Genomic DNA, 57,671 nt, shown 5'->3' with positions numbered 1-57,671 from the left:
ATTCGGTTCAATATAATCGGCTAAAAACACAATTTTTTCAAGAGTCGTCATAGCTGCTTTACCGGTTGTATGATATTTAATTGCATTTAAAATATCCGAATCTTTAATTTGATACGTTTCTTTTGCGACAATCGCACCCACTGGTGCATGCCACACTAATGGGCTATAGTTGAGATAATCGGTCTCCTTCGCAGACTCTAATTTTTCTTTTAAAAGATCATTAGGTAAATACTTTGCAATATCATGTAATAAAGCGGCGATTTGTGCCGATTCAACTGAGGCATTATAACGCTTCGCTAGTTGCTCACTCGTAGCGACAACACCTAACGTATGATTATAACGCTTGCTCGGCAACTGTTGTTTAACTTGTGATTTTAACGTTTCTAAATTCATTATGACTATTTCGGTAAGATGATTTGTTTCTTCTTACTTGACTCTTTGTAGAAAACAATTGTTTTCCCAATCACTTGAATTACCTCAGCATTAATCACTTCAGCAATTTCAGCTGCAATCGCTTTCGGTTCTTCAAAGCAGTTTTGTAAAATTGAAACTTTAACTAATTCGCGCGCTTCTAATGCATCATAAACAGTTTTGATTAATGCATCATTAACCCCATTTTTTCCAACTTGAATAATAGGTTGCATCGTATGTGCTAATCCTTTTAAATAACTTTTTTGTTTACCTGTTAACATAATTGTTCCACCTCTAACTGGTTTTCATATTTAAGCTCTTTTTTAAAGAGCAGTTGTTGATCGTTTCTTTAGTTGACCAGTTGATCTCCATCGATTGATTAAGTCTAAGACATTAAGATGTCATCAAACCTGAATTGTGTCATATTTAATAACTTTTGTCAAGTTTACCACAAAGGGCATCACTTAAATCAATGATGGACGAACTAAAACACCCACACCTTTTGGTGCATGAATCGTAATTTCTTGTCCTGTTCCGACTAAGGTAATCCAACCTAATCCTGAAATCACAACATCTGTTTTTTCTTTTCCAATACGGTACACATGTTTTTCCATAGCCATCGGTTGACCATTTTCTTCAACGATTGGCTTTAACACTTGACCGGCTTGTGTTTTCCATAATTGATCGGCCTTTTCTAACTTCGTACGGTGAATATGTAAAGCATTAGAGAAATGCGTAATAAATGATGTACGTTCTCCCTTGACAAAGTCCATGCGAGCTAATCCACCGATATATAAGGTTTGCTCAGGATTTAATTGGTAAACCCCTGCTTTGATTTCTTTTTTCGGTGTAATTTCTTTTAATACTTTTGGTGTCACATAATGCGCTAACTGATGCTCATTAATAATTCCTGGTGTATCAATGATTGAGGTAAAATCATCTAATGGAATCTCAATAATATCTAACGTTGTTCCAGGGAAATGAGACGTTGTGATAATATCTTCACGCTCCTCCGTGAAACGTTTAATAATGCGGTTAACTAATGTCGATTTTCCAACATTCGTACATCCAACAATATAAACGTCACGACCCTTACGATATTTTTCAATCATTTCCATTAATTCATCGATTCCTAAACCTTTAGCTGCACTTACTAAAGCAACATCTAATGGTTTTAACCCCATTTCTTTTAATGAACGGCGCATCCAGTGATTTAATTTCGTTTTATTGACCGATTTCGGTAATAAATCAACCTTATTTCCAACTAATAAGATGTCATTTCCATTGATATGTCGTGAGATTCCAGCGACCATACTTCCTGAGAAATCAAAAATATCAACAATATTAATAACTAAAGCATCTGTTTCTCCGACACGTTGTAAAATTTTTAAGAAATCGTCACTTGTTAATGACACATCTTGTACTTCATTATAATGTTTTAATTTAAAGCAGCGTTGGCAATAAATAATTTGATTTTCCATTTTCTCAACGCTTGATTTTGGCGTATATCCAATTTCTTTTGGATTTTCTGTTTGAATGGTTGCTCCACAACCAATACATTTTAATTGTTCCATGAGGGCCTCCTCTATATTAATCTAAGTATGGTGGAGTCGGTAATTGACGTTTTTTTAATTGTTTCACGACAAAGCGCTCTAAACGACGATTAAATTTTGTTGAATTTTCATCTGAATGTAGATGAATTGGTTCCACTAAAATCGTATATAAGCCTAAACGTTTAGCGACTAACACATCCGTCATTAATTGATCGCCAATCATGATGACTTCAGAACGATGATACTGTTTTAAAATTTTACGTAATTTTAACTTCAATGGCTTTAATGCTTTATGATGAGCCGCTTTAATCGATAAATCTTTCGAAAAATAGGAGACACGCTCTTTATTATTATTTGAAACGATAATGACTTCAAATCCTAATTCTTTTGCGCGATTTAAAAATTCGATGACTTCTGGTGTAGGCGCCTTTACCGCTGCACCCACTAACGTATTGTCTAGATCAGTTAAAATCACACGTTTTCCGTTAGTTTTTAATTTTTCTAAATCAATTTGAAAAACATTTTTAACATATTCATCAGCTACGAAATGATGGATCAACACAATCTCCCCTTTCCAACTTTAAAGTGATGTTCATCAATGAACTTCATTTTTCTACGTATTCATTTCATTTTATCATAAATTCACTATAGTTTTAAGTCTATCGACACGAAGTTGCGCATATAATCTACTAAGTCGATTTATGAGGGAGGATTTTAACCTATGTTTTTATTTCAATTTATCGCCTCACTCTTCTCTAATCTGATTCCACTCGTTGGTGCCATTAATAATCAAGCCTTTCCAGATCCCCTAACTCCTGAAGAAGAAGAATATTACCTCAATCAAATGGCACAAGGAGATAAAGGAGCTCGTGAGAAGTTAATTGAACATAATTTACGACTCGTCGCACACATCGTCAAAAAATATCAAAATCAAAGCGATGATAAGGAAGATTTAATCTCAATCGGAACCATTGGACTGATTAAAGCGATTGATTCATTTTCTCCAGATAAAGGCACTAAATTAGCAACCTATGCCGCTCGATGCATCGATAATGAAATTTTGATGTTATTTCGCTCTACTAAAAAAATGAGAAATGATGTCTCTTTATATGATCCCATTGGATTTGATAAAGAGGGAAATGAGATTTGCCTTATTGATGTCGTGAAAGATGAAGAGAAAGATATAAATGATGTGATTATCCAACAACTTGCGATTGAAAAAATTGAAAAAAACCTTGATGCGCTTACTGAACGGGAACGTGATATTATTATTCGACGATTTGGACTTGGAAATCACGAAGAAGAAACACAACAAGAAATTGCAAAGTCATATAATATTTCTCGTAGTTATGTCTCTCGAATCGAAAAACGTGCTTTAATGAAACTATATCGAGAGTTTATTAAAAGCTAACAGACAAAAAGGGGACCTCTATCCCCTTTTTTACTTTACCTTATACGCGACGTCGATAATTCGCATCTGATGGCATACGCCAATCTGTACGTGGTGAAAGTGAAATGTCTAACACTTTTGGTCCATCTGGCATCGCTGAACGTTTAAATTGTTGTGAGTAGAAACGACGATAGAAAATTTGTAAATATTCTAATAATTTCTCTTCTTCGAACTCCCCTTTAAACGCCTCTTTCATTAAAGCATAAATACGATCTTCGGTATCCCCGTTGTTTAACATATGATATAAGATAAAATCATGAATTTCATATTTACCAATGATTTCTTCAGTATGTTGTTCCGTATTAATTAACTCTGGTGAAATTGGGGTATCTAAAACATCACCTAGCGTATACTGTAACAATTTTGCATCTTCATCATTTGCTGTTAAAGCTTGTGACTCACGTAACATAAATTGTTTGACCATAAACTTAACGAGTGTTTTTGGAATTCCCGCATTTATCGCATACATTGACATTTGATCGCCGTTGTACGTACACCATCCAAGCGCTAACTCAGACATATTTCCTGTTCCAAGAACAAGTCCATTCATTTTATTAGCTAAGTTCATTAAAATATTCGTACGTTCACGCGCTTGGGCATTTTCATAGGTCACATCGACTACATTTGGATCATGTCCAATGGTTTCAAAATGTGCTAAAACCGATTCACGCAAATCAATATCATGATGTGTCACACCTAAAGTTTTCATTAAGTTATTTGCATTAGTATTCGTACGATTAGATGTTCCAAATCCACGAATCGTATAAGCTATAATATTTTTGCGTGGCATATTGATTAAGTCGAATGTTTTAGCCGCTAATAATAACGCTAAAGTTGAATCTAATCCTCCTGACACCCCAATTAAAATCGTTTGTGCACCCGTGTGCTCAATACGTTTAGCTAATCCTGCCATTTGAATGTTCATCATTTCTTCAAACGCTTCTTTTTCCTCTGACTTTGGAACAAATGGCGTGGGATCAAGTGGCTGTTCAAACGTATAGTTTTGATTTTCTACTAAATCGAATGAAACATGTTGTAAAAAATCCATATTATCTTCTGCACTTTGTCTAAAAGCAGAAGAACGACGACGATCAAATTGAATTTTAGAAATATCTAAATCGGCAAACATGACATTCAATTCTTCACGAGAGAACATATCAGACTCCGCTAATAACGTCCCATTTTGTGAAATTAAGCTATGTCCACCAAATACGCCATCAGTCGTTGATTCATAAACACCTGATGAACAGTAAATATATCCCGCTACTAATTTTGAACTTTGAATGCGCACTAAATCACGACGCATACGGCTTTTTTGGTAAACTTCATTACTTGTTGATAAATTTAAAATAATATCTGCACCATTTAATGCTAAACGTTGACTTGGAGAAGAAGGGACCCATAAATCTTGGCAAATCTCAACTCCAAATGAAAGATCATACGTATAGTTATCGAAAATTAAATCTCCAAATGGAACTTTACGTCCTAAGAACTCAATCTCCTCATAATGCTTTACAATTTCATATCCGCGTGTAAACCAACGCTCTTCATAAAACTCCATATCATTTGGAAGATAATATTTTGGAATAATTCCTAAAATTTTATCTTTTTGAATCACGATTGCACAGTTATATAAATTACGATGAATCGCAATCGGTGCACCAACCGTAAAGACTCCATCAAATGGATTACGCTCTAATAAAATTTCAATGGCTTTTTTAACATCTTGTAATAAATACGTTTGGAATAATAAATCACCACACGTATAACCACAAATCGATAATTCAGGAAAAACAAGAACGCCTGCCTGATGATCTTGAGCCACTTTTAATGACTTTAACATCACTTCTACATTTGCAATCGGATCTCCGACTGAAACTTTTGGTGATGATGTCGCAACTTTTAAAAATCCATTATGAAACATGGATTATTCACCTCTTCCATATAATTGATGTTGTTGAACATATTGATCCACACAATTTAATACTAAATCAGAGCGATCAAGATTTTCTCGATACTCCGTTGATGAAACATTCATTTTCTCAAATGAATCTAAAAGAATAAATTGGTGCTCAAATGTTTTAAATTGTCGATGGATAATTTCATCAACGTCAATGTCATCACGTCGAAAGACAATTAATTTATAGTTTTGAATGAGTTGTTCATATTGAACCCAATTCGGTAAATCTTCTAAATTATCAGCTCCAATGACAAACGCAATCTCTTCATTAGGATATTGACTCTTCACAAGCGTTAACGTCTCAAAGGTCGTTAGAACTTTCTTTGCCTCAACTTCTATGGTTGAAACAAAGGTATTCGTTAAATGCTCACAAACTAATTTTAACATGGCTACACGATGAACTGAAGAAATTAATCCTTTTTTAGGATAGCGATCACCAACTGGTAAAAAATAAAACTTATCACAATCAATTTGTTTTAAAATATGGTTTGCGATTTGATAATGCGCAATCGTTGGAGGATTAAAGGAACCACCAAAGATAACAATCATGCCAAAATCACTCCATTTCCTTTTCATTTGTAGTATGAGCTATGAGTCTATCATTTAATCTAAAATAGATAAAAAGAAAACAATCGCAAATGATTTGCAATTGTTTATTTATGACCTTAAATCATAGACACTAATTCAGTGACCATTTCTGAAGATTCTTTTGCTGCAACCGCTAAAAATTCATTAAATGAAATATGTGATTCTTTTCCTGCAATGTCTGATAACGCACGTACAATAATAAATGGTTTCTCATAATGATGACATACTTGTGCTACTGCAGCTGCTTCCATTTCGATTGCAACAACCGAAGGACAGTTCTTTTTAATTAATTCCATTTGATCTGGTCGATTGATAAATGAGTCTCCCGTTCCAATTTGTCCTAACCAGTATGTTTTATTTGCTTTCGTTAACACTTCTTCTGTTTTTCTCATTAAATCAGCATTTGGTTCATAAATCGCAGGCATTCCTGGTACTTGCCCATAGGCATAATTAAATCCAGTCACATCAACATCATGATATAATGTTCCGTTCGATACGACCACATCTCCAATATTTGCTTCTGGGTGTAATCCACCGGCTGATCCTGTATTAATCACACAATCAATCGCATAGTGTTCAAATAATAATGTCGTTGCAATGGCAACATTTACTTTACCAATTCCACTTTTTAATAAAACGACATCTTTTCCATTTAACTTTCCTTTTGTAAATTCAACGTGAGCAATTGTTTTAACTTCTTCAACTTCCATTGCTTCACGTAATAATGTTACTTCTTCCTCCATTGCGCCAATAATTGCAACTGTCATGATTCAGACCACCTTTTTTAATTAATTAATTTGAAAAAAGAGCTGCTTGTGGGCAGCTCAAAATTATTGAACATTTACAATAGCAACTGTTACAACACCTTTTGGTGTAGAGACCATTGCAGTCTCACCCTGACGTTTCCCCATTAAAGCTTGAGCAATTGGAGATTCGTTTGAGATTTTTGAGTCAAATGGGTTTGCCTCTGCACTACCTACGATTTTATAAGTTAATTCTTCATTTGTTTCATCATCACGGTAAGTTACAGTTGAACCGATGGTAATAACGTCACTTCCTTCATCTGATTCAATAACAACAGCATTTTTTAAAATGTATTGTAATTCTTGAATGCGCTCATAAACCATTGCTTGTTCTTCACGTGCTGCATCATATTCAGCATTTTCAGAAAGGTCCCCTTGTGCGCGAGCTTCTTGTAACTTAACTTTAATTTCTTCCATACGCACTTGCGTTAAGTGATCTAATTCATCTTGAAACTTTTTAATCCCTTCTAGGGTTAAATGTTGTTGTTTTTCTTTCATTAAAAATTCCTCCGAATCAATTGAAACCAATAAGATTGATAATTTCAACTATATATTATACATGAACTTAATCGTTTAGTAAACATTATGCCATTAATCCACTAAAAGTGAATGGTTCCTAATTCAGTACATCTTCTTTTAGTATTCCATTTTTAGGATAACTTATTCTATTTTTTAAAAATTATCAAAATTAAAAACGCTAAAGAGATAAAAAGTAAGGCAGCAAGCCTTACTTCAAGTCCTATATTTAGATTGATTACGCGTTTAAAATACTATTAATTTTTGTAATTAATAAATCCAGAGCAACGGTATTTGTTTTTCCATCCGGAACAATGATATCTGCATATTTTTTCGTTGGTTCAACAAACTCCTCATGCATTGGCTTTACTGATTCAATATATTGAGAGATGACTGAATCAATCGTACGACCACGCTCTGTTGTATCGCGAAGTAAACGGCGAATGAAGCGAATATCATCATCACTTTCAACGAAAATTTTAATATCTAATAATTCACGGATTTTCACATCTTCTAAGACGAATAATCCTTCAACAATAATAATTTTAGTTGGTTCAATTTTTTCTGTTTCTTCACTTCTTGTATGTTGTGTGTAATCATAAACTGGCTTCTCAATTGAATAACCTAACATTAATTTCTTTAAGTGTTTCACTAATAATTCATTATCCATTGATAACGGATGATCATAGTTTGTTTTCACGCGTTCTTCCATAGTCATATGACTTTGATCGTTGTAATAATCATCTTGTCGTAATAACGTAATCGTGCGATCTGAGAATGCATCATATAAAATACGAGACACACTCGATTTTCCAGAGGCTGTTCCACCAGCAACACCGATAATTAATGGTTTGTTCATATTTCTCTACCTCATTTTTAGCAATATTTTCAAAAAGATGTCGGGATGATTCCATGATCAAAGCATGGGGATTCAAACTTCTTTATCGTCTTCCAGCCTAGCTGGTTCGATTTCCAAATACGTAGTATACACTATCTTTCTACAAAATTCAACAACATTTCAATAAGAAAAAAGCCTCTCTTTTATCATGCCACTTTCCTCAAACTTCATTAAAAAACCATAGCGAAATTTCGCTATGGTTTTTTACTATTTCACGTGCTTACGCATCATATCATTTGGATATAACTTAAATGGAACTTTGAACTTTAAAACCTGTTTCGGATGACGAGCGACTTCTAATTCTTGTCCACGCTCATCAAACAATTCATCAATCGTCATGATTTGAGTCTCAATTTTTGGTCCAAAGAATTCAACCACTTCACCTTTACGGAAATGGTTACGTTGCTGTAACGTCACTTCCTGTGTGTCCTCGTTATAATCTAAGACTAACCCAATAAATTCTTGAGTTGGATGCTCGTCACGATTATTAAACATTTGCTCCTCATGTGATGGAATTCCTTCAAAGAATGCTGGCGCTGTTTCACGGTTCGCACATTTTGATAATTCCACTAAAAGATTTTCATTGAAGACAAAGTTATCTGGATCTTCACAATATAAATCAATTAATTTACGATACGTGCTAACAACAGTTGCCACGTAATGAATCGATTTCATACGTCCCTCAACTTTTAAACTATCGATTCCTAACTCAATCATTTCAGGAACTGATTGTAATAAGTTTAAGTCTTTTGGACTCATCGCAAATTTAATATCATCTTCACCAAATAAAGCTTTTGTTTCATCTTGATCTTGTTTCACTAAATCATATTCCCAACGACACGATTGGCAGCATCCTCCACGATTTGAATCACGCGCCGTCATATGATTTGATAACGTACAACGTCCTGAGTAGGCAATACACATGGCACCATGAACAAACGCCTCAATCTCAACATCTGTTTTCTCCATGATTTCTTTAATTTCTTCTTTTGTTGTTTCACGAGCTAATACAACACGATGTAATCCTTGTTGTTCCCAAAACTTAACTGCCATATAGTTCATTGTCGATTGTTGTGTACTTAAATGCACCTCAACATTTGGGGCACAACGTTTACATGTTTCAATGATTAATGGGTCCGCTACAATAATCCCAGCGACTCCAATTTCACCTAAGGCTGTTAAGTATTCTTCAAGCCCTTCCATATTTTCATTATGGGCGATAATGTTTGTTGTAATATAAATTTTTGAACCATACTCTTTCGCAAACTCTACTCCTTCACGAATCTCGTCTAAAGAGAAGTTTTGTGCATTTGAGCGTAAACCAAACTCACGTCCACCGATAAAGACCGCATCGGCACCATACATAACCGCAATCTTTAATTTTTCAAGTGAACCTGCTGGGGCTAATAACTCTGGTTTTTTTACGATGATGCGTTTTCCATCAACGATTGCTGATACTGGTTTTCTTGCCATGACCCAGCACTCCTTCCTATCCTACTTATTTTTATAAATTGATGGTTTATAGAAGAATCCACGATCTAACAAACGGTGCTTCGGTTGAATTTCTTCCATTTTTTTATATAAGGCACGTCCAACTTGGTTATATTTTGCACGGTCCTCAATGCATAAATCAATCGCAAAACGATAAGCTTTCGTCGCATTGATTAAATAGTCGCTTGATTTTAAGATTCCATCAATACGAAGGCTATCCACGCCTGCATCAATGAAATCTGCCAAATCATCAATCATACACACATCACTTCCATTAAAGATATGTGTTCCTTGTTGGTCTTCAAAAACTGGGTAATATAATTGACGTTCAGAATCAAATAAGAGTAATCCTTCTTCACGAGATTGGATTTTTTCAACAACTTGTCCTTGGAATTTTAAATAGTTTCCTACTAAATTGCGACGTGATTGGAACATACAAATTGCACCATGGACTAAAATTTCCACTTCACCTTTCGCCTGTTCTTTTGTTTCAATCACAGGTTCTTTCATGATTTCTGGCGCTAATACCGTACGTAAAACACCACGATCATACCAGTAATTCACTGTGAAATAGTTCGTTCCAAGCGTCTCACTACTCCAATGTAAAGTCATGTCTGGTGCAACTTGTTTTGCGATCATGTAAGCTCCTGGATCAGAGAAACGAAGGGCATCAATCGGTAATGATTTAATTTCATCAATATATGTTTTTAAATCGTCTAGTAATCCATTAGGCATAATCGCATTAATGGCTACATATACTTTTTTATTATGTTTTTTAATTAACTCAACGGCTTGACGTAGTTCATCTCTGTTAAAATGACCAGCTAATCGTAAACCGAACTTTTCTTCACCGATAATAAAGGCATCGGCACCTGCTTCAATTAATGGTTCAATCTCATGTAAATCATGAGGAGTAACAACTAATTCGGGTTTTTTCATTTTATCAACTCACTTTATAATAATGACAATATAAAATTATAAACTACTTAAAAAATATTTGCACTTATTTTGACCTAAATTGTTAAAAATAATCGCTCGGTACTTCTCTCTTAGTTTATACAAAATTCAATTTTTTTATAAAATGGATCATTTTCAATCAAAAACCACCGCTAAAGTCTTAGCGATGGTGTCCTGTTTATTTAACTTTTTTCTTTAAACTAATCGCCACGCCATCTCCAATTGGAAGTAATAACGTGTCATAGTTTGGATGGTTAGCCAACCAATCATTATAACGATTAATTTTACGAACTAATTGTTTTAAGTTGCGGCTTTGTTTTTGATTATTATCAAAAATATGTCCATGGAAGATTAAGTTATCACTGATAATCATACCATCTTCTTTTAATAACGGCTCATATTTTTCAAAGAATTTTTGATATTGAGCTTTCGCTGCATCAATGAAAATGACATCATATTTTTGAATCGGTAACTCTTCATTGGCAATCTCAAGGGCATCGGCCTCAATTAACGTTACCTGCTCTTTAATGGTTGATCGTTCGTGATAAGCGATGGCTTCATTATAACGCTTTGGATCACGCTCGATACTCACGATGTGAGTATTTGGTAAATGTCTGGCCATCATTAAGGAAGAATACCCAATGGCTGTCCCAATTTCTAAAATGGATTGCGGTTGTTTAATGCGTAATAATTGAAGCATTAACTCAAGTCCTTGATCTTGAATAATAGGCACATCAAAGTCTTGTGCATATTGTTTCATTTCTAATGAGAGATCATCATGAATAATCGTTTTAAAACGACCCATTAACTCTAATAATTGTTCATTCATTTGTTTACCACCTTATTGTTACTTACAAACGCTCGCTCCTGCTTCATAAGATGGAAGCAAGTTCGCACGATAGAACGCCATATGTTCCTCATATGTTTCAAAGAAATGTGTTTTTCCATCGACACAGTTAAACATATCAGCAATAAAGTAAAGATATTTATGCTCTTCGGGCTGTAAAACTGCCTCAATGGCATCGAGTGTTGGACTACTTACAGGCCCAATTGGAATCCCTTGCGTCACGTAGGTATTATATGGAGAATCAACACGTGTCATTGCTTCTGTTACACGAACAGAATGATCACCTAATGCATATAACACGGTCATATCACTTTGTAAATACATGCCTGAATTGATACGATTAAAGAAAACCCCAGCGACAGTTGGCATTTCTTCTGTACGTTGAGTCTCTCCTTCCACAACAGACGCTAATGCCATGACTTGATGAATACTTAATGAACTTTTCTCAAATAAATCACGCAATGGATTTAACTTACGCTCAGTAAGATTTAATAACTCATGCGTTAATTCATCTACCGTATAAATATCATCAACAAAGGCATAGGTAATCGGGTAAATATACCCTTCTAGTGGATATTTAATGCCTTCCTGTAAAACATCCTCCGTTAAAAACCAATACTCATCAATTAAAGTTCTTACATAACTAGGATTTTTCCATTCCATTAATAAATCCTCAGCTGTCAATCCTACTAAGGGTGACATCACGGCTGCAATGTATTCTAAATCATAACCTTCTGGAATTGTCACTTTAACCATATCAGGTTCCATGACATCTCCCGTTTCAAACTTTTGATACATTTCTTCTAATGTTAACGATGGGGATAAGGCATATTCTCCGGCTTGAATATGAGACCAATCGTTTAGGCGGACAATTAAATCTGCCATTTTAGGATGTTTAATTAAACCAAGTTCAGCTAATTGTTGATTCACTCTCTTAGTCGTTGTTCCAGGTTCAATTTTATAATTCATTACCGTTTCATCCTGTGAATCAACGGGTTTTAAGGTTGAATCATATAAATAATATCCATACCCTCCTACTGCTATTACGATAAGTAGGATTAGTCCCATGATAAGACTTGCAATTTTCCTCATCTATCTTCACCTCTAAAATAAACAGTGCAAAAACGAACCCGTAGGTCCGCCCTTGCACTGTTGTTTATGAATTATTCTTCACCTTCAGCTTCTTCATCTGCTAAGAATGTATTGATCACTTCTTCGATCATATCCCACTCAGCATCTGTTTCAACTGGAAGTAATTCTCCACCTTCATTGTTATTGCTTGGAACGTAAGCAGAAACGTGTAAATCCACATTTCCATCTTCGTCTTCATGTTCAGCACCCGCTGGGTAATAAACAACATATGATTTATTATAATCATCTGAATCAAATGTGAATAAGATCTCACATAATAATTCATTTCCGTTTTCATCGATTACTGTTAATTGATTTTCATCTAACATAGTTAACACCTCTTACTGTAGTTTACACGAATGAACGTGCTTGGCTTGAATCTAAATAACTTTGCAAAATAATCGTTGCTGCCATTTTATCAACGACTTTTTTACGTTTATTACGGCTAACATCTGCTTGGATTAAAACGCGTTCCACTTGCATCGTGGTTAAACGTTCATCCCACAGAATGACCTTAACATTTGTCGCTTCTTCTAATTTCTTAGCGAAATCTTGCGTCACTTGACCGCGTTCTCCAATTGATCCATTCATGTTTTTTGGCAATCCTAAAACAATTTTTGAAACGTGCTGTGTTTTGACTAGTTGTTGAACGTGTTGAATTGCTTTTTTATAATGATTCTCTTCAAAACGGAACGTTTCGACTCCATGAGCCATCATTCCTAATGCATCACTGATTGCGATACCTAATGTACGTGTTCCTAAATCTAATCCGAGTGTTTTCATTTTTTCGACTCAATAAACTTTTCTAATAAAACTTCAATAATTTCATCACGTTCAATTTGTTGGATTTTATTGCGTGCCCCTTGATAGCTTGAAATATATGCTGGGTCTCCTGAAATCAAGTATCCAACGACTTGATTAATTGGGTTATATCCTTTTGTTTCTAATGCTTCGAAGACATCCGTTAAAATTAATTCAACTGTTTCATTTTGATTTAATTTATCTTGTAGGGCCTCGTCTAGCATCATAGTATGATTTGAGATCATGCAATTCACCACCCATAAATAGTCATTAACTTTATTTTACAATATTGTTAAAGGGATGAAAAGAATTATAAATTATTTTTTAACCATTCATCAACATTTTGAAGAGCTTCATTAATTTTGCTAGCGTCTTTTGCTCCGGCTTGGGCCATATCTGGACGTCCGCCTCCGCCTCCGCCACAAATACTTGCAACTTCTTTAACAATCTTACCAGCATGTACCCCTTGTTTCACGTAATCATTTGTTACACCACAAGAGATGGCTACTTTACCGTCTACTGCACTCGCTAAAACGATAACTGCTGACGTTAATTGTTGTTTGAATTCATCAATCATTTGACGTAAATGATTCATATCCACATCAACTAAGCTAGCTGTTAAGACAGTGAATCCATTCACTTCATGTGTATTATTGACAATTTCCTTCATTTTTAAATGCGATAATTTAGATTTTAATGATTCATTTTCGCGATGTGCTTCTTTTAATTCGTCTAACACACCCTCTACACGTTCTTCAAGTAAGGCTGGTTTTGTTTTTAATGTTTCAGCAACAGCTGCAAATCGGTTAATGAATGTATTCATATATTCAAAGGCTGCTTGACCTGTGACAGCTTCAATACGACGTGTTCCCGCTCCGATTCCTGATTCAGAAATAATTTTGAATAATCCGATTTCTGATGTGTTTGAAACATGGCATCCACCACATAACTCAATACTGTATTCTCCAGCTTTAACTACGCGGACTGTATCTCCGTATTTTTCACTGAATAATGCCATAGCTCCCATTGTTTTTGCTTCTTCGATTGATTTTTCGAACACTTCAACAGGAAGTGATGCCCAGATTTTTTCATTGACAATGGTTTCAATGCGTTGTAACTCTTCAGGCGTTAATCCTTGCATATTTGTAAAGTCAAAACGTAAACGCTCAGCTGATACTAATGATCCTGCTTGGTTCGCATGCTCTCCAATAACATCTTTTAATGCTTGATGTAAAAGGTGAGTCGCTGTATGGTTTTTCGTTAAAGCTAAACGTGCATTGACAGTCACTTGTGACGTTACTGCATCATTTAACGATAATGTTCCATTAACATTAACTGTATGTAAATGTTGACCATTAGGAGCTTTAATAACATCTAAAACTTCTACCGTTGCGTTTGTTGTTGTCATTAATCCTGTATCAGCCACTTGTCCTCCACTTTCAGCGTAGAATGGTGTGATATCTAAGATAACTTGTCCTTGACCCGTTAATGAATCAACCACTTCACCATCTTTTAATAATAAGATGACTTTTCCTGCTGTTGACAATTGCGTGTAACCAACAAATGTTGATTCTTCCTTGAAGTTCATTAATGCTTCATTTTGTGATTGCATACTTGCTACATCTTCACGAGCATTACGAGCACGTTCACGCTGAGCTTCCATTTCTGCATCAAATCCAGCTTTATCTACTGTAAATCCTGATTCTTCAGCATACTCTAATGTTAACTCATATGGGAATCCGTAAGTATCGTATAACATGAAAGCATCTTTACCGTTGATTGTTTTTGTTTCACTCTTAGCCATTAATTCAGTTAAGATTTTTTCACCATCAGCTAATGTTTGACGGAAACGATCTTCTTCTGACTTGATGACTTTTTGAACTAATTCAACTTTATCGCAAACGTATGGATAATAATCTTTCATGATGTCTGCTACAACCGGAACTAATTCATACATAAATGCACGGTCAATTCCTAAGTTTTTACCGTAACGAACGGCACGACGTAATAAACGACGTAAGACGTATCCACGACCTTCATTTGATAATAAAGCTCCATCTGCAACAGCAAATGTAACAGTACGTACGTGGTCAGCGATGACTTTGAAGGCAACTCCTGTTTCTTCTGTGTACTTCACTCCAGAAATTTCTTCAGTCTTTTTAATAATTGGCATGAATAAGTCTGTATCGAAGTTTGTTTCTACTCCTTGTAGCACACAAGCCATACGCTCTAGACCCATCCCAGTATCTATGTTTTGATTTGGAAGTAATGGATATTCACTACGTTCTAATCCTTCTTTAGAGTTAAATTGAGAGAAGACGATGTTCCAAATTTCGATATAACGATCATTTTCAATATCTTCTTCTAATAAACGAATTCCGATATTTTCTGGGTCGTATTTTGTTCCACGATCAAAGAAGATTTCCGTGTTTGGTCCACATGGTCCTTCTCCAATTTCCCAGAAGTTATATTCCAATTTAACAATGTGCTCAGGTTTAACCCCTAATTTAATCCATAAATCGTATGTTTCTTGGTCGTTTGGATAAATCGTTACGTATAATAAATCTTTATCGAATCCAAACCATTCTGGTGATGTTAATAATTCCCACCCCCAAGTAACAGCTTCTTCACGGAAGTAATCTCCGATTGAGAAGTTTCCTAACATTTCGAAGAACGTATGGTGACGAGCCGTCTTTCCTACATTTTCAATGTCATTCGTACGAATTGATTTTTGAGCATTTGTAATACGTGGATTGTTTGGAATTTCACGCCCATCAAAATATTTCTTTAAGGCAGCAACCCCACTGTTAATCCATAATAACGTTGGATCGTTTACTGGTACTAATGGTGCACCTGGTTCGATCATATGTCCTTTTGATTTAAAGAAATTTAAATACATTGATCGAATTTCTGAACCTGTCATGTATTTCATATTTTGTCACCTCTTTTGAAAAATGAGTATAAAAAAAGCCCTTACGAAATAAGGACGATTTGAACGCGGTACCACCTTAATTTTATTTTTTCGTTTGAAAAAATAACACTCGAAGGCAATAACGGCGCCAACCGATAGGTTTTACCTACACTCCAGAAGTAGCTTTCGAGTATTTTTCGTTAGGATTTATCTCAGCCTAGAAATCCCTCTCTGTGAAACTGCAAATCTCTACTTTCTTCTATCAACATTTTGTTATTCGACTCTATTTTATCGATTTTATCTCAGGGTTTCAAGCTTTTTTTTGGATTTCACCAAATAATTACGTGAAATCTGACTAAAATGAAGAAAAACTCTCCCACCAGGAGAGAGTTTTTTCTTAAAATGGCATCATATCATGAATACAATCTTGCCAACAATCCATTTGTCGGCGACATTTTCTCATTTGTCGCTGAAATTGTCTTCGATAATAGCGTGGATCATCATAATACATAAATGTTGCCACTAACGTAACAGCAAAGAATAAGAATAATACCATCTTCTTCATGTAGTTCACCTCACTTCAACATGATAGTCTTAGTTTGGGTGATTTCACTTTTTTTATGTCCGAATTCCGACAAAATTAGCAAATAACTATTCCTCCATAAAGTCGTATGGCGTTATCCCTTCCAATTGTTCTTCATCCAAATAATCAAATGGAATATGGTGCTCTTTAAAGTAATCAGCAAATGGATTTTCTTTTGGCACTTGTTCCTTCTGAAGATCAAAACGAAGTCTTAATGTCGTTTGACGTTCTTCGCCTTCATTTTTAACTCCTTTATCAAAGGCTAAATATTCACCAATGACAATCAATGATCTTTTAGCACGCGTAATTGCTGTATAAATGAGCTTTTTTTGAAGCATGACATGATAAGCATGCGTCATTGGTAAAATTACAATGGGATATTCTGATCCTTGTGATTTATGAACTGAGACACAGTAAGCGTGTGTTAAGTTTTGAAGATCACCTTTTTTATAGGTCACTTCTTTCGTATCAAAACAAGCAATCAGCTTTTCTTCTTTATCATCATTTTCATTTTTATAAGAAATCCCAATGACTTCTCCTACATCACCATTCATCACTCCCGTTTCTGGTTGATTGGCTAACTGTAAGACTTTATCACCAATTCGAAAAATACGTTGACCAAACGTCATTTCACGCTTATTTTGTTCATCAGGTGGATTGAAAATTTCTTGTAACATGACATTTAAACTATCAATCCCACAATCACCTCGATACATCGGAACTAGAACCTGAACCTCATTAGCCGTATACCCTTTGGAAATGGCATTTTCAACAATTTGCTTTAAATAAACAGGAATCTGTTGGTGTGTCGCTTCAACATATAAACGGTCAGGCTTTTTCACTCGTAAATCATCTGGAAGATGATTATTTTTCACCGCATGAGCTAAGGAAATAATGGATGAGTCTTGTGCCTGACGATGAACGGTTAATAATCTCGTTAGGGGAATAGCCCCACTTTCAATTAAATCTTTCAATACCTGTCCCGGCCCAACCGACGGTAACTGATTATCATCACCAACTAAAATAACTTGTGCGCCAGTTTTGATACTTTGAAAAAGCTGAAAAGCAAGTAGGGTATCAAGCATTGAACTTTCATCAATGATAATTAAGTCATAGTCAAGCTGAGAAAACTCATCATGCTGAAAAACACCATCTACGCCATAACCAAGTAAACGATGGATGGTTGAGGCCTTAAGTCCTGTCGTTTCTGTCATTCGTTTGGCAGCACGCCCAGTGGGGGCAGCTAAAGCAATTGGAAATGGCTTTTCAGAAGTAGCATATTTAGTGGGATCAAGTGAAAGGTGATGAAGTAAGCCGTAAGCTTTTAAAATCCCTTGAACAACGGTCGTTTTACCTGTTCCTGGTCCACCTGTAATGATACTAACTGGCTGTTTTAACGCCATTTTAATAGCCTCTTCTTGCTCAGGAGAATAAGTGATCGCCATTTCTTCCTTTAATTCGCTAATCGTATTTAAGACTTGCTCATCTTCTGCTTGAACTTCGGTTTGAAGCCTCATGATTGATTCAGCAATGCCCTTTTCACTATTCACAAGAAGCGGAATAAATAGAAAATCTCCTTCAATATAGATCTTTTTCTTTTGAATTAACGCTTGGATTTGACCTTCAATTTGAGCTAAGTCCAATAATTGATTCGACTTTTGATTTAAATATTGTAGAGCACTTTGAAGAAGCTGTTTATGATACACATACGTATGACCTTTTTGAATCGCAATTTGATCGATGACATAAAGTAAAGCTGCACGAATGCGTCTTGGGTCATCACTTGCAACCCCTAATCGTTTTGCCAGTTCATCAGCTTTAATAAAACCGATTCCCTCAATATCATCAATTAAACGATAAGGATTCTCTTGAATAATCTCAAGGGCCTGATACTGATATTTTTTAAAAATCTTCATGACTAATCGAGGGCTTAAATCGTAACCGTAAAGTGGTGCTAAAATTTGTTCCGTCCCTTGTTGATCAACTAACGTTGCATATAATTTATCGGCTAACTTCTTAGAAAGTTTCGGCACCTCATCTAACGCTTGACGATTTCTTAAAATGACATCAATCGCATTTTCTCCTAATGTCTCTACAATCTTTTCAGCTGTTTTTTGTCCAATTCCCTCAAAGATATCGCTACTCAAATAATGAACAAGTGACGATTTCCCACGAACCGTGACACTGTCATATGACGTCGCTTGAAATTGCCACCCGTATTTTGGATGTTGCGTCAAACTTCCATTAAAACGATACGTTTTATGAGACACTAATTTAGGAAAATAACCTGATACTGTAATTTTATGATGTTCTTCTTTATCATTTAACCCTAACGTATCAATCACTTTCTCATCCACGGATTTATATGCCAATTTTAGTTGTTCTTCGTTGCATTGGTACTCAGTCACTAAAACAGTTCCAATAGAGAAGCCATTGTCCTCATTAAAAAATATAGAATCTAAAAATATCCCTTGAATATAGTTGGCTTCTCCCATTAAATTCATCCTCTCTTAATACATGCGACGTTCTCCATCTTTAAAGGCTGCTTCGATACGTCCGCCACCTAAGCAAACGTCACCTAAATAAAAGACAGCTGCTTGCCCTGGTGTAACCGCGCGAACTGGATCTAACATACGAACCTTTAATGTCTCATCATCCATCCACTCTAATTCAACATTAACATCTGGTTGTCGGTAACGGAATTTCGCTGTACAAGTAAATGTTCCAGTAAATTTCTCACTTGGAATCCAGTTTACATTTGATACATGCGCTTCATCAGCATACACATACTCGTGATCAAACCCTTGACCAACATATAAAATGTTTTCTTTTAAGTTTTTCCCAATCACGAACCATGCATCACCTTTTCCACCAATTCCAAGACCTTTACGTTGACCAATCGTATAATACATTAATCCGATATGCTCACCCATGACTTCACCATCTAACGTTTGCATTTTTCCTGGTTGTGCTGGTAAGTAGTTTTGTAAGAATTGCGTAAAGTTACGCTCTCCAATGAAGCAAACTCCTGTTGAATCTTTCTTTTTCGCAGTTGCTAATTCCATCTTCTCTGCAATTTCACGAACTTCTGATTTTTGTAATTCACCAACTGGGAATAATGTTTTGCTTAATTGGGCTTGTGTCAACTGACTTAAGAAATAAGTTTGATCCTTATTATTATCTACGCCACGTAACATTTTCACTTCTTCCCCATGTTCAACACGCGCATAATGCCCCATAGCAATGTAGTCACACCCTAAATTCATGGCATAATCTAAGAAGGCTTTAAATTTAACTTCTTTATTACACATAATATCTGGATTTGGTGTACGTCCTGCTTTATATTCATCTAAGAAATACATAAACACACGATCCCAATATTCTTGAACAAAATCCACACGATGAAGTTTGATTCCTAATTGATCAGCAACAGCTTTGGCATCCATATAATCCACTTCTTGTGGACAAACATCATCATTCACGGTTGGATTTCCTAAAATATCTGAGTTAGCAGCGCTATCCCAATTTCGCATGAACACACCCTCTACATCGTAGCCTTGTTCTTTTAATAAGTAAGCAGCGACTGAAGAGTCCACACCACCTGACATCCCAACGATGACTTTTTTTCCTTTATTTAAACTCATTTATTGAACCTCCAATATTCTTATATATATATATCTTTATCGTCTAACAGACGGCATCATTTTCAAGCAAGTTTACTATAGTATCGTGCATGGACATGATGTTCTATTCTTTATTATAAGCAAAAACGACTGGATAAGCAATGCTTGACGATTTTCGACCACTTTTAATCAAAAAAAAGACAGTTTAAACTGTCTTTTCTTTTTTTAACGTTTTCCTTTATCGTATGGCTCACCCGCAGCTTTTGGTCCAACAATGTTGCGACTAAAGATCATTAAGGCAACAAGTGTCATCACATATGGTAACGCATTATAGAATTCCATTGGAATTTCAAGTGATTTTAATGTATCGTTAATTAAAGCTAATTGTCCTAATGTCTTCATAAATCCGAAGAAGAATGAAGCAAATAAAACTGACCATGGATTCCATTTACCGAAGATTAAAGCGGCTAATGCTAAGAATCCAAGACCGGCTACTGATCCATTAAACTCATTCGATGTCGTAACAATAATAATTGCTCCTCCAAGACCGGCTAAGAATCCTGAAGCTAATACACCAATGTAACGCATTTTATAAACATTGATTCCCATTGAATCAGCTGCTTGAGGATGCTCCCCACAAGCACGTAAACGTAAACCAAATGATGTTTTAAAAACAATATACCATGTTAAGATAACTAATCCTAAAACGATGAATGTTGTTAAATACATTTTACTAAAGAATAATGGCCCAATGACAGGAATATTAGATAAAACTGGCGCATCAAAGCGAGAAACACCTTTAACGATACTAATATTTTGTGATCCTGTTAACGTACGAGCTAAGAAGATCGTTACAGCAGGTGCTAATAAGTTAATGGCTGTCCCTGAAATAACTTGATCGGCCTTTAAATTAATACTTGCATAGGCATGAAGTAATGAGAAGGCACAACCGGCCACTCCTCCTAATAAAATTCCGATCCAAATAATCGAATCATTTCCAGCATAAAATTGATTAATAAATAAGGCTGTTGTAAAGCTTCCGACAATCATTAATCCTTCAAGACCAATGTTGACAACCCCACTACGCTCACTAAATAAACCACCTAATGCCGTCACTAACATAGGTGCTGTGAAGGCTAAGGCATAAGGCATCATTGAAACAATAAAATCCCACATTATTTCGCACCTCCATCTTTTTTCTTAGGAGCTACTTTTTTAAAGAAGCTTTGGATTAATAAAGCAATTGCTGAGAAGTAAATAATTGTTGAAATAATAATATCAATTAATTCACTTGGGATATTTGACATAGCTTGCATGAATGCTCCCCCAACCTTCATAAATCCAAATAACGCTGCTGATAAGAACACTCCGATTGGTGTATTTAAACCAAGTAATGCAACGGCAATTCCATCAAAACCTTGTGCTGGTAAAACCCCAACCTTAATATGGTTTGTATATCCTACATAGAATGTTGCTCCTGCAAGACCTGCTAATACACCGGCAATAATCATTGAAAGAATAATATTACGTGTTACTTTCATCCCTGCATATTGAGCGGCATCTTGATTATATCCAACGGCTTTTAGCTCATAACCAAATGTTGTTTTCTCTAAAATAAACCAAACAATAAAACATGCAATAATGGCAAGGATTAACCCTAAGTTAACCGCTGACCCACTAAAGAATGAAGTCATCCATTCTGTTTTTAATGACGCCGTTTCTAAAATAGTCGCTGACTCAGTTGAATACTTACCAGGAATTAATACTTTAACCGCGTATTGTACACCCCAAAGCGCAATATAGTTCATCATGATTGAAGTAACAACCTCATGAATTTTAAACTTTGCTTTTAAAAGACCTGGAACAATCGCCCAAACCCCACCAGCAATCATCGCACCAATCACCGCGACCGGTAAGTGAATAAAACGTGGTAAATCAAGAGTTGCCCCTAAATAGACCGCCATAAATCCACCGACTAACATTTGACCTGTGACCCCGATATTAAATAAGCCTGTTCTAAAGGCAAATGCTACAGAAAGACCTGTTAAAACCAATGGTGTCATTTGTAATAACCCATTACCAAATTGTTTAAAGTTTCCTGATAAAATCCCTTTAAATCCACCTTGGAATAAATAAGTGAATCCTTCAACTGGATTATATCCTAATAGGAATAAAACAACAAATCCAACCATAAATCCAAGAACTACTGAAGCAAAAGGTGATAATTTCTTTTGAACAGCATCATCTGATAAATTAAACTTAAATTTCTTCATTACTGCTCACCTCTTTCGCGACCGGCACCAGCCATTAACAATCCAATTTCTTGTTCATTCGTTTTAGCTGTTTCAAGGATTCCAACAATCTCTCCTTCATAAATAACAGCAATACGGTCTGAAACATTTAAAATCTCATCTAATTCTAAGGAAATTAATAAGACTCCACGACCTTTATCGCGTTCTGCAATTAATTCACGATGAACATATTCAATCGCACCAACATCAAGTCCACGTGTTGGTTGAGCAGCAATTAATAATTTTGGTGAACGAACAACTTCACGACCGATAATCGCCTTTTGTTGATTACCACCAGACATACTACGTGTTGTAGTGATACTTCCTTGACCACTGCGAACATCAAAACGTTCGATTAATGTTTCTGATTGCTCACGAATCGCCTTACGGTTTAAAACTCCACCTTTACTGAATGGTTGTTGATAGTATGTTTGTAAAATGAAGTTATCTTCTAATGAATACTCTAAGACTAATCCATGTTTATGACGATCTTCTGGAATATGACCGATTCCTGCTTCTGTACGCTGACGAACTGACATTTTACTAATATCTTTACCATTTAATTTAACTACTCCGCTATCTGCTGGTTTTAATCCTGTAATAGCTTCAATTAATTCGGTTTGCCCATTTCCTTCAATTCCAGCAACCCCTAAGATTTCACCTTCACGCAATGTCAATGATAAATTCTTAAGCGCCTCAACACCGCGAGCATTTTTCACACATAAATTTTCAACTTCAAGAATTGGAGCCCCTACTTTAGCTTCTTCTTTGTCTAATTTAAATGTAACTTTACGTCCAACCATTAAATCAGCTAAATCTTGTTCTGATACTTCATCAACGACAACCGTTCCAATTCCCTTACCTTTACGGATAATCGTACAATGTTTAGCAACAGCTTTAATTTCTTTTAATTTATGGGTGATAATAATGATTGATTTTCCTTCAGCTGTTAATTGCTTCATGATTTGCATTAAATGCTCAATTTCTTGAGGTGTTAAAACAGCTGTTGGCTCATCGAAAATTAAAATTTCAGCATCACGATATAACATTTTTAAGATTTCAACACGTTGCTGCATCCCAACTGAGATATCCTCAATTTTCGCATATGGATCAACGTGCAGGTTGTAACGATCTGATAATTCAGCGACGCGTTTTGCGGCCTTTTTAATATCAACGCGACCTCCAAATAGTTTGGGTTCACTTCCTAAAATGATATTTTCAGTAACAGTAAAGTTGTGAACTAATTTAAAGTGTTGGTGCACCATCCCAATTCCAAGTTCCGTTGCAACGTTCGGATCGGTAATTTTCACTTCTTTCCCGCGAACCTTGATGCATCCACCATCTGGTTTATAAAGCCCGAATAATACACTCATTAACGTCGACTTTCCAGCACCATTTTCTCCTAAAAGGGCATGAATTTCTCCTGGCTCGACTTGCAACGTAATATTATCGTTGGCTTTAATCCCTGGAAACTCTTTTGTAATATTGAGCATCTCAATAACGTATTCCATAGCGTTACCCCTTTCTACAATTAGTGTAATGTCCTCTGTACCTTTTTGATTCTTCATTTAATTTCGGGATTTTCGAATCGTTTTGCTGTTAGAGTTTAATAATTTTTAGAACTATAGACGACTTTTCAAACTAGTGCCTATTCCTATCTATTATAGGATATTCCGAGCTCCATAATCAACAAAAAATATCGAAATTTGTAAAAACTTATGTAATTTTTGAATATTCTTTCAAAAATCATTACTTTTGTCATAAAAAAAGTACACGAACATGAGTCCGCGTACTTTTATCCTCTTTAATCAATGATTAGTTTCCTGATAAATTAAGATGACTTGCATCAAATCCTAAGTCTTCTAACATTGCTGTCACTTCATCTAATTCAGTTGGAACTACAATTGTTCCATTTTTAATTAATTCGAATGCTTCATCAGCTGCTTGTTGTGTCGCTTCAGATAAGTTTGGATTTTCAGCTGGTAATCCTACTCCATCATTTTTAGCATCCATTGTGATTACTTGCCCACCAGTAAATGTTCCATTTACTAATTCATCAATTTTATCATATGCTGCATTATCAATACGTTTAATCGCTGATGTTAAAATAACTGAACTTCCATCAGAAATGATTCCATCTTCATATTGGTCAACGTCTACACCAATGACGTAAACATCATCTCCAGCTTCAGCACGTACTTTACCTTCTGCAATAACACCGTTTCCAACTCCACCTGCTGCTACGAAGATGATATCGATTCCTTTATCATACATTCCACCAGCTTGAGCTTGTCCACCTGAAACATCACTGAATGTTCCATTGTATAAGTAGTCTGCCACTTCTACATTTGTTCCTAAATTTGCATTAGCATACGCAACCCCAGTTACAAATCCGTATCCGAATTTTTGTACGGCTGGAATAATCATTCCACCAATGAATCCAACTTTACCAGTTTTTGTTTCAAGAGCTGCCGCAATTCCTGCTAAGAATCCAGCTTCTTGCTCAGCAAAATAAATCCCCACTGAGTTTTCTGCTACTCCACCTTCAGGTTCTCCATCAAGAATCACAAATTTTGTTTCTGGATTTTCAGCTTGTAATTTTCCAATCGCTTCTTCAAATTTGAATCCTGGAGCAATAATTAACTCATTTCCTTTAGCTAATAAGTTATCCGCAGCCTCTAAGTAATCTTGAGTTGCTTCTCCACCTGGCTTAATATATTGCGCTTCAATCGTTCCATTCTCTTCTTGGTAACGTTGAATTCCTTCCCAAGTTCCTTGGTTAAATGACTTATCATCAATTGTTCCTGAATCTGTCATCATTCCGACTTTAATTTTGGCTTCTCCGTTTGTTGTTGTTCCTTTGTCACCCTCACCTGTTCCACAAGCTACTAATCCTAAACTTGCAGCTAAGGCAATCGTTAACATTGAAAATTTCTTTTTCATATTTATATGGCCTCCTCATAATCAATACAGCAATAGTGTAACAAATTTCATAAATTATGTAAATCTTTATTCGTCATTTTTTTACTTTTTTTCATATTTTTTTCCTCATTTATTACTTTTTTCTGTATTAAATTACATTTTATACCTTATAGTAACTAAACTATAATTTTAACGATGACCTAATTCCCTTTGATTTGCAACTCAATTTATCTTCAACTTTTGTCGATTAAAAAACTCAAATTCAAGCATTCCTACACTTTTATATTTTTCATTCGTGTTTCACCCAAATATAGTCAGAAAAAGCTTAATTTATTTGAACTTGATTTACATGATAAGCTCTATACTAGAACTACTTTTTGAATAGCATTTTTTAAGTGTCTACATTGATTTTTTGAGCTCTATTAAACAAAACTGTTGTTATCAACTCTTTTTCTACTTGAAAGAGATAGACTCTTTAAAAACGATATTCAATAACCATTGATATCAAACGATTCATCATCAATAAGATGATCTAATATAGCTATTTTTTTCGACAACATTTTTATCCGCAACAAATAGCACCTAAGAAGTCATTTAAGACTTTTAAACGTTTGTTTATTTCTTTTGATGAAAGCCCCTCTGTTGTTCAAATAGTTTGTGATCCACCCCTTAGCATCGTAAGTCATATTGAGGCAATAACACCTTCCAATGAATATTTAATCATTTAATGTAATCCCCCATTTTCATTTACACTCCATTATGACAATCAACTCATTTTTTTAGGAAATATAAGTGCCCAAGAAATGTTTTTATTCCTCCTGCTTATTCAATCACTTTTTCCCCTAAAATATTTGAGTCATAATGCTTTAATTATTTGACAAGTTATAGCTTAAAAGATGATTCTATTAAATAAAAACTGTGATCCCTTCATAAAATTTCTGCTTTAGAATCGGTGAAATCGTTAGGACACGATAAATCAGAATTAGATTTTTATTCTTAGTTATCTAGCACTTTCAACGAATTAAAAACCATAAAAATACCATTAAAACCTATTTTTGTAATAAATTCGACAAAAACTGAGTTTTTTGAAAAAATTAAAAAAAAATAATTTACAAGCTAAAATTATTTTGTTAGAATAAAAATTCATCACAAATGAGGAGGCCATACAACGATGAAAAATAAATTTTCAATGTTAACTATTGCTATCGCTGCAAGTTTAGGCTTAGTAGCGTGTGGAGGAACAACTGAATCAGCAGGAGACAACATTAAAATTGGGATGATGACGGATTCAGGAACAATTGATGATAAATCATTCAACCAAGCAACTTGGGAAGGAATCAAACGTTACGAATCAGAAAACGGGACAATCGTAGCTCAATACATTAAACCAATTGGAGAAACAACAGCTGATTATATGCAAGCAGCTGATGACTTAATTACAGCTGGAAATCAAATGATCATTGCCCCAGGATTCAAATTTGACGAAGCCATTACAAAATTACAAGAACAATACCCAGACATTAAATTTGTAATGATTGATGGACAACCAGAAGAGGTGGCTGAAAATACAATTGCTATTTATTTCGCTGAGCACGAAGCCGGATTCTTAGCAGGAATTACAGCAGCCTTAGAAACAAAAACTGGTAAAGTTGGATTCATTGGTGGAATGAAAAGTGAATCTATTGAAAAATTCGGATATGGCTATGTTGCTGGTGTAGCCTATGCTAATAAACACTTTGGAACAAATGCTGAAGTCGTAGACTATTTATATAATGGAACATTTACAGATGTTGCTGGTGGACAAGCACAAGCAGGTAGTATGTACGATAAAGGAATCGATATCATCTTCACAGCTGCTGGACGTGTAGGTAGTGGTGTTATTACAGAAGCAAAAACACGTGCTGAAGCTGGAGACAAAGTTTACGTCATCGGTGTCGATGTGGATCAATACGAAGATGGAATCTACAACCAAGAAACTAACGAATCAGTCATCTTAACATCTGCACTTAAACGAGTGGATAATGCCTCTTACACTAAAATTGATGAATTCATCAACGGAACATTCACAGGTGGAGAAGTGATCACAATGACTGCTGAAGTTGATGGAGTTGGTTTACCAGAAACAAACCCGAATTTAACAACTGAGACACAAGAAACAGTCAATGAATTATTAGCAAACATTAAAGCTGGAAACTTAGTTATTCCTTCAACCGAGGCTGATGTACAATCTTTCTTAAGTGAGATGGGATACCAAGGAGCAAAAATTAACTTTTAATTATTAATTAAAAAGAGTCGTCTTTAACACTAAGACGACTCTTTTTTGTATTGAAATCTAATCCCGATCATAGTTCTCTTGTCAAAAGATTTCATACAAAATTCCTTTTATCTGTATGAATAAAAATTATCACTAGATTTTGTACAAGCCCTGGATTAAAAAGCTGAATTCTATTAAATCTAATGATTTTAGAACAAAGCTTTTCTTAAAGATTAGATTATTTCCGATTAATTTTAAAGAAATTCTCCCTCTTATCACAACTCATTCAATAACTATGCCTCACTAAAATCTTTTAATCCCCTCTCTTCACTAGAATAGTTATTGAATTTTTATGACTAATGAATGCTTGATCTATTTAATATCAAGCCAACCAATTGTCCTTTTAAATTAGAAATACTTGTTAATTCTTACTCACAAAATATAAATCATAGGATGTTTGATAATAATGGGCCCTACTCATCAGAGGACATGTCTCCAATCACTTTTGAAATTCAACTTTTCTAACATTCACGTTCCATCTTTTTTCGCGAAAAAATCAAATTTAAATAACTAACCTCATGGCTATTCTCATAAACATACAAACCTATCTTAATGATAGTTATTAACAAACTCCAATTAAACAAAAAAAACTAACTATCCTAAGATAGTTAGTTTTGATTATTATTTATAGTTGATTGTATTCGCTTGATATCCTACCTCAGATAAGAATGTATCTAATTCTTCGCCTGTTACTGGGACAACTAATGCACCTGATTGAATTTCAGCTAAAGTTTCATCAACTTTCGCTTGTGTATCTGTTGTTAAGTTAGGATTAGTTTCTGGTAAACCAACTCCATTAGTTTTTGCATCCATTGTAATAATTTGCCCACCTGGGAAGTTCCCTTCACCGTAAGCTTTTAATGTATCATAAACCGCAACATCAATACGTTTAATAGCAGATGTTAAAACAACAGAACTTCCATCATTCATTAATCCTTCATCGTATTGATCCACATCAACACCGATGACATAAACTTTATCTCCCGCTTCAGTACGCGCCTTCGCTTCGTTGATAACTCCGTTTCCAACTGCAGCTGCTGCTGAGAAGATAATGTCGATTCCTTTATCATACATTCCACCAGCCATCATTTGACCACCTTGAACATCGTAGAATGTTCCTTGATATTGATAATCAACTACTTCTACATTTGTTGCATAATTTTCGTTTGCATAAGCGACACCTGCTAAGTAACCCCATCCAAAACGTTCAACAGCTGGAATTTTCATACCACCAATAAATCCAACTTTTCCTGTTTGTGATTGTAATGCTGCAGCCACACCTGCTAAGAATCCAGCTTCATGTTCTGCGAAATAAATAGCTGTTGTATTCTCAGCCATTGTCGCTGGTTCTCCATCTAAAATCACAAATGAAACTTCTGGATTCGCTGTTTGAAGTTCAGTGATGGCTTCTTCAAACTTAAATCCTGGAGCAATAATTACATTATTTCCAGCCATCATTAAGTTATCTGCAGCACTTAAATAATCAGCTGTCGTTTCACCATTTGGCTGAACGTGTTGCCCTTTAACTCCTTTATGATCTTTTGTATAAGCTAAAATTCCTTCCCAAGTTCCTTGGTTAAATGATTTATCATCAATTGTTCCTGAGTCGATCATCATTCCTACTTTGAAGTTTACATTATCAGTTCCAGTTGTCGAACCTGATTCCCCCTTGTCACTACTACATGCTACTAAAGCGATCATAGCAACCATCGTTACGATTAACATTGATGTGAATTTTCTCATAGTTGTCCTCCTAGTTCTAAAATTTCCTTGAATAAGTCTATCAGAAAGAGGTGGTTTTGTAAACATATATATTAAATTTACATTTTTTTACAAAAACACTACATTCATTGACTAATTTTATTATTTGAACTTTTTAAAACGATATGAGTTTTTTTTCACTTTCTATTATTAAATAAGCATAAAAACTATTTTCATTAAAAAATTCACCTAACAAAAGCAATTCTATCAACTAGTCTTAACCATCTCCATAGGTGAAATTATCTCCTGCTATCTACTATCACTCAAATCGTTCATTTCTCTTCATAACTTCTTACTGCTTTTAGTAGAGGATAACGTGTGACTCTTCTTTTATTTTTAGAATACTCGATTTCTAACGATTCTAATCACTAACTAAATCTGTGCCGATTAATCCAGAACAAGTTGATTTTTCAATAGGAAGGTGCTTGTATCGATATCTTTATAAATTCGCTACCATCTCATGATACTGACTTTCGGTCATTAATACCTCTCGCGGTTTGCTCCCTTCACTTGGTCCAATTAATCCACTTGATTCTAAATCATCCACAATACGTGCTGCACGATTATACCCGATTCTAAATCGACGCTGCAATAAAGAAGCGGAAACTTTCTTCGTTTCAATAATATAAGCCAGTACTTCTCTCATCAACGGGTCCTCCATCATTTGTCCTTCATTTTGTACCTGCTCAATATTTTCTAAGAAGTCTTGCTTCACCTCTTCAGGTTCAACTTGTGATTTAATAAATTCAACGATTCGAACGACTTCATCATCTGAGATAAATGCTCCTTGAACACGAGTTGGATTTGATGCTCCCATCGGTAAAAATAGCATATCCCCTTTACCGAGTAATTTCTCAGCTCCTGGCATATCAATAATCGTACGTGAATCAACAGCCGATGAAACCCCAAATGCAATACGTGATGGAATATTTGCTTTAATAACTCCTGTAATAACATCTACTGAAGGGCGTTGCGTTGCAATAATTAAATGAATCCCTGCGGCACGCGCCATCTGTGTTAAACGCATAATACATTCTTCCACTTCTTTTGAAGCCACCATCATTAAATCAGCTAATTCATCAATAATAACCACAATAAATGGAAGCAACGGTTTAGTACTCTCTTGCGTTTCATTATATTGTTTCACATACTCATTATAACCTTCGATATTACGTGTTCCACTTTCGCTAAATAACTCATAACGGTACTCCATCTCAGAAACAACTTTCTTCAAAGCTAATGAAGCTAGACGTGGATCCGTTACAACCGGTGCGAGTAGATGGGGGATCCCATTATAACCATTTAACTCTACTTTTTTCGGATCAATCATTAACATCTTTACCTCATTTGGTGTCGAACGCATTAAAATACTACAAATAATCGTATTAATACACACCGACTTTCCTGAACCTGTTGCCCCAGCAACGAGTAAGTGCGGCATTTTATTTAATGGAGAATAGACCGTTTTCCCTGAAATATCTCGCCCTAATACCATTAATAATTTTTCTTTTTGTTGTTTTTGAGGGACTTCTTTTACAATCTCTTTAAAAGTAACCAGCGTTTGCTTTGGATTTGGCACCTCAATTCCAATCGCTGATTTCCCTGGAATCGGAGCTTCAATTCGAATTCCTTTTGCAGCTAAAGCTAAGGCGATATCATCCGTTAAGTTTAAGATTTTACTGACCTTAACTCCGACATTCGGTAAGATTTCAAACCTTGTGACGGCAGGGCCAATATGAACCTCCTGTACCTTTGCCTTGACATCAAAGTTTTTGAACGTATCCTCTAATTTTCTAGCTTGGGCCTTTGCACTAACAAGCAATCGTTGTGAATTATTCGTTTGTTGATAATCAACCAATAAGTCAAGCGGTGGCAAAATATAGTTTTCATCATTTAAAACAGGTGAATCCATCTCAATGACAGGCTCACTCACTTCATGAGGAGGCTGCTTATCAAACTCTTTAATTTTAAATTCATTTCCTTCATCTATGAGTTCTTCTACTTCTTCAATTTCAATTGCTTCCTCATCTACTGTTTCATTAAGTAAGGTCACGACTGTCGCATGATCAGGTTCCTCTTCCTGAACTTCCTGGCGTTGACGAATTTTTTTAGCTTTAACACTTTTCTTTTTCGAGGCCTGCTCTTGACGCTGCTTCATCTGATAATCTTTGATTCCCTCGTATAAGTCTTTAAAAGTTAAATTACAGATGAGTAAAGTTCCATAACAAAGGACTAATAAAGCTACCGCATACAAACCAATGGACGTAATTAATGGAACTAATACTCCATAAATCACAGCTCCAATCAACCCACCTCCGACTGTAAATGACGAATTTAAAAGATCGTTCGAAAAATAGTAATTCCACATCCCTCCAAGTAATGCAATATCATGGGCATTAAACTCTCGGTATACCGGAAGATGACTAAAAACAATTAGTGAAATAAACACTAAATACCAACCAATCTGCTTTGCACTAAAGAAAGTTGGAATTTGACGTTTAACGATCATACGGCCGCCATTTACAACCATCGCAATGGCAATGAGCCAAAAGAACTCTCCAAAGACAAATAATCCGACTTGCTTAAAAAACGTTCCAATTAACCCCAGCTGACCAAGCATCAAAATAGCTAGTAACACTAAGACAATTCCAATCAACTCTAAATATAAATCATTTAAAATAGTTTGTTTTTTATGTTTAACTTTCTTTTTGCTTGCCATATTCATACCTCTATCATTTCAATGTTAATGTAACTATTATCTCATAAAATTCATTTTTTTCCATTATTATTCTGACTTCTTCTCACAAAAAAACTACCTCTCGATCTGAGAGATAGTTTTCTAAATATTATAAATTAAACTCTTCAACAATAGGAATGATAATAGGTTTGCGTTTCGTTTTATTAAATAATAATTTTCCAACTTTATCACGTAACTCTTGACGTAATCCTTGCCAGTTAACATACTGTTCTGTCACGAATTGACCAATAATGTTACGAACTAATTCATCTAATAATTTATATAATTCTTCATTTCCTTTTTCGTAAACAAATCCTTTACTTACGATTTGTGGTCCCGCTACAATTTCTTTTGTATTTTTATTTAAGTTAGCAATCACAACGATAATTCCGTCATTTGCCATGAGTTGACGATCACGTAAGACAACACTTCCAATGTCACCAACACCTAATCCGTCCACTAATACTTGATCAATTTGAATATGTTCTGTATGGTTCACTAGTTCCCCTTGTTGGAACTCAACGACATCACCATTATCTAATAAAATAATGTTCTCTGAATGATATCCCATTTGCTCTGCTACTTTCGCATGAGCCACTAAATTGCGATATTCCCCAATAACCGGCATAACGTACTGTGGTTTTAATAAATTCATCATTAACTTCAAATCTTCACTACTTGCATGTGACGATGGTAATAGATTTTTATTAATCACACAAACTTGTGCTCCTGTGCGATATAACATATCAATCGTACGTGCCGCTTTAATCTCATTCCCTGGAATTGGCGGTGTCGCTATAATGACTGTATCTGTTTTTTCGATATGAATTAAACGGTCTTGATGTTTAGCCATACGAATTAATGAATTAAATGGCTCATAACGATTACCTGTCGCTAATACGACTAAATTTGATAAGTTATTATCATTTTTCTCATCAATATATAATAAGTTCATTAACATTGATTTTGGAATACGTAAGTATCCTAATTTTACTGCAATATCGACAATACGTTGCATTTTACGTCCAATAATGGCAATCTTACGTTTATATTGAACAGCTAAGTCAATGACTAACTGAATTCGATGTAAATCTGAAGAGTATAATGAACAAATAATACGCCCACTCGCACGAGAGAAAACTTCATCTAACTCATACTGAAGTGAGGTTCCCGTACTTGTATGTCCAGCTTTTTCAGCATTGATACTTTCTGACAATAAGCAAAGAACACCTTCTTTTGAAATTTCTGAAATACGTGCATAATTTGTTTGATAGCGACCCTTTGCACTTTGATCAAACGTAAAATCAGAAGTATAGACAATCACTCCGTCAGTTGTATGAATACAAATCGCTACTGAATCTGGAATACTATGAGTGGTTTTAAAGAAGGTTACTTTAATCTCTCCAAAGAATAATTCATTATTTTCACGGATTTTATAAAGTTTATATTGTTTAAAATCTAGTCCATTCTCCGTTAATGAATCTTCTACTAAAGACATCGTTAAGCGTGTTCCATAGACTGGAACATTAATAATACTCAATAATTGAGGAATAGCGCCAATATGATCTTCATGACCATGTGATAAAAAGACCCCTTGAATGCGAGAAGCGTTCTCTTTTAAATAAGTGAAATCTGGGATGACGGCATCAACCCCTAATAAATCTTCCGTTGGATATTTTAACCCTGCATCTAAAATAAAGATTTTATCATTAACTTCTACTACATATAAGTTTTTCCCATTTTCATCGAGTCCACCTAAAGCAAATACTTTAATTTTTTGTTCTACTACTGATGCCACATTCTTATCGTTGTCAATGATATGAAACAAAATTTCGTTTCACTGGTTACGTCAGTTGACAACGATTCACCTCCTTTAATTTAATTTTTTAACTTAAAAGTTTCTCACTGTAACCTAATTAGTCACAATCTGACTCACTATGTCATTTTCATATCAATGATATAAAAGGTAAGATACCCCTTACTTTTTATCATGAGTTTATAGGTTTCCTTTTTTTGAACGGTTCTTCTCTTCATTAAACTTTGATTTCTCATTCCAAATTGATCGTTTTATTTATTAAATGATACGGATACAAATTTGATTTTAAAAATAAATGAGCATGAGTTAGTGTCAATAAACATAAAATTTATGTTGTCCTATTTATCATTCGACGTCACGCATTATTACATACGTCCTTAATGTTCACTTTCTAAAAAACAATGACGACTAATCTATCAAAACGTTCCTCGTTTTGCAAAACTAAAGCTTAAACTAATCAGGAAAAGATACCATTCAATATGTGTTAATTATCAACTTAAGGATTGTTCTCTTTAACTAACTAAAAAAGATAGAGAACCTAACCTTCATTCGTATAAAAAGGAAAATGTTTATCTTCTACAATCATTATAGTACATCACGTCAGTAACTGACAAGTGTTACCGTCTTTTTTTTAGACAAACTATCGAAAATAAAGTCTATATAAAAACAGAGATGTATTTTAAAATTTAGATTCAATTTTAGTTTGTCAATCGATTGGATACTGGCTTCCCTGGCATTTGCCAAGAAAATATATCCTCTGATGATAGGGCTTTAAATCTTTTCATCATATAAAAAAAACATCTGCCATTCAACAGAACAGATGTTTTTTACATGTTTATTCATCTAATAGTCCTCTAAGTTCATTAAAAAGTTCTAGAGTTTCAAATTGATCCATCTCAACTAGCGGAAGTCGAAGTCCTCCAACCTCCATTCCAAGTTGATTTAATATCGCCTTAATTGGAATTGGGTTGGTTGTACAGAACAATCCTTTATAAAGAGGCTTTAACTTCTCATTCAAAGCTTCAGCTTCTTCAACTTTACCTTTTTGATAAAGCTGATAAATTTGATTCATTTGTAAGCCAGCAACATGTGAAGCAACTGAGATTACGCCATCGCCTCCTAGTTTGATTGTTTCCAAATAATTAGAATCATCCCCACTATAGAGACAGAAGTGATCAGGGGCTTGTTCTTTTAACGCTTTTAATAAGTTTAAATCTCCACTAGAATCTTTAATCCCAACAATATTTTTGATTTCTGCTAATTCTAAAATACTTTCTAACGTTAAGCTAACGCCCGTCCGTGAAGGGATGTTATATAAAAGAATCGGCAAATCAGTTGAATTAGCAATTTCTTTAAAATGTGTCATCAATCCAACCTGATTCGGCTTATTATAATAAGGAGTCACCACCAACACCGCATCTGCACCAATTTCTTCAGCTAATTTCACATTATGAATCGTTGTTTTTGTATTATTCGTTCCTACACCTGTAATAATCGGAACAGTTCCACCCGCAAAATCAACTGCTGTTTCCCAAATTCTTAAGCGCTCAATCGCTGTTAAAGTAGGCGCCTCTCCCGTTGTTCCCGTAATCACTAAACTCGTTGATCCGTGTTTTAATAAATGAATAATCAACTTTCGTAAACTACTAATGTTTAGTTGATTATATTCATCAAATGGGGTTACCATCGCCGTAATAACCGGACCAAAACTTTTCATAACTCTCACATCCTTTACTTAAATTAAATTATAATGTAAAAAGTTTAATGTATCCTCAAGCTTCAAAGCATCGACGTAGAAGGTTAGTTCAACCGGTGTTCTTTGTTGATTCATCCAGCTCACACGAACATAATTTTCATTTTTAATGAATTCTAATTCGTTTTCTTTCAAGTAATGTTCAACTGCTTCTTCATCATGAACTTGTGCATACCAATACGCCCCTTGTTTAATTAATAACTCACAATTAATGGGGCAATTTAGCCCTAAAATTTCATAACGAGTATATCCTGATTTATACGTCAAGCTTAAGGTATTCACCTCCTCATCAACGACATAAGTTCCAATATGATCAGCCGTTGTGGAACGCAAACGTAAATTGACATGATTTTTTTTAGCTAACTCGACGGCTTTTAAATGAATAACTTTTGCTCCTCTTGCAGCAAGCGCAATCAAATTATCATAACTAATTTTCTCTAAGACACGTGCATTTTTCACTAATTTCGGATCAGCGGTCATGACCCCTTCAACATCGGAGTAAATATCAACATAACTCGCCTTTAAGGCACCCCCTAAGGCAACAGCTGACGTGTCACTCCCTCCTCGTCCGAGTGTGGTAATATGCCCTTCTAATGTTGTGCCTAAAAATCCCGGGGCAACTAACACATCATATTCATTAAATAAAGAAACTATTTTACTCGTTTCAATGGTAATAATATTAGCATTACTATAATTATTATCAGTTTTAATCCCTACTTCATCTGGAGCTAAAGAAGTGACGTTTAACCCTTGTTGTTGTAAAAAGTCAGACATCACAATACTCGAAATAATTTCTCCACATGAAAGTAGACGATCATTTTCACGCTTAGACACATGATAAGTCACAAGTTCCTTTAACGTATCAGTGGCGTATGGCTCCCCGCTTCTACCCATTGCTGATACAACAACTACAACTTTGTACCCTGCACTTACCTCACGCCGAATATGCTTAAATGCTTGAAATCTTGTTGCTTGATCCCGTACTGAGGTTCCACCAAATTTCATAACTACAATATCCATTTTAATCACCTAACAATCCATGACGATGCATATAATAAGCAATTTGCACACTATTTAAGGCGGCTCCTTTTAAGATATTATCAGCAACGACCCAAAAATGAACAACATTTTCCTCAAATAAATCTTTTCGAACACGTCCAACAAACACCTCATCTTGATGAGCTAAATACGAAGGCATTGGATATTCTTGATGTAAAATATTATCACGTAAGATGACATCAGGACTTTGCTTAAATACCTCAATAATTTCTTCTCGATCGTTAACTGGTTTTTTCAACTTAACTGTCACTGAGACACTATGACCATACCGAACAGGAACTCGAACACAAGTCGCATTCACTTTTAGCTCATAATCATCTAATATTTTTTGTGTTTCATTGATCATTTTGATTTCTTCTTTCGTATAACCTGATGACAAGAAGACATCAATTTGTGGAATGACATTATGGGCAATTTGATAATAAATTTTATCTGAACGCGTAGGTAAAATCTGTGGCTCATAAGACTCGTCACTTAATTCTTGCTCATACTCATATAAGGCTTTAGCTCCCGCTCCTGAAATCGCTTGATATGTTGAAACATTAACCGATTCAATCCCATAGGCTTCAATTAATGGTTTAAGTGCCACCACTAATTGAATAGTTGAACAATTTGGGTTCGCAATTAATGGCGTATTTTTGGATAAGACATGAGCATTTACTTCAGGAACGACTAATGGAATCGTTGGATCCATACGGAAAGCACTCGTATTATCAATGACAACTGCACCTTTTGACACGGCAATTGGAGCATACTTTAATGATACACTCCCACCCGCACTAAAAAACGCTAAATCAATGCCTTCGAATGAATCTTCTGATAACTCCTCAATTACAATTGGTTCCTTTTTAAACAAGAGAGTTTTTCCTGCCGATCGTTTGGAGGCGAGTAAACGTAAGGAAGAGACTGGAATAGGATAACGCTCTAGTGTTTCAATCATACTTCTGCCAACCTCACCACTTGCCCCAACGATTGCGACCGCATATCCATGTTGATTCATCACAATCTCCCCTTTTTTTCATTTAAGGCGATGTAATCTCTCACAAAGCGAAACAAATAATAAGCAGCTGTTTTTGGAGCGACAATACTAGGTAATGAACCGGCTAATTCTGATTGAATCCCTAATTGTTTCGCATAGTCAAAATCAACACCACCTGGTTTACTACTCACATCCATGATGTAACAATCTTTTCTCACATGGTTCAAGGCTTTTTCATCAAGTACCATCGCAGGTACAGTATTTACAATCACATCATAATGATGTAAATCTTCAACCATCAAGTCAATATGAATCGGATGCAATCCCATTTCAAATAATCGGGCTTCATCTTTTTTCTTTCTGAAGGTTACACTCACATATGCACCTAACGCTTTTAAATCTCTTGCAATCGTTAATGAAGTTCGACCTGATCCAATCACTAAAATCTCTGCTTGATGAATTGTAATATCTGTATTTTTAATGATGTTATAAATCACTCCTTCCGCTGTAGGAATAGAGTTATAAATTGCGACTTCATCATAATCAAAAATAACTTCACATTTTCTTGGAACAGACTTTAACAATGCCATTAATTTAGGATATCGAATCGGCGTAAAAATCACACAATCTTCTGGTAAACTTAATAAAACTTCTTCTGTTAAACGTAAATGAGTATTTGCAATTTGTCCACTTTCACTAATTCCACCAAAAGGCAAAATAAAATAATGCGTTTCCTTTAAAATATGAAAATCAAAGCTCACTGAATCACGATAATACTGAACAAGATCTAACCCACTATCACGGATGTACTCAGACAAATAATTCATCCGCTTATCATTGTTTATGATCAATATCATAATAACCACCTACCTCCTATCTACTTACGTAGTATTTTATGAAAACGAGAAAGGTCTGGTGACATATATCGCTGTGATACTTCGGCAATAAAAAAAGCAACTCTTCATTTAAAAAGAGTTGCTTTTAATTTTAATTAACTACATTCTGGCCTAGTTCCTTGAACTATTTCATCAACAGTTTTAAATTGATATCCTTTTTCTTTTAATTGATTAATCATTGGTTCTAGTGCAATGACTGTTTCTGGTTTAGGATGCATTAAAATGAGAGCACCCGGCTCTAATTTTTTCATCACCCGACTAATCAGAACATCAGCACTTCCTCCCATCCAATCGATCGTATCTGCTGTCCACATAATTGAATACATTCCTTGATCATACGCAGCTTTTAACGTTCGATCATTAAACTCTCCAGCTGGAGGGGCAAAATAAATAATAGGTTCATTAATAATTGAACTTAAAACATCATTCGTCTTTTTAATTTCCTCAACGTATTGATCATAAGTAAATCCACCCCAACGTGAAGGATGCGAGTAAGAGTGGTTACCTATTAGATGACCATCATTATAAAGTTTTAACACTTGATTCTTATGATTTTCTGCATAACGACCTTCAAAGAAAAATGTTGCACGTACTCCCAAACGATCTAAAATCGTCATCATTTTATCCAACTCTTCTTCTCCCCAAGCCACATTAATGAGTAAAGAGACGTACTGACCTTCTTCATTTCCTTTATAGATAGGTCTTTCACGGAATTGTTCAGGATCTTGTTTATAATCAATTTTCTTACAAACAATGAGTGAAGGATCAAACTCTCCATTTAACAACATCTTATTATAAGACAACTCATAATCAACTTCAGCACCTACTAGACCAGGAACAAAATCCCAAACACTATCTATTCTCGGTTCAACAGCTTCAAATCGATGAGTTTCCATATACTCAACTAGCTTCAAATGAATTTCATCATTCATATTTGAAACTGAATAGGCTTTATGATAAAAATTAACACCGATTAACAGTGTGACATAAGCAACAATCCCTAAGACTGCTCCTATCTTTTGCTTCACAGCTTTCACCTCTAGTCATACGATTTAATCTTTAACAGTGTGCCACGATTACTATCAGTTTATTCATTTTTTACTCAAATTTATCATTTGACTTTAATGTTTTATGACATAAATCTAATAAATTGTAAAAAAATGCTATTTTAAGCTAGAGGAGTCATGACCAAAGATTGAATACCTTATCTATCATTTATTAAAAAACTAAATCATCCTCTCTTCAAATATTATTATTAAAATGCCCCTATGGATCAGTAGCAGTCCCTGTCTAACAGGAGAGCACAACCTTCATAATCCTCCTTATCCTATTAACATCAACTCTTTTGAATCTATCTATTTTATGATACAAAAATTTCTTAAAATAAATCCAAAATAAAAACTCGCCATTGGCGAGTTTTTATTATTCTGCTTGTTGCTCCGCTTGTTCTTTCATCGCTTCTTTGCGTGATAAATTCACACGTCCACGATCATCAATTTCCGTTACTTTAACGTGAATTTGATCTCCAACATTCACAACATCTTCTGTTTTAGCTACACGTTCTTCTGCTAATTGAGAAATATGCACTAATCCATCTTGTCCAGGGAAGATTTCAACAAAGGCACCGAATTTTTCAATACGAACAACTTTACCTAAATAAATCTTACCAACTTCGACCTCACGAACGATATCCTCAATCATCGCAACCGCTTGATTAATATTTTCTGTGTTATCATGTAAGATATAAACTGTTCCATCTTGTTCAATATCAATTTTAACCCCTGTTTTATCAATGATTTCATTGATTTGTTTTCCACCAGGTCCAATCACATCACGGATTTTATCCACTTTAATTGTCATCACTTTAATTTTTGGAGCGTAAGCTGATAAATCCTCACGAGTTTCAGCAATTGTTCCTAACATATGATTTAAGATTTGCATACGTCCAACTTTAGCTTGTTGAAGGGCCTCTTCTAAAATCTCACGGCTTAACCCTTCAATTTTGATATCCATTTGTAAAGCAGTAACCCCTTGCGCTGTTCCCGCTACTTTGAAGTCCATATCTCCTAAATGATCTTCCATCCCTTGGATATCAGTTAAAACCGTATAATTTTCACCTTTTTTAACAAGCCCCATGGCAATCCCTGCAACTGGTGCTTTAATTGGAACTCCAGCCGCCATTAATGCCATCGTAGATGCACAAATTGAAGCTTGAGACGTTGAACCATTTGATTCTAAAACCTCAGATACTAAACGCACTGTATATGGGAATTCTTTTTCAGATGGCATTACTTGTTTTAACGCACGCTCTCCTAAAGCCCCATGACCAACTTCACGACGACCTGGTGCTCCATAACGTCCCGTTTCTCCAACTGAGAATGGAGGGAAGTTATAGTGGTGCATGAAGCGTTTTGTTTCTTCAACTTCAAGTCCATCTAACATTTGGTGCTCATTTAAAGCTCCTAATGTACAAATTGATAAGGCTTGTGTTTGTCCACGTGTGAATAACGCTGATCCATGTGTACGAGGTAATAAATCGACACGAGATGATAATGGACGAATCTCATCAATTTTACGACCATCCGGACGTACTTTTTCATCTGTGATTAAACGGCGTACTTCTTCTTTAACGATTTTATTTAAAACTTCTTTAACTTGTTTTAATTCTTTTTCAGTGACCTCTTCTGCCTCAAACACTTCTAACACACGTTTATTTACCGCATCAATCGCTTCTTGACGTGCATGTTTTTCAACTACTTGAATAGCGGCTAACATATCTGCTTCTGCCATTTCACGTACACGCGCATTAATGTCTGCATCGATTTCATATAAGTTTAATTCCATTTTTTCCTTTCCAATTTCAGCAACAATTTGCTCTTGGAAGGCAATAATTTGTTTGATAGCATCATGACCGAACATGATAGCTTCTAACATCACTTCTTCTGGAACTTCTTTTGCTCCAGCTTCAACCATGTTGACTGCATCTTTTGTTCCAGCTACTGTTAAATCGATATCTGAATTTTCTAATTGCTCAACCGTTGGGTTTAGCACGAATTCTCCATTGACACGACCTACAATGACCCCAGCAATTGGTCCTTCAAACGGAATATCTGAAATAGATAAAGATAATGATGATCCAATCATCGCTGATACTTCTGGTGAGTTATTATGATCCACACTCATGACATAGTTGATGACTTGTACATCATTACGGAATCCATCAGGGAATAATGGACGAATAGGACGGTCAATTAAACGACCTGCTAAAATCGCATGTTCACTTGGACGCCCCTCACGTTTAATAAATCCACCAGGTACTTTACCTACGGCATAAAGACGTTCTTCATATCCAATTGTTAATGGGAAAAAATCTATATCTTTAGGTTCTTTTGAAGCAACACATGTTGATAAAACAACTGTATCACCATAACGTACTAAAACCGAAGCATTCGCTTGCTTTGCTAACTCACCAATCTCAAAAGTTAATGGACGGCCAGCTAACTCAAACGAATAAACGTGTTTATCTGACATATATATTACTCCTTCATTTTCTACATTTATATTTATTCTTTTCTATCATACCATAAGCAAATAATTTAAAGAAATAATTTTTTTCATATTCATACCTAATTTGGCAACTTCACTAAAATTTTGCTTAAAAATAACCTTTTTCTTTATTTTATCACCTGACATCCTTATTATAAGCACTCTCAACAAGAATTATCAGCCTTCATCTGAAAGAGCAATAAAAAAAAGAACCTTCAAATGAAGGTTCTTTTTAATTAGCGACGTAATCCTAAACGCTCGATTAATGAAGCATAACGGTTGATATCTTTGTTACGTAAGTAAGTTAATAAGTTACGACGTTTACCAACCATGCGTAATAATCCACGGCGTGAATGATGGTCATGTTTGTGTTGTTTTAAGTGATCGTTTAAACGATTGATTTCAGCAGTTAAAACTGCAACTTGTACTTCTGGAGAACCTGTATCTCCTTCGTGTACTGCATAAGCTTTGATGATTTCTTGTTTTTCTACTTTAGAAATAGCCATTACTATTACCTCCTATAATTCTGATAAATACGCCTCAATCCAAGCCAATCGCTGGAGGAGCTAAAAGCATAGAATAAGGACATGTTTAATTGTATCATACTTTTTAATTAATTCAAGTTTAATTTAAAATAACTTCTGACATATTGATGATCAGCCTCTAATTGCTTCATCAGTTCTGCAATGGAACCAAAACGCTTTTCCTCTCGTAAATACTCACAAAAATCAAGCGTCATCTCTTTGCCATAAATATCCTCACTAAAATCTAGAATATACGTTTCAATTGAAACTTGATCATTAAAGTTAAACGTTGGATTATGACCAATATTACACATTCCCACATAACGTTGTCCTTCAATTTCAACCTCAACTGCATAAACACCTTTTTTAGGAATCACATAGTCTTCACTTAACTGAAGATTAGCCGTTGGAAAACCAATTTGACGCCCTCGTTGTTGACCGCTCACAACCATTCCGTGGATACGATACGGTCGACCCAGCATTTGTGTCACTTTTTTAATATTTCCATCTGCTAAATAACGCTTAATTTCAGTGGCTCCTATTTTCTCTTGTTCTAATTCATATTTAGGGGTGATATTTAAGCTAAATCGATCTGAGTAACCTCCCAATAATTCCACCTCACCTTCCCCCATTCGTCCGAATCGGAAATCAAATCCTGTTGAGACATGTGCTACCCCATACTGAATGAGATAACGTTCAACGAAATCAATCGCTCTCATATTTGCTAACGTTTCATTAAATGGTAAAATAATCAATTCATCCACACCTAATTCAGTTAAGCGGCTTACTTTTTCTTGATAAGGTGTTAATAAACGTTCGCTGTCTAATTTCTTTAAAAAGATATTCGGACTGGGAGAAAAGGTCATCACGGCACTTCGCATTTGATGAGCCTTCGCATAATCTACTACTTCTTTAATCACCGCTTGATGCCCAAGATGTAGCCCATCAAAGTAACCTAAGGCGACAGCAATCGGTTGATCCAATTTTTTACTTAAATTTAAATGTATAACTTCCATCTCAATCACTTCCTAAAAGAAGCCCCTCATTGATCGATAGACATCATTAGTTGGGTGCTTTTCATATACTGCTAAACATTGTCCACTTTGACTATAAAGTGCCACTGGAGACACTGTGACATGATTAACTTGTTTCGGATATAATTGTACGCCATTTCGTACTAGTTTTTCAACCCAAGAATCGACCACAACCGATGGGAAATCTGCCATTGCCTGTTCTAATGTCAACAAAGTTAATGTATTCGATTCAGCCTTTTCTTTGAAAGCCTCTAAACTTAAGCAATCAGAAATATTAAAAACACCTGAAGCAATACGCCTTAAATGAGACATATGTGCTGGATATCCAAGCTTTTCTCCAATCGTTACAGCTACGGTGCGAACGAATAATCCCTTACTTCCTTTGACACGGAAACTAAATTTAACTAATCCATCTTCACTTTGATGAACGTCGCCTAATAGTTCTAATTCATAAATCGTGACCTCACGACGTGGACGCTCAACTTCAAGTCCAGCACGTGCGTATTCGTATAGCTTTTTACCATTAACCTTAACTGCTGAATACATCGGTGGGACTTGAATACTACTTCCGAGCATACTTTTTAAAACTGCTTCCACTTCTTCCTTCGTTATCGTACGGTCGACTCGTTTTTCTTCAACTAATTCACCATCAGCATCTTCAGTGGTCGTTGAAAAACCGATTGTAACTTCACCTAAATATTCTTTTTCATTTGCTGTTAAAAACTGCGAAATCTTCGTGGCACGTCCGACACAAATCGGTAAAACACCTGTTACACTTGGATCAAGCGTTCCGGTATGCCCAACCTTTTTCGTTTTCAACACTTTACGGACAATATTGACACAATCATGCGATGTCATTCCTGCCGGCTTATCTAGTAACAATACCCCGTCCATAATTCACCTCATCACTTTCTTTTAAATCGATAATAAAAATTGTTCAAACACATCATTTGCCATGAGCAAACCTTGACGCGTTAAACGAATTTGATTTCCAACGCGCTCTAAATCATGAGCTTGAATTAATTTTTCCAACGCTTCTTGATAAATTGCTTCTACGTTCACACTATATTTTTTTGAAATCTGTTCTAGATTAATTCCTTCCATGAGGCGTAAACCTAAAAACATTTCTTCTTCAATTTTTTCTTCTTTCGATAAAACACTTGACTCAATCACAGGTAATTCTTGTTTTTTCAATGACTCAATATATGTATTAATAGAGCGTGTATTTTGATAGCGGGTCCCCTCTACATAACCATGCGCACCGAGTCCCGTCCCAATATACTCTTCATTTTTCCAATACCATTGATTGTGAAGACTTGGAATTGATTTTGCAAAATTACTAATTTCATAGTGCTGGTAGCCATGTTGAGCCAACATCTCTATAACGATTTCATACATGTTTGCTTCAATTTCATTATCTGTTAATTTCAACTGATCTTTCATATAAGCTAAATACAACTGCGTATGCTCCTCAACAATTAAAGAATACGCTGAAATATGTTCCACATCAAGCGCGATCGCCTTCGTTAAATCTTCTTTTAACTGTTCAATGGTCTGTCCAGGAATCGCATAAATCAAATCTAAATTAATATTATGCATTCCATGAGCTTTTAACGTCGCAACCGCTTGTTCCACATGTTGACTCCCATGTTGGCGGCCAATTCGTTTCAGCAGTGTTTCATGAAAGGTTTGAACGCCCAAACTGAAGCGGGAAATTTGTTGTGAAAGTAAGTATTCCACCTTTTCTTCCGTTAAGTTCTCCGGATTGGCTTCAATACTAAATTCAACGATTTGTTCCATCTTAATCGCTTCATGTAAATAGTCAAATAACGGCTGAATTTGCTCCACGCTTAAAGCAGTGGGCGTTCCTCCTCCGATATAAATCGATTGAAGCTCGTCAAATCCGACCTGTTGCTCATAATACTTTAGCTCTTGTAGGAGTGCTTGAATATATTCCTCATGACGTTGTCCCTTCGTGATTAACTTAGGAAAATCACAATACGTACAAATATGATCACAAAATGGAATATGTATATATAATCCTTTCGCCATCTGACACCTCTATAGACGTTCAATGACATTTAAATTCAAACGTTTCGCCATGTCACGGGCCATTTGCATATACTCATCATTTAGATAAGCCGGATTATGACAATCTGAATTAACAATCACTTTTACGGTTGGGAATTCATTCGCAATAATCGACCAGAATTTTTCAGATGGATACGGATAACGAACGCCATCTTGATACGTTTGCTTCCCACGTCTTAATCCATTAGCGTTCACTTCTAAAATGACATCATTATCTAATGCCGCTTGTGCAATTCGGCGTGTGGCTGCTTCACAAGCCTCATCCCAACGTGGATAAAGAGTCATAAAAACGTCAGGATGTGCTAAAATTGCAAACAACTTTGTTGCCAGCGCCTCTTCAATACAAGATGCATACACGTTTAATTGTTCAGGTTTCGTGAAATGGAAGGCATCTTTGAATTTACCATCAATTTCAATGTAGTGTTGCGCTAAAATTAAATAATCCGTTTGTTGTTTTAATTCCGTCATGTAATCATGAAGGTGTGGAAAATATTCACACTCTAAGGCTTTTAAAACTTTAATTTGTGGATATTTTTTCTGAGCTCGTTCAATATCTTTAAAATATGTTGCTAACTCAGAGTAATCCATACGACGTGTTCCCATCTGAGGGAAATTTTGATGTGGCGTGTGACAACTCATTCCAATTTCAGCGTAATTATGCTTCACTGCTTCTTTAACATAAGCCTCAACATCACCTTTGGCATGTTTACAACGATCATGATGCGTATGATAATTCGTTAATAACATATTTCTCACCTCTTTATTATGATTCTTTTTTAGTTTATCTTAAACATTCCAAACAATAAATGAACTTGCTTAGTTTTTACTCCCTATTAATAGAAAAAGAGAGGTCTTTGCCCTCTCTTAATCTTCGTCCATTGATAATACAGCCATGAATGCCTCTTGTGGAACCTCAACTGATCCAACAGACTTCATACGTTTCTTACCTTCTTTTTGTTTTTCAAGTAATTTACGTTTACGTGAAATGTCTCCTCCGTAACATTTAGCTAAGACGTTTTTACGTAAGGCCTTAATCGTTGAACGGGCGATGATTTTCCCACCAATCGCAGCTTGAATTGGAACCTCGAACTGTTGTCTTGGGATAATTTCTTTTAACTTTTCAGTGATCACTTTACCACGTGAATAGGCAAAATCTTTATGAACAATTAAACTTAACGCATCGACAATTTCACCATTTAATAAGATATCCATCTTCACAAGTTTTGATGGCTTGTATCCAATTAACTCATAATCAAATGATGCATATCCTTTTGTTGATGATTTTAATTGGTCAAAGAAGTCATAAACGATTTCTCCAAGTGGAATTTCATAGTTAACATGAACACGTGTTTCATCTAAATATTGCATATCGATGAAGACACCACGTTTTTTCTGACATAATTCCATGATAGCTCCAACATAATCATTTGGTGTCATGATTGATGCCTTAACATAAGGTTCTTCAATTGATTTGATGGTCTGTGGTTCAGGCATTTGTGATGGGTTATCGACAATTAACTGCGTTCCGTCTGTTAAGTAAACATGATAGATTACCGACGGTGCTGTTGCGATTAAGTCAATGTTAAACTCACGTTCAATACGTTCTTGAATAACATCCATGTGTAATAATCCTAAGAATCCAGTACGGAATCCGAAGCCTAAGGCTTGTGATGTTTCAGGCTCGAATTGTAATGATGAGTCATTTAAAACTAATTTTTCTAATGCATCACGTAAATCGTTATAACGAGCAGCATCAATCGGATATAATCCACAGAAAACCATTGGGTTTAATTTACGGTACCCTGGTAATGGTTCTTCCGCTGGATTATCTACTGATGTAATCGTATCCCCCACGCGAACCGTCTTCACATCTTTAATTGACGCTGTCACGAATCCTACATCACCAACACTTAAATAGTCGACTACTTTTTCATGTGGTGTGTGAACTCCAACTTCAACGACTTCGTATTCAGCACCTGTTGCCATCATACGAATGATTTGACCTTTTTTCATCGTTCCATTTACCACACGGATTGAAGCAATAATTCCACGATATTGATCATAAACTGAGTCGAAAATTAAGGCCTGAAGTGGTGCATCAGGATCTCCTGTTGGTGCTGGGACTTTTTCAACAACTTGTTCTAAAATTTCTTCAATTCCGATTCCCGCTTTAGCAGAAGCTAACACAGCATCATCAGCTGGTAATCCGATGATATCTTCTACTTCTTGCTTCACACGATCTGGATCGGCACTTGGTAAATCAATTTTATTGACTAAAGGTAAAATTTCTAAATCATTATCTAAGGCTAAATAAACATTCGCTAAGGTTTGGGCTTCAATTCCCTGTGCCGCATCGACCACTAATACGGCTCCTTCACAAGCAGCTAGTGAACGTGATACCTCATACGTAAAATCGACGTGTCCTGGGGTATCAATTAAATGTAAAATATACTCATTTCCATCTTTAGCTTTATATGTCAACTGCACGGCATTTAACTTAATCGTAATTCCGCGCTCACGCTCAAGTTCCATTGAGTCTAACAGCTGATTTTTCATCTCACGTTTTTCCAACGCATTCGTTCGCTCTAAGATACGATCCGAAAGTGTTGTTTTCCCATGATCGATGTGGGCTATAATTGAAAAGTTGCGAATTCGTTTTTGTCGCTCTTTGATTTGTTCGCTATTAATCGCACTCACAAAGCTCACTCCATTTCGGTAAAATAATATCCACTCTATTTTACTTTAAATTTACTTATCTCACAAGAAAAATTTGTGGAATCTCTTGTTTTTATCATGATTTAGCCATTTTTATGACCTCTTTATTTTGGAGATAAGAAGCCATACAAAAAGACTATTGCCCCAAATACTCACTCGGTCAATAGTCTTATGTTATCCCATTTTTTATATTAAATGAAATTCAACTCTTATTCACTGATTAGTTGATCAAAAAATCTAACCACTGTACGCAAAACCTCACGCACAATGGTTTTTAATACATCTGCGATGTCTTGTCCTAATTTAGAGATATTATTGTGACTAACCCCACTCACTTTGTTTAATGCGGATGTCGTAGGTGACGGTTGACTTGAAGTTTGAGTGATGGGTTTACTACTGTTCATTTGGCTGGTTTGCACGGTCTGACTATAGGGAATAAACGTATTTTCTTCATCTTTTAAACTCGCTTCGTATTGCTCAATTTGTTCATTTAAAAATGTTGAGGCTTGCGCTGTCGATTGAATTTTCAAGTCTTCAACGTGAAGACTATACGACATCCCTAGCATAAAACAAGAAATGGCTATGATGATTAGCCCCCCTTTTTTCATAAGCACTCCCCCATCATTCATGCGCTTTAATATACGTTGTTAAAACATCTGCCACTGCCTGGGCTGAATTAGTGACCTCTTCATAGGTGTTATAGTCACCTCCCACCTCAATTAAAATCATCGTCGTGGCAAAATCTTGATTATAAACCCCATTATAGCCAACCCCGCCATTTTCACGAATCCCTCGCGATAATCCAGGATATTTTTCGCTCAATAAGGCTTCTAACTCTTGAATAATTTTTTGATTTTCTTGATATCGCTCATTATCAGTTCCTAACACAAACATCACTTTGGCATACGGTTTCCCATCAATCGTTGTCACAGATTTCTCATAACTAATCGAATCCCGATGAAAGTCAATAAAATAGCGTAAGGTCTCATGTTGACTCGCCGTATCCTCTAAATACATTCGTGATGCCTTATAAGATAATGAATAATGCCACTTATTTTTACTCACAACCTCTGCCGCTGAACGAGATTCAACTAATGTATTTATATTTTGACTTTGTAACTGCTCAGCTACCATGTAAGATAAATCAACCACACTAACTGTCCGACCTAACTGCTCATTCACAGCTCCACCTTCATATAGTTCACCGTCATGAGAATTAAAGATATAAACCAACGGATCGGTTGTGATTACTTCTTGCATCGGTTCGACATCTAACTCCTCACTAACATATGTATATTTATAATCTTGTGGTGGCGTTGCTGCTGTTGCACTTTGACTCGGTGCCTTCATATTAATAAAAGCAAACCCATCATTGATAAAGGAGCAAAGTTGATTCAAGTCCAGTGAAGTCATGATTTCTGCAAAGTATTTTTGTAAATTCATCACCACATCCACAATATCTCCCGCGGTTGAAAAATCAAAAATACTTGATAAAATTGTTTCTTGTTTCACATGTTTATCGTAAGCTTCTTTTTGATTAACATATAGCAACTGAAAAAACTGCGTGAAGCAAAGTGTGAGAACAAATCCCAGTATGATGATATAGGGTGTTAATTTATTCAGCTTTTTCTTCCATTTTTTTCTCCTTAAACGTTGTTTTCGATTCAATCTTCCCCGCCCCCTGACTGTTGTATTTCATCGAAAGATGCTTACCTTTCGCGTAACGTTTACCTCTTTAAAACATATACGTTATTATACAAAATCAGTGGTGTTAATTATTGTTGTTTTATGGTCAAGAATTAGCTAAATTGTACATTTGGATGTAAGGCTCGATTGAGACCATTGGAAATTAATGTCGCTAAATCCTCCATTTCTGTATCGATTTCTTTTGGGGTCACGATTAGATTATAACCATTTGGTGTTAAGACCTCAGAAATCAATTGGCGCTTCTCTTCTTCTTCTAAGTTTCCGACTTGCCCCATAAATTGCTCACGAAGTTCTGGAGACGGTAAATCTTCATCGGTATATATTTGACGTGCACTTGAAAATGGCACGAGTTTTTTATAAGAGCGCGACTCCTCTTTTAACGATTTCCCAATATGTTTAAGAAGAAAATCGATCGTATCACTCGTAATCGAAACCGCATCGACAACAGTTGGAACCCCGATTGCAAAAACAGGGATACCTAGCGATTCCTCATCAACTGCCTTACGTTTATTTCCGACCCCGCTACCTGGTGCAATTCCTGTATCAGTCATTTGAATCATTTTATTGACACGAGTAATCGAACGCGAAGCTAAAGCATCCACAACGACTAAGAAATCTGGCTTCACTTTTTTGACCAGTGATTCAATCACATCATATGTTTCGATTCCAGTCATCCCCATCACACCTGGTGCTAATGCACTGACTTCACGATAACTTCGATCCACTTCATTTGGACGAAGCTCATATAAATGACGCGTCACAATGACTTCATCAACGACCATTGGTCCTAATGCATCAGGCGTCACATGATCATTTCCGAGTCCAATCACTAAACAAGTATCTGTTTCTTTAATGTCTCGATGTTTTAATAGCTTCGATAATTGCTCTGCAAAGACTTCCATCGCCACCGTTAACTGATCATGTTCATGAGTAATGATAGAAGACGTATCGAGTGTCATATAACGACCTGCCTTTTTTCCCACACGTTCAACTGCTTCAGGTGCTACATCAATGCAAGTCACTTTTAATCCTTTAATATTATCTTCTTCGTATTTCACCCCTTCTTGAGACGCCTCATTCACTTGCCCGACCATTTGTTCAACGGCTTCTAACGCTAAATCTGAACGACATTGCCACTTTTTCATTTCCTGTTCATTCATAATAATCACCTCAAAAATAGTGTGAGCTAGTTTTAGTTATTTCATGAAAATTTATTCAAAATTTATTCTCAAATTAAAAAAAGACAATTTAAGCTCGTCTTTTATTCTTGTTGTATCACTTGTTTTCTTTTTAACACGCCAGGGTCCCATTCAATCATTAAGACAGCTAAGACACTGAAAATTCCACCGATACAAAGCTTGACTGTCACAGGATCGCCTAAAATAAGAACAGATAAAATGGCTCCAAATAATGATTCAAATGATAAAATCAATCCTACTTTTGCTTCAGATGTGTGACGTTGCGCGATCGATTGAATCAAGAAAGCAAACAGCGTACTCAATAACCCTAAATACAAAACGGCGATTCCACTACGAAATGAGACCTCGACCCAGGGCATCCTCAATGACCAAATGAACGATAAAACAGCAACAGTTACCATCTGTATTGTATTAAAACAATACGGATTACAACGCGGACTAAATAAGCCGGTGATCACAATTTGAACAGCAAAACCAATTGCACAAATTAAGGTCAAAATATCCCCTATGTTCATGGAAAAATCTTTTTCAAGAGATAAAAAACTAACGCCTAACACCATGAGTAAAATCCCAGTCCATTGTGTAACTGTTAAACGACGTTTAAAAAAGATAACTCCAAGTAGCGGGACAAGTAAGACATAAGTAGATGTAATAAAGGCATTTTTTGAAGCTGTCGTATACTGCATGCCAATTGTTTGAAACGAAAAGCCAATGAATAAAAAGATTCCGGCTAAGACTCCCCCTATCACGTCAATTTTTTTAATAGATTTTAACACTTTAAAGAAAATCATCACCATTCCTACGGCTGCAACGATAAATCTCAAAGCAGTTAACTGTGCTGGCCCCATCCCACTCTCTATCGCTAATCCAACAGCGGGAAAGCCCCCTCCCCAAATGATAGCAACGACTAACAATAATCCATCTGCTATTTTTGAATTCATTGATTTCTCCCCCTTTAATTGCCTCTCTTATTCATTTATGCACATCTAACACAAAAAAGGACATTCTCATATTGAGAACGTCCTTTTTAATAGGATTTAATTATTTGATTGCTTTTAAAACGTCACATAAGAAATTATAGACGCGTTCAGTTGATGGAATCGATAATGATTCTTTTGGTGTATGTGCACCTGTGATATCTGGTCCGATTGAAATCATATCAATTTTTCCAAGTTTTTGAGATAAGAATCCACATTCAAGTCCTGCATGAATTGCCGAAACTTCTAATTCTTTTCCAAACATTTCTTGATAAACGTCTTTCATAATCTCACGAACTTTTGATTCCGTTTCAAATTCCCATTCTGGATAGTCCGCAATTAACTCCATCGTTGCCCCTGTTAAATTAGCAATGGCTTGAATACGATGGTTAATTTCACGTTTTAAAGAACTTACTGAGCTTCGGATGGCACTATTGAATTCAATTTCGTTTTCATCCATCTCAACAACTCCAATATTACTTGAACTTTCAACTAATCCTGGAATGTTAGCACTCATCGTTTGTGGTCCATAAGGGATTAACTGTAAGATATACATTAAATTTTGAGCTGTTTCTTTTGTAAAGACTTTTGTTACCGTGTCTTTTTTCGTTGTAACCACTGAGATTCCTGGATCGGCTGTTTCAAACTCAGCACGAACCATGATTTCAAAGTCTTTCACTTTTGATTCCAATGCCTCTGACTGTTCTTGTGCAAGCGTGATATTTAAGATGGCACGCTTAGAAATGGCATTCATTTTTTCTCCACCAGCAATTGATGAAACTGACACATTTAAATCTTGAATGTAGTGTAATAAACGTCCCATTAATTTATTCGCATTGGCACGGCATTTATTAATTTCAATTCCAGAGTGCCCACCTTTTAATCCACTGATCACAATTTCATAAGAAGTTAATCCGGCTGCATCCACTTCTGTCCACTCGATTGGTAATTTTAATGAGTTACGCACACCACCGGCACATGAAGCTAAAGCCACACCCTCTTCTTCTGAGTCGATGTTAATTAAAATGTCACCTGGAACATTAGCAGGATCTAAGGTCATTACACCATCCATCCCTGTTTCTTCTTCAGTTGTGACTAATACCGTTAAGGCAGGATGCTCTAACGTCTCATCCGCTAAAATAGCTAAAGACATGGCTACTGCGATTCCGTTATCGGCTCCTAATGTTGTTCCCTTTGTACGTAACCAATCACCATCTACATAAATAGGTAATGCATCTGTTTCAAAGTTAAAATCTAATTCGTCATCTTTCACACAAACCATGTCCATATGTCCTTGTAAAATGACACGTGGAGCGTCTTCATAACCTGGCGTCGCTGGTTTTGTGATGATCACATTTTTACATGGTTCTTGAACATAGTCTAAATTATGTTCTTTTGCAAAGTTTACTAAATATTCACTAATCGCAGCCTCATTTCCTGATTCGCGTGGAATTTTTGTCATTTGTTCAAAATAATGAAAAACCGCTTGTGGTTTTAAGTTTCCTAAAATCTCTGACATAAATAAGCCTCCTTTTTTGTTTTTATTCTACCATATCTTTCGTAAAATGATAACAATTCTCTACATTTATACACAAGTTTTAGCAATTATATAATACTAAAAACCGGAGGCTAGTTCTCCAATCAGTAGCGTCCAGTTTTAGTTTAACTCATTTTTAATTGAATATAGCCTTACACACGATCATTTTTATCAGCATCTTTAACCGTATACTCACTTGAATCAAACACTGAACTTTTCGGTTGTTGTTTTTGCTGATGAGTAACCGTCGCTTGATCTGGAATAATAAAAATACAAGCTATATATAAAACAACACCAGCAAATCCAAATGAAAAAATAGTTACAACTACCCAAATTAAACGAATAATCGTAGCATCCATCTTAAAATAATCTGCAATTCCTTGGCAGACTCCTGAAATCATGGCTCCTTGACTTGCTCGGTATAAGCGTTTATTTGACATCAAAATCCATCCTTCCATAACACAATTACCGTTATTATAACGTAGTTAGAAAAGAGATGACAACTTTTTTCAGATATATTTTGAAATGTCATCATGAAAGAGTTGGTGATAAACGTCAAATATACTATAATAGTGCTATATCTTTCCGATAGATAGAAAATTACATTAAAATTGGAGGTTTTTAAATGAAGTATGATTTAAAGGCTTTACTAAAGTCTAGTGAAGCTTCTTTGACTCAAATCGTTGACATTCTGAATACAGCTCCATCCCTGATGCTTCAATCATTGGAATCATCAAATACAGCGATTATTATTGTAGATATGGTCAACGGATTCGTCAAAGAAGGCCCAATGTCTTCTCCACGCATTCAAACGATTATCCCTGCAATTCGTGAGTTAATGACGCAGGCAAAGGAAAAAAAGCTTCCGATGCTAGCCTTCGCAGATAGTCACAACGAATCCTCGATTGAATTTGCTGCTTATCCTCCTCACTGCTTAGTCGGAACAAGTGAAAGTGAAATCGTTGATGAACTTAAAGAAGTGGGGGGCTATGAATTAGTGCTTAAAGGTTCAACGAATGGATTTTTAGAACCAGCCTTTCATAACTGGTTAAAAGAACATCCAACTATTGAACAATTTATTGTCGTTGGCGATTGTACGGATATTTGCGTTGAACAATTCGTTTTAACCTTAAAAACCTACTTTACGACATTAAATCGTCCGAGCCGTATCATCGTTCCAATCAATAGTGTTGAGACGTACGACTTGGGCGTTCATGCGGGTGATTTTATGAATGTAATGGCATTATATAAAATGCACATGAATGGAATTGAAATTGTCCGTGAAATTACAAACTAGAAAGAGGCTTTAACTATGAACTTAAAATCAGTAAATTTAACGATGCTCGTAGACTTTTACGAATTAACAATGGCCCACGGCTATTTTGAAAATGGAATGGAAGATCAAATCGCTTATTTTGATATGTTCTTCCGTCGCGTTCCAGATGAAGGTGGATTTGCGATTATGGCCGGTCTTGAGCAGTTAATTGAATATTTAAAACACTTAGAATTTACAGATGAGGACATTGAATATCTTCGCAGTAAACAATTATTCTCTGAAGGATTCTTAACCTACTTAAAAAATTTCAAGTTCGCTTGCGATATTTATGCCATTCCTGAAGGAACACCTATTTTCCCAAATGAACCTATTCTAACGGTTCGTGGCCCAATCATCCAAGCACAATTCATCGAAACGATGATTTTATTGAGTATTAATCACCAATCTTTAATTGCTACCAAATCAAACCGTATCGTCCGCGCGGCTAATGGTCGTCCTGTATTAGAACTTGGGGCGCGTCGAGCACAAGGGGCGGACGGTGCTATTTTAGGTGCTCGTGCCGCTTATATTGGCGGATGTAAAGGAACAGCTTGTACAATCTCTGATCGTGACTTTAATGTCCCTGCACTTGGAACGATGGCTCACAGTTGGGTCCAAACGTTTGATTCAGAATATGAGGCGTTCAAAAAATATGCGGAACTTTACCCAGAAAACTGTACCTTATTAGTCGACACCTACAATACATTAAAATCAGGGGTTCCAAATGCGATTAAAGTATTTAAAGAAATCTTAATTCCAAAAGGATATAAACCAGGAGCCATTCGTATCGATAGTGGAGATGCTGCTTATTTATCAAAAAAAGCACGTAAATTATTGGATGAAGCGGGATTACATGAAACAAAGATTGTGATTTCAAACTCATTGGATGAGTATATTATCAAAGATTTACTCATTCAAAATGCACCGATTGATTCATTTGGAGTTGGAGAGCGTCTGATTACCTCAAAAACGGAACCTGTATTCGGTGGCGTTTATAAAATTGTAGCCGTTGAAAAAGAAGGACAAATGATTCCAAAAATCAAAATTAGTAACAATATTGAAAAAATTACAAATCCAGGTTCAAAACAAGTGTATCGTCTATATGATCGTGATACAAAGAAAGCCATTGCTGATGTCATTACCCTAGCTCATGAAAAAATTGACGACACAAAACCATATACCATTTTTGACCCAGAACATACATGGAAACGTAAAGAAATCACAAACTTCATTGCTCGTCCATTATTAGCCCCAATCTTCTTAAATGGAGAATTTGTTTATACCTCTCCTACTTTAGAAGAAATCGTGACTTATTCTAAAGAACAAATTGAGATGTTATGGGAAGAAGTCTTACGCTTTGAAAAACCTCATCGCTATTATGTTGACTTATCAAAAGAATTATGGACATTAAAAACAGAGCTTCTAGAAAAATATTCTAAATAATGCTGATTTTACATATAAAAACAAATCATTCTTCTACATGAGTTTAATGGAATTTTTACCATTTGATTAAATATTGTAATTTCTTCTTGCATTTTAGACCTTGGTCTGATAGAATGATTTTGTTGTATTTTCAATGGAGGTGAACGGAATGCCAAATATTAAATCACAAGTTAAACGTGTGAAAACAAACGAAAAACGTCGTCAATTCAATGCTTCTTACAAAGCATCTATGCGTACAGCTATCAAAAACGTTGAAGTTGCTATCGAAAACAAAAACGTTGAAGCTGCAAAAGAAGCTTACAATACAGCTAACAAAAAATTAGACAAAGCTGTTGCAAAAGGAATTTGCCACAAAAACTTCGCAGCTCGTCAAAAATCACGTTTAAGCAAAAAAATCAACGGTTTAGGATAATCAAATACCGACAATTCGTCGGTGTTTTTCATCCCTTAAACATGATAAAAAAGGATCTTATTTGTCAACAAGTAAGGTCCTTTTTTATTGCGTTTATTTTAAAGGCTCTTTGTCAACTGG

At 35.6% G+C, this 57,671-nt stretch carries 50 protein-coding genes and 1 other annotated feature (1 of these 51 running past the window's edge); of the genes, 5 read left to right on the top strand and 45 right to left on the bottom strand.

The window, feature by feature from the left end:
- The 4 genes from yqeK to NEH74_RS09655 all read right to left on the bottom strand — a co-directional run.
- Window positions 1-393: the 5' portion of a bis(5'-nucleosyl)-tetraphosphatase (symmetrical) YqeK gene (gene yqeK, locus NEH74_RS09670; RefSeq protein WP_055304729.1), read on the bottom strand. The gene continues 168 nt to the left of window position 1, outside the view; only the first 393 of its 561 coding nucleotides appear in the window; it begins with the start codon at window positions 391-393; its stop codon lies off the left edge, out of view.
- Between the two features lie 5 nt (window positions 394-398).
- Window positions 399-692, bottom strand: a complete 294-nt coding sequence (yhbY, locus tag NEH74_RS09665; RefSeq protein WP_055304727.1) for a ribosome assembly RNA-binding protein YhbY — start codon at window positions 690-692, stop codon at window positions 399-401.
- A gap of 183 nt (window positions 693-875) precedes the next feature.
- Window positions 876-1,985 carry a ribosome biogenesis GTPase YqeH gene (gene yqeH, locus NEH74_RS09660; RefSeq protein WP_055304724.1) on the bottom strand — a complete coding sequence of 370 codons (1,110 nt, stop codon included), beginning with the start codon at window positions 1,983-1,985 and terminating at the stop codon, window positions 876-878.
- 16 nt (window positions 1,986-2,001) lie between these two features.
- Window positions 2,002-2,526, bottom strand: coding sequence for a YqeG family HAD IIIA-type phosphatase (locus tag NEH74_RS09655; RefSeq protein WP_238581261.1), 525 nt, complete (start codon window positions 2,524-2,526; stop codon window positions 2,002-2,004).
- Window positions 2,527-2,685: 159 nt separating this feature from the next.
- On the opposite strand from NEH74_RS09655, the gene sigK reads away from it, so the two are divergent.
- On the top strand, window positions 2,686-3,375 hold the full coding sequence (gene sigK, locus NEH74_RS09650; protein ID WP_055304722.1) for an RNA polymerase sporulation sigma factor SigK: 690 nt from the start codon (window positions 2,686-2,688) through the stop codon (window positions 3,373-3,375).
- Between the two features lie 40 nt (window positions 3,376-3,415).
- Here sigK and NEH74_RS09645 read toward each other — a convergent pair whose 3' ends face one another.
- The 20 genes from NEH74_RS09645 to NEH74_RS09550 form a co-directional block, all read right to left on the bottom strand.
- On the bottom strand, window positions 3,416-5,338 hold the full coding sequence (locus tag NEH74_RS09645) for an NAD(+) synthase (RefSeq protein ID WP_055304719.1): 1,923 nt from the start codon (window positions 5,336-5,338) through the stop codon (window positions 3,416-3,418).
- Between the two features lie 3 nt (window positions 5,339-5,341).
- Window positions 5,342-5,923 (bottom strand): nicotinate (nicotinamide) nucleotide adenylyltransferase, encoded by a 582-nt coding sequence (gene nadD / locus NEH74_RS09640; protein WP_055304717.1) that lies wholly within the window; start codon window positions 5,921-5,923, stop codon window positions 5,342-5,344.
- Between the two features lie 116 nt (window positions 5,924-6,039).
- On the bottom strand, window positions 6,040-6,729 hold the full coding sequence (gene mtnN / locus NEH74_RS09635) for a 5'-methylthioadenosine/S-adenosylhomocysteine nucleosidase (protein WP_055276510.1): 690 nt from the start codon (window positions 6,727-6,729) through the stop codon (window positions 6,040-6,042).
- 63 nt (window positions 6,730-6,792) lie between these two features.
- Entirely contained in the window at window positions 6,793-7,263 is a 471-nt protein-coding gene (greA, locus tag NEH74_RS09630; RefSeq protein WP_055243221.1) for a transcription elongation factor GreA, read from the bottom strand.
- Between the two features lie 256 nt (window positions 7,264-7,519).
- Complete coding sequence (udk, locus tag NEH74_RS09625) at window positions 7,520-8,140, bottom strand: uridine kinase (protein WP_055243222.1); 621 nt, start codon at window positions 8,138-8,140, stop codon at window positions 7,520-7,522.
- Between the two features lie 246 nt (window positions 8,141-8,386).
- Entirely contained in the window at window positions 8,387-9,652 is a 1,266-nt protein-coding gene (locus NEH74_RS09620) for a peptidase U32 family protein (protein WP_055243223.1), read from the bottom strand.
- Window positions 9,653-9,673: 21 nt separating this feature from the next.
- A complete protein-coding gene (locus tag NEH74_RS09615; protein ID WP_055304715.1) occupies window positions 9,674-10,609 on the bottom strand; it encodes a peptidase U32 family protein in 936 nt (311 codons plus the stop codon).
- 196 nt (window positions 10,610-10,805) lie between these two features.
- Window positions 10,806-11,456: an O-methyltransferase gene (locus tag NEH74_RS09610; RefSeq protein ID WP_055304713.1), complete on the bottom strand. Its 651-nt coding sequence runs from the start codon at window positions 11,454-11,456 to the stop codon at window positions 10,806-10,808.
- A gap of 18 nt (window positions 11,457-11,474) precedes the next feature.
- Entirely contained in the window at window positions 11,475-12,566 is a 1,092-nt protein-coding gene (gene mltG, locus NEH74_RS09605; RefSeq protein WP_055304711.1) for an endolytic transglycosylase MltG, read from the bottom strand.
- 71 nt (window positions 12,567-12,637) lie between these two features.
- Window positions 12,638-12,934 carry a DUF1292 domain-containing protein gene (locus tag NEH74_RS09600; RefSeq protein ID WP_055276518.1) on the bottom strand — a complete coding sequence of 99 codons (297 nt, stop codon included), beginning with the start codon at window positions 12,932-12,934 and terminating at the stop codon, window positions 12,638-12,640.
- A 22-nt stretch (window positions 12,935-12,956) separates the two neighbouring features.
- A complete protein-coding gene (gene ruvX, locus NEH74_RS09595) occupies window positions 12,957-13,388 on the bottom strand; it encodes a Holliday junction resolvase RuvX (RefSeq protein ID WP_055243228.1) in 432 nt (143 codons plus the stop codon).
- Window positions 13,385-13,633: an IreB family regulatory phosphoprotein gene (locus NEH74_RS09590; RefSeq protein ID WP_411039971.1), complete on the bottom strand. Its 249-nt coding sequence runs from the start codon at window positions 13,631-13,633 to the stop codon at window positions 13,385-13,387. The genes ruvX and NEH74_RS09590 overlap by 4 nt, the downstream gene beginning before the upstream one ends.
- Before the next feature lie 83 nt (window positions 13,634-13,716).
- Window positions 13,717-16,338 (bottom strand): alanine--tRNA ligase, encoded by a 2,622-nt coding sequence (alaS, locus tag NEH74_RS09585; RefSeq protein WP_055304709.1) that lies wholly within the window; start codon window positions 16,336-16,338, stop codon window positions 13,717-13,719.
- Between the two features lie 47 nt (window positions 16,339-16,385).
- Window positions 16,386-16,592, bottom strand: a binding site (T-box leader).
- A gap of 122 nt (window positions 16,593-16,714) precedes the next feature.
- Window positions 16,715-16,882 (bottom strand): hypothetical protein, encoded by a 168-nt coding sequence (locus NEH74_RS09580; RefSeq protein WP_172676250.1) that lies wholly within the window; start codon window positions 16,880-16,882, stop codon window positions 16,715-16,717.
- 86 nt (window positions 16,883-16,968) lie between these two features.
- On the bottom strand, window positions 16,969-19,395 hold the full coding sequence (locus tag NEH74_RS09575) for an ATP-dependent RecD-like DNA helicase (RefSeq protein ID WP_262941324.1): 2,427 nt from the start codon (window positions 19,393-19,395) through the stop codon (window positions 16,969-16,971).
- Between the two features lie 15 nt (window positions 19,396-19,410).
- Entirely contained in the window at window positions 19,411-20,544 is a 1,134-nt protein-coding gene (gene mnmA / locus NEH74_RS09570; protein ID WP_055304705.1) for a tRNA 2-thiouridine(34) synthase MnmA, read from the bottom strand.
- Between the two features lie 204 nt (window positions 20,545-20,748).
- The gene (locus NEH74_RS09565; RefSeq protein WP_055243233.1) at window positions 20,749-21,699 is read right to left on the bottom strand and encodes an ABC transporter permease; all 951 of its coding nucleotides are present in this window, start codon (window positions 21,697-21,699) and stop codon (window positions 20,749-20,751) included.
- Entirely contained in the window at window positions 21,699-22,796 is a 1,098-nt protein-coding gene (locus NEH74_RS09560; protein WP_055304703.1) for an ABC transporter permease, read from the bottom strand. Before NEH74_RS09560 ends, NEH74_RS09565 begins: the two co-directional genes overlap by 1 nt.
- Complete coding sequence (locus NEH74_RS09555) at window positions 22,796-24,325, bottom strand: ABC transporter ATP-binding protein (RefSeq protein WP_055276529.1); 1,530 nt, start codon at window positions 24,323-24,325, stop codon at window positions 22,796-22,798. The genes NEH74_RS09560 and NEH74_RS09555 overlap by 1 nt, the downstream gene beginning before the upstream one ends.
- A 304-nt stretch (window positions 24,326-24,629) precedes the next feature.
- The gene (locus NEH74_RS09550; RefSeq protein ID WP_055304701.1) at window positions 24,630-25,757 is read right to left on the bottom strand and encodes a BMP family protein; all 1,128 of its coding nucleotides are present in this window, start codon (window positions 25,755-25,757) and stop codon (window positions 24,630-24,632) included.
- Window positions 25,758-26,907: 1,150 nt separating this feature from the next.
- Between NEH74_RS09550 and NEH74_RS09545 the strand changes: the two genes are divergently transcribed.
- A complete protein-coding gene (locus NEH74_RS09545; RefSeq protein ID WP_055304699.1) occupies window positions 26,908-28,011 on the top strand; it encodes a BMP family protein in 1,104 nt (367 codons plus the stop codon).
- 660 nt (window positions 28,012-28,671) lie between these two features.
- On the opposite strand, the gene NEH74_RS09540 is transcribed toward NEH74_RS09545, so the two are convergent.
- The 21 genes from NEH74_RS09540 to NEH74_RS09440 all read right to left on the bottom strand — a co-directional run bounded on the left by NEH74_RS09540 (window position 28,672) and on the right by NEH74_RS09440 (window position 54,821).
- Window positions 28,672-29,793 (bottom strand): BMP family protein, encoded by a 1,122-nt coding sequence (locus tag NEH74_RS09540; protein WP_055304696.1) that lies wholly within the window; start codon window positions 29,791-29,793, stop codon window positions 28,672-28,674.
- Between the two features lie 457 nt (window positions 29,794-30,250).
- Entirely contained in the window at window positions 30,251-32,530 is a 2,280-nt protein-coding gene (locus NEH74_RS09535; protein ID WP_055304694.1) for an FtsK/SpoIIIE family DNA translocase, read from the bottom strand.
- A gap of 127 nt (window positions 32,531-32,657) precedes the next feature.
- Window positions 32,658-34,346, bottom strand: a complete 1,689-nt coding sequence (locus tag NEH74_RS09530; RefSeq protein WP_238581206.1) for a ribonuclease J — start codon at window positions 34,344-34,346, stop codon at window positions 32,658-32,660.
- 853 nt (window positions 34,347-35,199) lie between these two features.
- Window positions 35,200-36,081 carry a 4-hydroxy-tetrahydrodipicolinate synthase gene (gene dapA / locus NEH74_RS09525; RefSeq protein WP_055304692.1) on the bottom strand — a complete coding sequence of 294 codons (882 nt, stop codon included), beginning with the start codon at window positions 36,079-36,081 and terminating at the stop codon, window positions 35,200-35,202.
- Window positions 36,082-36,099: 18 nt separating this feature from the next.
- The gene (locus tag NEH74_RS09520) at window positions 36,100-37,137 is read right to left on the bottom strand and encodes an aspartate kinase (protein ID WP_055304691.1); all 1,038 of its coding nucleotides are present in this window, start codon (window positions 37,135-37,137) and stop codon (window positions 36,100-36,102) included.
- 1 nt (window position 37,138) lies between these two features.
- Window positions 37,139-38,176, bottom strand: a complete 1,038-nt coding sequence (locus NEH74_RS09515) for an aspartate-semialdehyde dehydrogenase (protein WP_055304689.1) — start codon at window positions 38,174-38,176, stop codon at window positions 37,139-37,141.
- Window positions 38,176-39,012 (bottom strand): hypothetical protein, encoded by an 837-nt coding sequence (locus tag NEH74_RS09510; RefSeq protein ID WP_055276544.1) that lies wholly within the window; start codon window positions 39,010-39,012, stop codon window positions 38,176-38,178. The genes NEH74_RS09515 and NEH74_RS09510 overlap by 1 nt, the downstream gene beginning before the upstream one ends.
- 134 nt (window positions 39,013-39,146) lie before the next feature.
- Window positions 39,147-40,079, bottom strand: a complete 933-nt coding sequence (locus tag NEH74_RS09505; RefSeq protein WP_055244906.1) for a polysaccharide deacetylase family protein — start codon at window positions 40,077-40,079, stop codon at window positions 39,147-39,149.
- Window positions 40,080-40,473: 394 nt separating this feature from the next.
- The gene (gene pnp / locus NEH74_RS09500) at window positions 40,474-42,582 is read right to left on the bottom strand and encodes a polyribonucleotide nucleotidyltransferase (RefSeq protein ID WP_055304687.1); all 2,109 of its coding nucleotides are present in this window, start codon (window positions 42,580-42,582) and stop codon (window positions 40,474-40,476) included.
- 251 nt (window positions 42,583-42,833) lie between these two features.
- Complete coding sequence (gene rpsO, locus NEH74_RS09495) at window positions 42,834-43,103, bottom strand: 30S ribosomal protein S15 (RefSeq protein WP_055244410.1); 270 nt, start codon at window positions 43,101-43,103, stop codon at window positions 42,834-42,836.
- 107 nt (window positions 43,104-43,210) lie between these two features.
- Entirely contained in the window at window positions 43,211-44,137 is a 927-nt protein-coding gene (locus tag NEH74_RS09490) for a bifunctional riboflavin kinase/FAD synthetase (RefSeq protein ID WP_055244408.1), read from the bottom strand.
- Window positions 44,138-44,149: 12 nt separating this feature from the next.
- Window positions 44,150-45,049: a tRNA pseudouridine(55) synthase TruB gene (gene truB / locus NEH74_RS09485; protein WP_055244406.1), complete on the bottom strand. Its 900-nt coding sequence runs from the start codon at window positions 45,047-45,049 to the stop codon at window positions 44,150-44,152.
- 21 nt (window positions 45,050-45,070) lie between these two features.
- Window positions 45,071-46,207, bottom strand: coding sequence for a radical SAM family heme chaperone HemW (gene hemW / locus NEH74_RS09480; protein ID WP_055304685.1), 1,137 nt, complete (start codon window positions 46,205-46,207; stop codon window positions 45,071-45,073).
- Window positions 46,208-46,216: 9 nt separating this feature from the next.
- The gene (locus tag NEH74_RS09475) at window positions 46,217-46,993 is read right to left on the bottom strand and encodes a histidinol-phosphatase (RefSeq protein ID WP_055244402.1); all 777 of its coding nucleotides are present in this window, start codon (window positions 46,991-46,993) and stop codon (window positions 46,217-46,219) included.
- Between the two features lie 117 nt (window positions 46,994-47,110).
- Entirely contained in the window at window positions 47,111-48,943 is a 1,833-nt protein-coding gene (lepA, locus tag NEH74_RS09470; protein ID WP_269465079.1) for a translation elongation factor 4, read from the bottom strand.
- 227 nt (window positions 48,944-49,170) lie between these two features.
- Window positions 49,171-49,569: a hypothetical protein gene (locus NEH74_RS09465; protein ID WP_055276554.1), complete on the bottom strand. Its 399-nt coding sequence runs from the start codon at window positions 49,567-49,569 to the stop codon at window positions 49,171-49,173.
- A 13-nt stretch (window positions 49,570-49,582) separates the two neighbouring features.
- Complete coding sequence (gene spoIIP / locus NEH74_RS09460) at window positions 49,583-50,629, bottom strand: stage II sporulation protein P (protein ID WP_055276556.1); 1,047 nt, start codon at window positions 50,627-50,629, stop codon at window positions 49,583-49,585.
- 131 nt (window positions 50,630-50,760) lie between these two features.
- Window positions 50,761-51,828: a GPR endopeptidase gene (gene gpr, locus NEH74_RS09455; protein ID WP_055304683.1), complete on the bottom strand. Its 1,068-nt coding sequence runs from the start codon at window positions 51,826-51,828 to the stop codon at window positions 50,761-50,763.
- 101 nt (window positions 51,829-51,929) lie between these two features.
- A complete protein-coding gene (locus NEH74_RS09450) occupies window positions 51,930-52,808 on the bottom strand; it encodes a DMT family transporter (RefSeq protein ID WP_055304681.1) in 879 nt (292 codons plus the stop codon).
- Window positions 52,809-52,908: 100 nt separating this feature from the next.
- Window positions 52,909-54,363 (bottom strand): aminoacyl-histidine dipeptidase, encoded by a 1,455-nt coding sequence (locus tag NEH74_RS09445; RefSeq protein ID WP_055304679.1) that lies wholly within the window; start codon window positions 54,361-54,363, stop codon window positions 52,909-52,911.
- A gap of 170 nt (window positions 54,364-54,533) precedes the next feature.
- The gene (locus NEH74_RS09440; protein ID WP_055244393.1) at window positions 54,534-54,821 is read right to left on the bottom strand and encodes a PspC domain-containing protein; all 288 of its coding nucleotides are present in this window, start codon (window positions 54,819-54,821) and stop codon (window positions 54,534-54,536) included.
- Between the two features lie 185 nt (window positions 54,822-55,006).
- On the opposite strand from NEH74_RS09440, the gene NEH74_RS09435 reads away from it, so the two are divergent.
- From NEH74_RS09435 to rpsT, 3 genes are all read left to right on the top strand, one after another.
- Window positions 55,007-55,678, top strand: coding sequence for a cysteine hydrolase family protein (locus NEH74_RS09435; RefSeq protein WP_055304677.1), 672 nt, complete (start codon window positions 55,007-55,009; stop codon window positions 55,676-55,678).
- A gap of 15 nt (window positions 55,679-55,693) precedes the next feature.
- Window positions 55,694-57,139 (top strand): nicotinate phosphoribosyltransferase, encoded by a 1,446-nt coding sequence (locus NEH74_RS09430; RefSeq protein WP_055244390.1) that lies wholly within the window; start codon window positions 55,694-55,696, stop codon window positions 57,137-57,139.
- A gap of 148 nt (window positions 57,140-57,287) precedes the next feature.
- The gene (gene rpsT / locus NEH74_RS09425) at window positions 57,288-57,551 is read left to right on the top strand and encodes a 30S ribosomal protein S20 (protein ID WP_055244388.1); all 264 of its coding nucleotides are present in this window, start codon (window positions 57,288-57,290) and stop codon (window positions 57,549-57,551) included.
- Window positions 57,552-57,671: the final 120 nt, after the last annotated feature.

The organism is Turicibacter sp. GALT-G1, assembly GCF_025594995.1.
Taxonomy (GTDB): Bacteria; Bacillota_I; Bacilli_A; order MOL361; family Turicibacteraceae; genus Turicibacter; species Turicibacter bilis.
Note: the sequence above shows the minus strand (reverse complement) of the source record. Positions and strands in the feature narration are given on the sequence as shown.

Excerpts from the sequence above, each read along its gene's own strand:
- yhbY (WP_055304727.1), bottom strand. The coding sequence starts at position 692 with ATGTTAACAGGTAAACAAAAAAGTTATTTAAAAGGATTAGCACATACG.
- yqeH (WP_055304724.1), bottom strand. The coding sequence starts at position 1,985 with ATGGAACAATTAAAATGTATTGGTTGTGGAGCAACCATTCAAACAGAA.
- sigK (WP_055304722.1), top strand. The coding sequence starts at position 2,686 with ATGTTTTTATTTCAATTTATCGCCTCACTCTTCTCTAATCTGATTCCA.
- NEH74_RS09645 (WP_055304719.1), bottom strand. The coding sequence starts at position 5,338 with ATGTTTCATAATGGATTTTTAAAAGTTGCGACATCATCACCAAAAGTT.
- nadD (WP_055304717.1), bottom strand. The coding sequence starts at position 5,923 with ATGATTGTTATCTTTGGTGGTTCCTTTAATCCTCCAACGATTGCGCAT.
- mtnN (WP_055276510.1), bottom strand. The coding sequence starts at position 6,729 with ATGACAGTTGCAATTATTGGCGCAATGGAGGAAGAAGTAACATTATTA.
- greA (WP_055243221.1), bottom strand. The coding sequence starts at position 7,263 with ATGAAAGAAAAACAACAACATTTAACCCTAGAAGGGATTAAAAAGTTT.
- udk (WP_055243222.1), bottom strand. The coding sequence starts at position 8,140 with ATGAACAAACCATTAATTATCGGTGTTGCTGGTGGAACAGCCTCTGGA.
- NEH74_RS09620 (WP_055243223.1), bottom strand. The coding sequence starts at position 9,652 with ATGGCAAGAAAACCAGTATCAGCAATCGTTGATGGAAAACGCATCATC.
- NEH74_RS09615 (WP_055304715.1), bottom strand. The coding sequence starts at position 10,609 with ATGAAAAAACCCGAATTAGTTGTTACTCCTCATGATTTACATGAGATT.
- NEH74_RS09610 (WP_055304713.1), bottom strand. The coding sequence starts at position 11,456 with ATGAATGAACAATTATTAGAGTTAATGGGTCGTTTTAAAACGATTATT.
- mltG (WP_055304711.1), bottom strand. The coding sequence starts at position 12,566 with ATGAGGAAAATTGCAAGTCTTATCATGGGACTAATCCTACTTATCGTA.
- NEH74_RS09600 (WP_055276518.1), bottom strand. The coding sequence starts at position 12,934 with ATGTTAGATGAAAATCAATTAACAGTAATCGATGAAAACGGAAATGAA.
- ruvX (WP_055243228.1), bottom strand. The coding sequence starts at position 13,388 with ATGAAAACACTCGGATTAGATTTAGGAACACGTACATTAGGTATCGCA.
- NEH74_RS09590 (WP_411039971.1), bottom strand. The coding sequence starts at position 13,633 with ATGATGCTAGACGAGGCCCTACAAGATAAATTAAATCAAAATGAAACA.
- alaS (WP_055304709.1), bottom strand. The coding sequence starts at position 16,338 with ATGAAATACATGACAGGTTCAGAAATTCGATCAATGTATTTAAATTTC.
- NEH74_RS09580 (WP_172676250.1), bottom strand. The coding sequence starts at position 16,882 with ATGAAGAAGATGGTATTATTCTTATTCTTTGCTGTTACGTTAGTGGCA.
- NEH74_RS09575 (WP_262941324.1), bottom strand. The coding sequence starts at position 19,395 with ATGGGAGAAGCCAACTATATTCAAGGGATATTTTTAGATTCTATATTT.
- mnmA (WP_055304705.1), bottom strand. The coding sequence starts at position 20,544 with ATGAGTTTAAATAAAGGAAAAAAAGTCATCGTTGGGATGTCAGGTGGT.
- NEH74_RS09565 (WP_055243233.1), bottom strand. The coding sequence starts at position 21,699 with ATGTGGGATTTTATTGTTTCAATGATGCCTTATGCCTTAGCCTTCACA.
- NEH74_RS09560 (WP_055304703.1), bottom strand. The coding sequence starts at position 22,796 with ATGAAGAAATTTAAGTTTAATTTATCAGATGATGCTGTTCAAAAGAAA.
- NEH74_RS09555 (WP_055276529.1), bottom strand. The coding sequence starts at position 24,325 with ATGGAATACGTTATTGAGATGCTCAATATTACAAAAGAGTTTCCAGGG.
- NEH74_RS09550 (WP_055304701.1), bottom strand. The coding sequence starts at position 25,757 with ATGAAAAAGAAATTTTCAATGTTAACGATTGCCTTAGCTGCAAGTTTA.
- NEH74_RS09545 (WP_055304699.1), top strand. The coding sequence starts at position 26,908 with ATGAAAAATAAATTTTCAATGTTAACTATTGCTATCGCTGCAAGTTTA.
- NEH74_RS09540 (WP_055304696.1), bottom strand. The coding sequence starts at position 29,793 with ATGAGAAAATTCACATCAATGTTAATCGTAACGATGGTTGCTATGATC.
- NEH74_RS09535 (WP_055304694.1), bottom strand. The coding sequence starts at position 32,530 with ATGGCAAGCAAAAAGAAAGTTAAACATAAAAAACAAACTATTTTAAAT.
- dapA (WP_055304692.1), bottom strand. The coding sequence starts at position 36,081 with ATGAAAAGTTTTGGTCCGGTTATTACGGCGATGGTAACCCCATTTGAT.
- NEH74_RS09520 (WP_055304691.1), bottom strand. The coding sequence starts at position 37,137 with ATGGATATTGTAGTTATGAAATTTGGTGGAACCTCAGTACGGGATCAA.
- NEH74_RS09515 (WP_055304689.1), bottom strand. The coding sequence starts at position 38,176 with ATGAATCAACATGGATATGCGGTCGCAATCGTTGGGGCAAGTGGTGAG.
- NEH74_RS09510 (WP_055276544.1), bottom strand. The coding sequence starts at position 39,012 with ATGATATTGATCATAAACAATGATAAGCGGATGAATTATTTGTCTGAG.
- pnp (WP_055304687.1), bottom strand. The coding sequence starts at position 42,582 with ATGTCAGATAAACACGTTTATTCGTTTGAGTTAGCTGGCCGTCCATTA.
- rpsO (WP_055244410.1), bottom strand. The coding sequence starts at position 43,103 with ATGGCTATTTCTAAAGTAGAAAAACAAGAAATCATCAAAGCTTATGCA.
- NEH74_RS09490 (WP_055244408.1), bottom strand. The coding sequence starts at position 44,137 with ATGGAAGTTATACATTTAAATTTAAGTAAAAAATTGGATCAACCGATT.
- truB (WP_055244406.1), bottom strand. The coding sequence starts at position 45,049 with ATGGACGGGGTATTGTTACTAGATAAGCCGGCAGGAATGACATCGCAT.
- hemW (WP_055304685.1), bottom strand. The coding sequence starts at position 46,207 with ATGGCGAAAGGATTATATATACATATTCCATTTTGTGATCATATTTGT.
- NEH74_RS09475 (WP_055244402.1), bottom strand. The coding sequence starts at position 46,993 with ATGTTATTAACGAATTATCATACGCATCATGATCGTTGTAAACATGCC.
- NEH74_RS09465 (WP_055276554.1), bottom strand. The coding sequence starts at position 49,569 with ATGAAAAAAGGGGGGCTAATCATCATAGCCATTTCTTGTTTTATGCTA.
- gpr (WP_055304683.1), bottom strand. The coding sequence starts at position 51,828 with ATGAATGAACAGGAAATGAAAAAGTGGCAATGTCGTTCAGATTTAGCG.
- NEH74_RS09450 (WP_055304681.1), bottom strand. The coding sequence starts at position 52,808 with ATGAATTCAAAAATAGCAGATGGATTATTGTTAGTCGTTGCTATCATT.
- NEH74_RS09445 (WP_055304679.1), bottom strand. The coding sequence starts at position 54,363 with ATGTCAGAGATTTTAGGAAACTTAAAACCACAAGCGGTTTTTCATTAT.
- NEH74_RS09440 (WP_055244393.1), bottom strand. The coding sequence starts at position 54,821 with ATGTCAAATAAACGCTTATACCGAGCAAGTCAAGGAGCCATGATTTCA.
- NEH74_RS09435 (WP_055304677.1), top strand. The coding sequence starts at position 55,007 with ATGAAGTATGATTTAAAGGCTTTACTAAAGTCTAGTGAAGCTTCTTTG.
- NEH74_RS09430 (WP_055244390.1), top strand. The coding sequence starts at position 55,694 with ATGAACTTAAAATCAGTAAATTTAACGATGCTCGTAGACTTTTACGAA.
- rpsT (WP_055244388.1), top strand. The coding sequence starts at position 57,288 with ATGCCAAATATTAAATCACAAGTTAAACGTGTGAAAACAAACGAAAAA.